Annotated in this window: 39 protein-coding genes (1 of these 39 only partly in view); 24 read left to right on the top strand and 15 right to left on the bottom strand. The window is 69.3% G+C overall.

Annotated elements, in window-relative coordinates:
- Positions 1-165: 165 nt before the first annotated feature.
- The 4 genes from CHB84_RS19390 to CHB84_RS19375 all read right to left on the bottom strand — a co-directional run bounded on the left by CHB84_RS19390 (position 166) and on the right by CHB84_RS19375 (position 4850).
- Positions 166-2061 carry a YhgE/Pip domain-containing protein gene (locus CHB84_RS19390; protein WP_089303091.1) on the bottom strand — a complete coding sequence of 632 codons (1896 nt, stop codon included), beginning with the start codon at positions 2059-2061 and terminating at the stop codon, positions 166-168.
- Positions 2062-2066: 5 nt separating this feature from the next.
- On the bottom strand, positions 2067-2849 hold the full coding sequence (locus CHB84_RS19385) for a P-loop NTPase family protein (protein ID WP_176440044.1): 783 nt from the start codon (positions 2847-2849) through the stop codon (positions 2067-2069).
- 109 nt (positions 2850-2958) lie between these two features.
- Positions 2959-3930: a GNAT family N-acetyltransferase gene (locus tag CHB84_RS19380; protein WP_089303084.1), complete on the bottom strand. Its 972-nt coding sequence runs from the start codon at positions 3928-3930 to the stop codon at positions 2959-2961.
- Between the two features lie 26 nt (positions 3931-3956).
- A complete protein-coding gene (locus tag CHB84_RS19375; protein WP_245818852.1) occupies positions 3957-4850 on the bottom strand; it encodes a class I SAM-dependent methyltransferase in 894 nt (297 codons plus the stop codon).
- A 281-nt stretch (positions 4851-5131) separates the two neighbouring features.
- Here CHB84_RS19375 and rpsA point away from each other — a divergent pair, with 281 nt between their 5' ends.
- The gene (gene rpsA / locus CHB84_RS19370) at positions 5132-6652 is read left to right on the top strand and encodes a 30S ribosomal protein S1 (RefSeq protein WP_089303082.1); all 1521 of its coding nucleotides are present in this window, start codon (positions 5132-5134) and stop codon (positions 6650-6652) included.
- A 225-nt stretch (positions 6653-6877) separates the two neighbouring features.
- Here rpsA and CHB84_RS19365 read toward each other — a convergent pair whose 3' ends face one another.
- Positions 6878-7087 (bottom strand): hypothetical protein, encoded by a 210-nt coding sequence (locus CHB84_RS19365; RefSeq protein WP_089303081.1) that lies wholly within the window; start codon positions 7085-7087, stop codon positions 6878-6880.
- A gap of 169 nt (positions 7088-7256) precedes the next feature.
- Between CHB84_RS19365 and coaE the strand changes: the two genes are divergently transcribed.
- Complete coding sequence (gene coaE / locus CHB84_RS19360; RefSeq protein WP_089303080.1) at positions 7257-8450, top strand: dephospho-CoA kinase; 1194 nt, start codon at positions 7257-7259, stop codon at positions 8448-8450.
- 58 nt (positions 8451-8508) lie between these two features.
- On the opposite strand, the gene CHB84_RS19355 is transcribed toward coaE, so the two are convergent.
- Positions 8509-9036 (bottom strand): ribonuclease FAU-1 family protein, encoded by a 528-nt coding sequence (locus tag CHB84_RS19355; RefSeq protein ID WP_245818851.1) that lies wholly within the window; start codon positions 9034-9036, stop codon positions 8509-8511.
- A 58-nt stretch (positions 9037-9094) separates the two neighbouring features.
- Between CHB84_RS19355 and uvrB the strand changes: the two genes are divergently transcribed.
- Positions 9095-11254, top strand: coding sequence for an excinuclease ABC subunit UvrB (gene uvrB, locus CHB84_RS19350; RefSeq protein WP_089303090.1), 2160 nt, complete (start codon positions 9095-9097; stop codon positions 11252-11254).
- 2 nt (positions 11255-11256) lie between these two features.
- On the opposite strand, the gene CHB84_RS19345 is transcribed toward uvrB, so the two are convergent.
- Positions 11257-12225 carry an ABC transporter permease gene (locus CHB84_RS19345; protein ID WP_089303078.1) on the bottom strand — a complete coding sequence of 323 codons (969 nt, stop codon included), beginning with the start codon at positions 12223-12225 and terminating at the stop codon, positions 11257-11259.
- On the bottom strand, positions 12222-15137 hold the full coding sequence (locus CHB84_RS19340) for an alpha/beta fold hydrolase (protein ID WP_245818850.1): 2916 nt from the start codon (positions 15135-15137) through the stop codon (positions 12222-12224). Before CHB84_RS19340 ends, CHB84_RS19345 begins: the two co-directional genes overlap by 4 nt.
- A 286-nt stretch (positions 15138-15423) precedes the next feature.
- On the opposite strand from CHB84_RS19340, the gene CHB84_RS19335 reads away from it, so the two are divergent.
- A complete protein-coding gene (locus tag CHB84_RS19335; RefSeq protein ID WP_089303076.1) occupies positions 15424-16398 on the top strand; it encodes a TerC family protein in 975 nt (324 codons plus the stop codon).
- 99 nt (positions 16399-16497) lie between these two features.
- On the opposite strand, the gene CHB84_RS19330 is transcribed toward CHB84_RS19335, so the two are convergent.
- The 5 genes from CHB84_RS19330 to CHB84_RS19310 all read right to left on the bottom strand — a co-directional run bounded on the left by CHB84_RS19330 (position 16498) and on the right by CHB84_RS19310 (position 21045).
- On the bottom strand, positions 16498-17154 hold the full coding sequence (locus CHB84_RS19330; protein ID WP_089303075.1) for an RES family NAD+ phosphorylase: 657 nt from the start codon (positions 17152-17154) through the stop codon (positions 16498-16500).
- Between the two features lie 15 nt (positions 17155-17169).
- Positions 17170-17751 (bottom strand): DNA-binding protein, encoded by a 582-nt coding sequence (locus tag CHB84_RS19325; protein ID WP_089303074.1) that lies wholly within the window; start codon positions 17749-17751, stop codon positions 17170-17172.
- Between the two features lie 133 nt (positions 17752-17884).
- Positions 17885-18748 carry an SCO6745 family protein gene (locus CHB84_RS19320; protein ID WP_089303073.1) on the bottom strand — a complete coding sequence of 288 codons (864 nt, stop codon included), beginning with the start codon at positions 18746-18748 and terminating at the stop codon, positions 17885-17887.
- Between the two features lie 118 nt (positions 18749-18866).
- Positions 18867-20162, bottom strand: coding sequence for a serpin family protein (locus tag CHB84_RS19315; protein ID WP_089303072.1), 1296 nt, complete (start codon positions 20160-20162; stop codon positions 18867-18869).
- A 205-nt stretch (positions 20163-20367) separates the two neighbouring features.
- Positions 20368-21045, bottom strand: a complete 678-nt coding sequence (locus CHB84_RS19310) for an MBL fold metallo-hydrolase (RefSeq protein ID WP_089303071.1) — start codon at positions 21043-21045, stop codon at positions 20368-20370.
- Positions 21046-21212: 167 nt separating this feature from the next.
- On the opposite strand from CHB84_RS19310, the gene uvrA reads away from it, so the two are divergent.
- Both uvrA and CHB84_RS19300 read left to right on the top strand, forming a co-directional pair.
- The gene (gene uvrA, locus CHB84_RS19305; RefSeq protein WP_089303070.1) at positions 21213-24068 is read left to right on the top strand and encodes an excinuclease ABC subunit UvrA; all 2856 of its coding nucleotides are present in this window, start codon (positions 21213-21215) and stop codon (positions 24066-24068) included.
- A gap of 62 nt (positions 24069-24130) precedes the next feature.
- A complete protein-coding gene (locus CHB84_RS19300) occupies positions 24131-24589 on the top strand; it encodes an SRPBCC family protein (RefSeq protein ID WP_089303089.1) in 459 nt (152 codons plus the stop codon).
- 12 nt (positions 24590-24601) lie between these two features.
- Here the strand turns inward: CHB84_RS19300 and CHB84_RS19295 are convergent, their stop codons facing one another.
- Positions 24602-25003: a DUF1844 domain-containing protein gene (locus CHB84_RS19295; RefSeq protein ID WP_089303069.1), complete on the bottom strand. Its 402-nt coding sequence runs from the start codon at positions 25001-25003 to the stop codon at positions 24602-24604.
- Positions 25004-25247: 244 nt separating this feature from the next.
- Here CHB84_RS19295 and infC point away from each other — a divergent pair, with 244 nt between their 5' ends.
- From infC to CHB84_RS19260, 7 genes are all read left to right on the top strand, one after another.
- Positions 25248-25847 (top strand): translation initiation factor IF-3, encoded by a 600-nt coding sequence (gene infC, locus CHB84_RS19290; protein ID WP_089303068.1) that lies wholly within the window; start codon positions 25248-25250, stop codon positions 25845-25847.
- A gap of 206 nt (positions 25848-26053) precedes the next feature.
- Positions 26054-26248, top strand: a complete 195-nt coding sequence (rpmI, locus tag CHB84_RS19285; protein WP_089303067.1) for a 50S ribosomal protein L35 — start codon at positions 26054-26056, stop codon at positions 26246-26248.
- Positions 26249-26324: 76 nt separating this feature from the next.
- Entirely contained in the window at positions 26325-26705 is a 381-nt protein-coding gene (rplT, locus tag CHB84_RS19280) for a 50S ribosomal protein L20 (RefSeq protein WP_089303066.1), read from the top strand.
- Between the two features lie 31 nt (positions 26706-26736).
- Positions 26737-27549, top strand: coding sequence for a TrmH family RNA methyltransferase (locus tag CHB84_RS19275; RefSeq protein WP_089303088.1), 813 nt, complete (start codon positions 26737-26739; stop codon positions 27547-27549).
- Positions 27550-27617: 68 nt separating this feature from the next.
- Positions 27618-28685: a phenylalanine--tRNA ligase subunit alpha gene (pheS, locus tag CHB84_RS19270; protein ID WP_089303065.1), complete on the top strand. Its 1068-nt coding sequence runs from the start codon at positions 27618-27620 to the stop codon at positions 28683-28685.
- On the top strand, positions 28686-31226 hold the full coding sequence (pheT, locus tag CHB84_RS19265; RefSeq protein WP_089303064.1) for a phenylalanine--tRNA ligase subunit beta: 2541 nt from the start codon (positions 28686-28688) through the stop codon (positions 31224-31226).
- Between the two features lie 164 nt (positions 31227-31390).
- Positions 31391-32344 (top strand): type IV toxin-antitoxin system AbiEi family antitoxin, encoded by a 954-nt coding sequence (locus CHB84_RS19260; RefSeq protein ID WP_245818849.1) that lies wholly within the window; start codon positions 31391-31393, stop codon positions 32342-32344.
- Between the two features lie 154 nt (positions 32345-32498).
- Here CHB84_RS19260 and CHB84_RS19255 read toward each other — a convergent pair whose 3' ends face one another.
- On the bottom strand, positions 32499-32993 hold the full coding sequence (locus CHB84_RS19255; RefSeq protein WP_089303063.1) for a GNAT family N-acetyltransferase: 495 nt from the start codon (positions 32991-32993) through the stop codon (positions 32499-32501).
- A gap of 178 nt (positions 32994-33171) precedes the next feature.
- Between CHB84_RS19255 and argC the strand changes: the two genes are divergently transcribed.
- The 11 genes from argC to CHB84_RS19200 all read left to right on the top strand — a co-directional run.
- Positions 33172-34215: an N-acetyl-gamma-glutamyl-phosphate reductase gene (gene argC / locus CHB84_RS19250; RefSeq protein ID WP_089303062.1), complete on the top strand. Its 1044-nt coding sequence runs from the start codon at positions 33172-33174 to the stop codon at positions 34213-34215.
- 17 nt (positions 34216-34232) lie between these two features.
- Positions 34233-35438, top strand: coding sequence for a bifunctional glutamate N-acetyltransferase/amino-acid acetyltransferase ArgJ (gene argJ, locus CHB84_RS19245; RefSeq protein WP_089303061.1), 1206 nt, complete (start codon positions 34233-34235; stop codon positions 35436-35438).
- Positions 35435-36361, top strand: a complete 927-nt coding sequence (argB, locus tag CHB84_RS19240) for an acetylglutamate kinase (RefSeq protein ID WP_089303060.1) — start codon at positions 35435-35437, stop codon at positions 36359-36361. The genes argJ and argB overlap by 4 nt, the downstream gene beginning before the upstream one ends.
- A complete protein-coding gene (locus CHB84_RS19235) occupies positions 36361-37548 on the top strand; it encodes an acetylornithine transaminase (protein WP_089303059.1) in 1188 nt (395 codons plus the stop codon). Before argB ends, CHB84_RS19235 begins: the two co-directional genes overlap by 1 nt.
- On the top strand, positions 37548-38471 hold the full coding sequence (argF, locus tag CHB84_RS19230) for an ornithine carbamoyltransferase (protein WP_089303058.1): 924 nt from the start codon (positions 37548-37550) through the stop codon (positions 38469-38471). The genes CHB84_RS19235 and argF overlap by 1 nt, the downstream gene beginning before the upstream one ends.
- A gap of 13 nt (positions 38472-38484) precedes the next feature.
- On the top strand, positions 38485-39081 hold the full coding sequence (locus CHB84_RS19225; protein WP_089303057.1) for an arginine repressor: 597 nt from the start codon (positions 38485-38487) through the stop codon (positions 39079-39081).
- 47 nt (positions 39082-39128) lie between these two features.
- Positions 39129-40325 carry an argininosuccinate synthase gene (locus CHB84_RS19220; RefSeq protein WP_089303056.1) on the top strand — a complete coding sequence of 399 codons (1197 nt, stop codon included), beginning with the start codon at positions 39129-39131 and terminating at the stop codon, positions 40323-40325.
- Positions 40326-40380: 55 nt separating this feature from the next.
- Complete coding sequence (gene argH / locus CHB84_RS19215; protein ID WP_089303086.1) at positions 40381-41826, top strand: argininosuccinate lyase; 1446 nt, start codon at positions 40381-40383, stop codon at positions 41824-41826.
- Complete coding sequence (locus CHB84_RS19210) at positions 41823-42500, top strand: DNA-3-methyladenine glycosylase (protein ID WP_089303055.1); 678 nt, start codon at positions 41823-41825, stop codon at positions 42498-42500. The genes argH and CHB84_RS19210 overlap by 4 nt, the downstream gene beginning before the upstream one ends.
- A gap of 5 nt (positions 42501-42505) precedes the next feature.
- Complete coding sequence (gene tyrS / locus CHB84_RS19205; protein ID WP_089303085.1) at positions 42506-43777, top strand: tyrosine--tRNA ligase; 1272 nt, start codon at positions 42506-42508, stop codon at positions 43775-43777.
- Between the two features lie 218 nt (positions 43778-43995).
- Positions 43996-45413 carry the 5' portion of an acyl-CoA dehydrogenase family protein gene (locus CHB84_RS19200; protein WP_089303054.1) on the top strand. 517 nt of this gene lie beyond the right edge of the window, so only the first 1418 of its 1935 coding nucleotides appear in the window; it begins with the start codon at positions 43996-43998; its stop codon lies off the right edge, out of view.

Genomic DNA, 45413 nt, shown 5'->3' with positions numbered 1-45413 from the left:
TACGGCCACCACAGCCCCACCGCCCTCATCGCCATGATCTACCTCTGCGCCGGAGGCATCACCATCACACTCCCCACACAAACCTGAGGAGTCCCCTGAATGACGCTTTCAGTCCAACACGTGGACTGAAAGCGTCATTCAGCGTCGGGGGGCTGCAGGGCGGGGCTACAGCGCCAGTTCCGGTTTGAGTGCCGGCGCTGTCCACACTCGCCGCTTGCGTGCGGCGAGTGTGGACAGCAGCAGCCCTCCGGCGGTGTAAGCCGCCAGCACGGCCACATCGGTGGCCACGCTCGCCGATGCTCCGGTGTAGAGCAGCTCCCGCAAGCCATCGACCACATAGGTCATCGGCAGGATGTGATGCAGTGGTTGCAGCACCTCGGGGATCGTCTGCCACGGGAACGTGCCACCCGCGGTGACCAGCTGGAGTACGAGTACCACCAGAGCCAGGAACTTCCCGACGGCGCCGAAGTAGGCGTTCAGCGCGTGAACCACGGCTGTGAAGGCGAGAGTCGTGACGATCAGGAAGCCCACGGCACCGACCGGATGCGCGACGTCGATACCGACCAGGAGGCTGACGGCGCCGAGCAGTACGATCATCTGCGCGATACCGAGCGCGGCTGCCGGTAACCAGCCACCGAGTGCGACCCGCAGCGACGAGGCCCCGGCGGCCAGCGCCCGCACCGACAGCGGGCGCAGCAGGAGGAACAGCACGAACGCACCCACCCACGCAGACAGGGCCATGAAGTACGGAGCGAGGCCGGCGCCGTAACTGCCTGCCGAGGCCAAGCTGTGCGAGTCGATCCCGACGGGGTTGGCGATGGTGCTGGCCGTGGCTGCGCGCTCGTCGTCGTCCGGGTCCGGAATGCGGCCGAGCCCCTCGTGCAGCCCGTCATCGAGGTCGTAGGCACCGTCGCGCAACGCGCTGACACCGTTGGTGGCCTCGGCCTGCCCCTTGGCGAGCTCGCCTGCGCCCTGCGCGACGTCCGCGGCGCCGCCTGCGGCTTCATCGACGCCGCCGACCAGCTCCGGAGCCGCCTCGGCCAGCTCCCCGGCCCCGTCGGCGACCGCTCGGGACCCGGTGGCCAGGGTGTCGAGCTTCTCGGACGCGTTCCGGACGTCCTGATCGGCCCTGTCGATCGGCCGGCGAAGCTCGGCAAGCACGGCAAGGATCCGGTCGATCTCCTGCTCGTCGAAGCCGTCGGCACGCAGCTGCCCGGACAGCTCCTCGCCGGCATCGTCGAGGGCGTCCTGCAGCGCCCCGGAACGGCTCGCGAGCTCGTTGCCGCGCTGGGCGAGCTGCTCGTTGCCCTCGGCCACCTCACTCGCGCCGTCGGCGAGCTCGCCTGCCTGCTCCGGCAGCGTCGCCGAGCGCGTGCGCAGGGTCTCCAGCCCGGCTGCCAGCTCGTCGCTGCCGCGCGCCAGCTCACGCGCACCCTGTTCGAGCTGCTGCTGCCCCTCGAGCAGCTCGTCGGTACCGGCTGCCAGCTCGTCGGCGCCGTCCGCGGCATCGGACACCGCCCCGTGGATGGTGGAGAAGCCGAGCAGGAAACGGTCCGCCGCCTCCTCGCCGACCCGTTCGGTGATCGCGGCACGCACCTGCTCGGCGACCCTGTTCGCGATGGTCCCTGCGATGTAGTTGTTGGCGTCGTCGGTGGTCAGCGTGATTGTCGCGCGCCGGGGGTCGAACTCGGCGGTGGCCAGCAGCGCCGCGGAGAAGTCCGGCGGAACGGTGATGGCGAAGGCGTAGGTGCCGTCGCGGACGCCGTCGTCGGCTTCCCGCCCGGAGACCTCGTGCCAGTCGAACGTGTCCGAGTCGGCGATCTCCTCGGCGACCTCGTCGCCGAGCACGCGGTGCGCGCCGTCGGGGTCGTCGGCTCCGGCGTCCTCACTGACAACTGCCGCGGGTAGCTCGCCGAGCCGGTTGTACGGGTCCTCGTTCGCGAACAGGTACAGCGAGGCGTAGAGCAGCGGAACGAGGATCAGCGCAAGGATGGCCAGTTTCGGTAGCGTCCCGCTGCTGATCCGGCGCAGCTCGCCCGCGGCGACCCGCACCGAGCTCATCGAGCTCATCGACGGTCTCCTTCCCCGGTGCCGCCGGTCGTGGTCGTCGCCGAGCCGGTGTGTGCGTCCGTGTCGTTGCCGTCGCACTCGCCGCTGTCGGCGGCGATGCCCTCGCGCAGGGTCAGCGGCGGAGGTTGGTCGTCCGTTCCGATACGGGCGGGCGGGACCGGCAACACGGACGGGTGGGTGGTGGCGACCAGCACGACGACGGCGAAGTCGCGCGCGGCGCAGCGGCGGGCGGTCTCCAACCACTGCGTGGTGTCCCAACCGTGCCTGTCCGGAGTGTCCAGCACCAGTAGCCGCACACCCGGCCGGGTAGCGGCGAGCGTGGTCAGGACGAACGTCCGTACGTCAGCGGGTACGTCCTCGAACCGGGTCCCGGTGTGGCGCGTGAGCTCCCGCGCGGACAACCATTCGGCGACATCGGCCCGGGACGCGGGCCTGCGTGCCAGCGCCAGCTCCTCACCGACCACGACACGCAAGGGCAGGGCACCGTCCGGTTCGGTCACGCCAGGTGCGTCGATCAGCGCGGCACGCTCGCGCAGTCGGTGCGCACCGCCACGGTCGGACCCGTCCGCGTCCGCTACACCGCCCGGCTGCTCGTACACGGCGACGGAGCCTGCCGTCACGCGCATCCTGCCCGCGAGGGCGAGGCCGAGCCCGGTGAGCCCTCGTCCGGGCGGGCCCTGGACAACGACCAGTTGTCCTGTCGCGACGTGCAGAGACGTCGCGGGCAGTAGCGTTGCGTGCGGCCCCTCGATGACCACCCGGTCCGCGGTTACGTGCATGAATGCTCCCTGGCGCGCCGAGTTCCCTCCTGCACGCTAGGGCGGTATCGGTCGACCGGCAACTTGCCGGGACGTGATGCCGGCCGCCCCGCGTGTGCCGGGTGCCACTTCACTCGGCAGTGGCGAACAAGATGTCCGGGGAGGTGGTCCATAATGTCCATAGCGGACGGTATCCTTGCTTAGGCCAGAACACTGAGGACAGTGGATTGGCCGTGTCGTAGTACAGGTAGCTGCCTCGCACTCCTGCGGTGACGAGCTCGGCGTGGGCCACCGACATGAGCCGCTGTCCCACCCCGCAGCCGCGTGCCTCCGGCGCGACGGACAGTGTGTCGACGCGCGCCCATGTCCCGGCCGGCAGCCGGTGCGCGATCGAGGTGTTCGTCTCGGGGGAGCTCCACCCGGCTCGCGTCATTCCCACGACCTGCCCGGCGTCCTCGGCGACGAAGACCGGCTCGCCGGCGTCGAGGGTGCCGCGCAGTGCCGCGCCGACGAGCTCCGCCGCCTCGGTGCGCATCTGCTGGCCGAGCACGGCCCGGGAGTAGCGCAGCTCGGTCAGCTCGAGAGCGATGAGCGCATCGATGTCGGTTACCGATGCGTGCCGCACGGTAACGAGCGGTGAGCCGGGTCCGGCGGGGGCGTCCGCTGCCGAGCCGGCGCGAACTTCGCCTGCGCCCTCGGCGTGCCGAACGGCGAGCACGGTGCCTGCGGTGAACCCGTGCCGCCGGAGTACGGCCGACGCGGCGACATCCCGACTTGGCCAGCCGAGAAGCACCGTGGTCTCGCCACGTGGTTGATCCTCGGGCATCGGCCCCAACCAGCGGGCGTACGCCGCGAGTACGGCGTGCATGCCTGCCGCGCCGGAGTCACCGATCAGCGGGCTGAGCTCCCATGTCACGCGGGTGTGCCACAGGCTCTCCATCGACAGGGGACCGTGTACGGCCCGGTAGGCGTTCCCCCGAACGTCGCCGCCGCCGGGTAGCCCGGCCGTGATGCACGTGCCTTCCGGGAGCGAGACCGTGCGTGGTAGCAGCGGGTCGGTTCGGGCGAAGTGTTCGGCTTGGGCGGCCTCGAGCTCCCGCACGGCGGCCTCCGGTGACGTCTGGTCGGTCAGGACGCGGCAGCGGGCCGAGAGGGCCCGACGTTCGGTGCGTCCGTCTTGTGGCAGCAGAAGATCGCGGTACCGGGGAAGAGCGAGCCGCGTAGCGGGCTCCACTGGCCCCAGGTGCGGGTCTGGTCGTCCGGCCACTCCGGCTCGACCAGGTCGTCGAGCCGGAACCCGGACTGCCGCGCCGCGCGCACGTAGTCGCCGAGGGTGCGGTGGTACTCGACGTACGTCGCGTTGTGCTGCGCGTCCACCTCGACATAGGGCTCGCGGTCGAAGTAGGAGTGGGTGGCAGTGAGTCCGAGAGGCCCCGGGTCGTCCGGGAACACCCAGCGCATGGGGTGCGTGACCGCGAACACCCAGCGGCCACCGGGCCGCAGCACCCGGTTGACCTCGGTGAACACGGTGGTCAGCGACGGCAGGAACGGCAGGGCGCCGAACGCCGAGAACGCGGTGTCGACGGTACCGTTGCGTAGCGGCAGCCGTTGTGCGTCGGCGCGTGCCAGGTCCACGCACAGGTCCGACCGCCGGTCGGCGGTGCGCGCGTGCCGTAGCATCTCCGCGGACAGGTCCACTCCGATCGCGTGGGCGCCTTGCCCGGTGAGCCAGCGCGCGCAGGCTGCCGTGCCACAGCCGACCTCGAGGACCCGCAGCCCCGTGACGGGGCCGAGGAGCTGGAGGTCGGACTCACGCCAGCCTTCCGGGCACCAGACGAAGTCCGCGTCCCCGAGGAAGTCTCCGTGCGTGGCGACGTACTCCTCGGCGTCGGCGTCCCACCAGGCGCTACTGGCGGCAACGGCCTCCTGGGCCGTCACGGTGCGGCGCGCCGGTCCGACGACACCGAGGGCCTGTTCGGCACGGGTGAATCGGGGCGTGTCGTCCGGGCCTGAGTCAGCCACGTGGCGGCTCCTTTCTCCGTGTGGTGCGCGCCACTCACGATAGGTGGCCCCGGTTTGTACCTCGGTACAGCTGCCGCGTAGGATGTTCCAGGCGCAGTGGGTTTGCGCTGCCTTTCTCTCGGCACGCGTTTGCCGGGACTCGGGCCGCGCACCGAGCGCGGTGATATCGGCGGTCAAATTACTCCCGGCCATCCGTCATCGACCGTGTGGTACCCACTGTCGCTGCACGACTGAAGAGAACGAATCAACGACCCCAGCCATAACCGGAGCACCCTACACTCATGTCCACCGATACCACCATCGCCCCGACAGTCCCCGAGCAGACCAAGCAGGTCGCCGTGAACGACGTCGGGTCGGAGGAAGACTTCCTCGCTGCCATCGACAAGACGATCAAGTACTTCAACGACGGCGATATCGTGGAGGGAACCATCGTCAAGGTCGATCGGGACGAGGTCCTGCTCGACATCGGTTACAAGACCGAAGGCGTCATCCCTTCGCGTGAGCTGTCCATCAAGCACGATGTCGACCCGGCAGAGGTTGTCGCTGTTGGTGACGAGGTCGAGGCGCTGGTCCTGCAGAAGGAGGACAAAGAGGGACGGCTGATCCTGTCCAAGAAGCGCGCGCAGTACGAGCGCGCCTGGGGGACCATCGAGCAGCTCAAGGAGACCGACTCGCCGGTCTCGGGCACGGTTATCGAGGTCGTCAAGGGCGGTCTCATCCTGGACATCGGTCTGCGCGGCTTCCTGCCCGCTTCGCTCGTCGAGATGCGCCGGGTTCGCGACCTGCAGCCGTATGTCGGTCGCGAGCTCGAAGCGAAGATCATCGAGCTGGACAAGAACCGCAACAACGTCGTGCTCTCCCGCCGGGCCTACCTCGAGCAGACCCAGTCCGAGGTGCGCAGCGAGTTCCTCAATGCCCTCGGCAAGGGTCAGGTTCGCAAGGGCGTCGTCTCGTCGATCGTCAACTTCGGTGCGTTCGTCGACCTCGGCGGGGTGGACGGCCTGGTGCACGTCTCCGAGCTGTCCTGGAAGCACATCGACCACCCCAGCGAGGTCGTCGAGGTGGGCCAGGAGGTCACCGTCGAGGTGCTCGACGTCGACATGGACCGCGAGCGGGTCTCGCTGTCGCTGAAGGCGACCCAGGAGGATCCGTGGCGCCACTTCGCCCGCACACATGCGATCGGCCAGATCGTGCCGGGACGGGTTACCAAGCTCGTCCCGTTCGGTGCCTTCGTCCGCGTGGAGGACGGCATCGAGGGGCTGGTGCACATCTCGGAGCTGGCGGAGCGGCACATCGAGCTGCCTGAGCAGGTCGTGGACGTCAACGGCGAGGTCATGGTCAAGGTCATCGACATCGACCTCGACCGCAGGCGAATCTCGCTGTCGCTGAAGCAGGCCAACGAGGGCTTCACGCCGGACGCGGAGTTCGACCCGACCCAGTACGGGATGATTGCCGAGTACGACGAGCAGGGCAACTACATCTACCCCGAAGGCTTCAACCCCGAGACCCAGGAATGGGAAGAGGGCTACGACAAGCAGCGTGAGGAGTGGGAGCGGCAGTACTCCGAGGCGCACGACCGCTACGAGAAGCACATGAAGCAGGTGGCGGAAGCGCGTGAGGCCGATGCCGCCGCCGCTGTGGCCGAGGCAGGCGCCGGTGAGCCCGAAGGTGAGGCGGACTCCGGTGAGCAGCAGAGCTACGGCGGGGCGAGCCAGTCGCAGGCTGCCGACCCCAACAGCGGCACGCTGGCCAGCGACGCGCAGCTGGCTGCGCTGCGGGAGAAGCTCTCCGGCGGGGAGTGAGAGCCCGCTTTCCGGCACGAACCTTCTCGGCCCCGCTCCACGGAGACTGGAGCGGGGCCGAGTTGCGTATGTATGGGGGTGAACCCGACACGCCGGTGTGGGTCGGTGGCGAGCGGGTACAGGCGGCACGCCGGCAGGGGAGGGGGTGTCCGGCGCGCGGCGCGGGCCCGTAGCGGCCACGGCCGGCGTCCACTGACCGGTGAATAACCCTCTGGCTGTCTCACACTATGTCGTCGCAGGCGCCAGCGCACGTTCGTACGCGGCCACGCGTGCCCGCCTGCGCAGGCCCGCGATGCTGTGCTTGGCCGGAACCAACATCGCGGTAAGCCAGTTGCGCCGGTGTTCGGCGAGCGCGTCGGACACTTGGCGATGCTCGACACAATGGACTAGCCCAGGCGTACCAAGCCGGTGCCTCCCGGTATGCCGCGTTCGCATCGGTCCTCCATGTGGGCGATAGTCCGAACGACAAGATACGCAATGATCAACGAGGTGGCCGGGAGGACGTACGGCGTGTCATGAACATCGTTGCCGGTGCGTGACGTCTCAGACCTGATCGTGAGCGGCCGGTGGCACGGCCCCGGCGCGGTACTGATTGAATGCCCCCATGCTCAGCGTAGGTCTCACCGGGGGGATCGGTTCGGGGAAGTCAACGGTGGCGAACCGCCTGGCCGAGCACGGTGCCGTACTCGTCGACGCCGACGCCATTTCCCGGCAGGTCGTGGAGCCGGGCGAACCCGCGCTCGACGAGATCGTGGCCGAGTTCGGCCCGGACGTGCTCGAGCCGGGTGGTGGGCTGGACAGGGCCGCACTGGCGCGGAAGGCGTTCGCCGACGAGCAGTCCAGGGCCCGGCTGAACGCCATCGTGCACCCCCGGGTGGGCGAGCGGACGGCGGAGCTGGTCAACGCCGCCGGCGCGGACGCGATCGTGGTGCACGACGTGCCGTTGCTTGTGGAGAACGGGCTCCAACCGCACTACCACCTGGTGATCGTGGTGGATGCTCCGGAAGACGTCCGGGTGCGTAGGTTGACCGAGGAACGCGGCATGGACCCGTCCGACGTCCGCGCCCGTATCACGGCGCAGGCCGACACGCTCACGCGGCGCGCGGCAGCCGACGTGTGGCTGGACAACAGCGCCACCCCGGATGTCCTGCTCTCGGCCGTGGACGAGCTGTGGGCCGACCGGCTACTCACGTTCGAGGCCAACCTGCGCCTGCGACGCACAAGACCGCCACGCTCACCGGAGATCGTCGACTATGACGACACGTGGCCGGAGCAGGCCGAGCGCGCGATCGCCCGGATCCGCCAGGCGGCCGGGCAGGCCGCGCTGCGGGTCGACCACGTCGGCTCGACCTCCGTGCCCGGGCTGCCGGCCAAGGACGTGCTGGATATCCAGCTGACAGTGGCCGACCTGGACGTCGCCGACTCGGTAGCCGAGTCGCTGGCCGCGGCAGGCTTCCCGCGAAGCGAGGGGGAGTGGGCGGACGCTCCGCTGGATCGGGGAGCCGAGCCGGTCGCGGGAGACAAGCGCCTGCATACCGGCGCCGATCCCGCCCGCCCGGTGAACCTGCACGTGCGGGCGCACGGGACGCGGCACTGGCGGGCCGCTCTGCTGTTCCCGGAATGGTTGCGCAGGAACCCCGACGAGCGCGACGCGTACGCGAAGGTGAAGCGTTCGCTTGCCCGTTCCCATCAGGCGGACGGCTCGGTCGACGGTTATGCCGAGGACAAGCAACCCTGGATCGCCGATGCGATGGAGCGCGCCGAACAATGGGCGCGCCACACCGGCTGGACCCCGTAACCCCCGCTGGGTGCGCTGAACGACGCTTACAGTCCGTCTCGTGGACTGAAAGCGTCGTTCAGCGTCCGCGCCAGGTGAGGGTGATGTCGAGGGAGGCCAGCCAGCGGTCGAGGTCGTAACCGTGCCTGGCGAGGGCGTCGACGGTGTGCAACGCCGTGTCCATGGCCGCCGTGGCATCGGTGAGCTCCACGAGCCCGGCGCGGTGAGCGGCCAGCAGCTCGTCGGTGTCCCGGACGGCAGCCCGCGTGCCGGTACGCAGGTCGATGTCCAGGTACAGGTCCCGCGCCACCCAGTACCGCTCACCCCGTTCGACGGTGACGACGTCCAGGTACAGGTCCCAGTCGCGCTCGTGGCCAGGGTTGTACCAGAAGACGCTGATACGCAGGCCCACCGCTGGTAGCAACCACGACTCGAGGTAGTGGAACTGCGCTCGGCCCGGTGTGGGCCGGGCCATGTACAGGCCGAACGGCCGGGACCGGTACTCCTCGACCGGGCGCACGAAGCCCTTCGGGTCGGTGTTGGTCATGCCGACGAGGTCGAAGGTCTCGGTCTTGGGCGGGTGGGGCTGGCCGAACATGACGTCCATCCTGCCGCACGGTGCGACCGGGCGGCGTTCTGTCGGGGTACGCCCCTACCCTGGTCGTGTGGCATTCGCATCAGAGCACCCCGTCCTGGCTCATTCCGAGTTCCGGCCGGTCTCGGACATCCCGCGGTCCGAGAACCGGTTCACGGTGGTCAGCGACTACTCGCCGTCCGGTGACCAGCCTGAGGCGATCGACGACCTGGAACGCAGGCTGGCCCGCGGTGAGCGCGATGTCGTGCTGCTCGGCGCGACGGGTACCGGTAAGTCCGCGACGACCGCGTGGCTGATCGAGCGGGTGCAACGTCCGACCCTGGTCATGGCGCACAACAAGACGTTGGCCGCCCAGCTGGCGAACGAGCTACGCGGCTTCTTCCCGCACAACGCGGTCGAGTACTTCGTCAGCTACTACGACTACTACCAGCCGGAGGCCTACGTACCGCAGACCGACACCTATATCGAGAAGGACTCCTCGGTCAACGACGACGTCGAGCGGCTGCGCCACTCGGCCACGATGAACCTGCTCTCCCGCAAGGACGTCATTGTGGTCTCCAGCGTGTCGTGTATCTACGGTCTCGGTACGCCGCAGTCGTACCTGGACCGGTCGTCGAAACTGACCGTCGGCGAGGAGCTCGACCGGGACGCGTTCCTGCGCGCGCTGGTCGACGTGCAGTACACGCGCAACGACGTGGCGTTCGCGCGGGGAACCTTCCGGGTGCGCGGGGACACCGTGGAGATCATCCCCGCCTACGAGGAACTGGCGGTCCGCGTCGAGTTCTTCGGCGACGAGATCGACCGGCTGTACTACCTGCACCCCCTCACCGGCGATGTCGTGCAGGAGCTCGACAGCGTCCGCATCTTCCCCGCGACCCACTATGTCGCGGGACCGGAGCGGATGGACAAGGCCATCCGCGCGATCGAAGGCGAGCTCGAGGAACGCCTCACGGAGCTGGAAGGCAAGAACAAGCTGCTCGAGGCGCAGCGCCTGCGCATGCGGACGCAGTACGACATCGAGATGATGCGCCAGGTCGGGTTCTGCTCGGGAATCGAGAACTACTCCCGCCACATCGACGACCGGCCCGCGGGTAGCGCACCTGCCACGCTGCTTGACTACTTCCCCGACGACTTCCTGGTCGTGATCGACGAGTCGCACGTCACGGTCCCGCAGGTCGGCGGGATGTACGAGGGAGACGCCTCGCGCAAGCGCACGCTGGTCGAGCACGGGTTCCGGCTACCGAGCGCGCTGGACAACCGTCCGTTGACCTGGGAGGAGTTCTCCGACCGGATCGGGCAGACCGTGTACCTTTCCGCCACCCCCGGCCCGTACGAGATGGGCCAGTCCGGCGGCGAGTTCGTCGAGCAAGTCATCCGGCCGACCGGCCTGGTCGACCCCGAGGTGGTCGTCAAGCCGACCGAGGGACAGATCGACGACCTCGTGCACGAGGTCCGGGAGCGTGCCGAGCGCGACGAGCGGGTGCTGGTCACGACGCTGACCAAGAAGATGGCCGAGGACCTCACCGACTACCTGCTCGAGCTCGGGATCCGGGTGCGCTACCTGCACTCCGAAGTGGACACGTTGCGGCGCGTGGAGCTGCTGCGGCAGCTGCGATCGGGGGACTACGACGTTCTGGTGGGGATCAACCTGCTCCGTGAGGGTCTCGACCTACCCGAGGTGTCCCTGGTGTCGATTCTCGACGCTGACAAGGAAGGGTTCCTGCGTAGCGGCACCAGCCTGATCCAGACGATCGGTCGGGCCGCCCGGAACGTTTCCGGCCAGGTGCACATGTACGCCGACACGATGACCGACTCGATGCAGTACGCGATCGACGAGACGAACCGCAGGCGCGCCAAGCAGATCGCCTACAACACCGAGCACGGCATCGACCCGCAGCCGCTACGCAAACAGATCGCCGACATTCTCGACCGTGTCTACACCGAGGCGGAGGACTCCGAGCAGGAGGTCGCTGTCGGCGGGTCGGGGCGCAACACCTCGCGCGGCAAGCAGCCGGAGCAGGGAGCGGGCACTGCCAGCTCCGGTCTGCTCACGGACAAGGACGTCTCGACGATGCCGCGCGCGGAGCTGGCCGATCTGATCAACCAGATGACCGAGCAGATGACCCAGGCCGCGCGCGACCTGCAGTTCGAGTTGGCAGCCCGGCTCCGTGACGAGATCGCGGAGCTGAAGAAGGAGCTCAGGGGTATGGACGAGGCCGGGGTGACGTAGCCTCAGCTGGTGATGTCCTTGGTGCTGAACACCCGAGCGGCGATGAGGCCGAGCACGGTGGCGTAGCACAGCGAGATGAGTGTCCCGCCGGCGACGTCGGTCCAGGCGATGTCCGTCGCGATCAGATCGAGCCACGCGGTGGCGTGGTGGGTGGGCAGGACCGCGCGCAGGTCACCCAGGGCGGTGATCTGGTCGAGAATCTGGGACAGGATCGCCGCGAGGACCGTCCCGCCTACCGCGCCGAGCGGCGCGTCGGTCAGCACGCTGAGCAGCAACGCGAGCCCGGCCACCCAGCTGAGCTGCACGATGATGTAGCAGGCCGCCAGCAGGAGCGACACCAGGCTGGTGTCGAACGCGATCGCGTCCCCGGTCGGCCGGACCGCCTGCCCCGCACCGTAGAAGGCCAGTCCCGCGCCGAGCGCGGTTGCGGGCAGCACCAGCAGCGTGAGCGCCGACAGCGCGGATGCCACCAGCGCCTTCTGCCGTACAAGGCGGTGCCGCGGGACGGGGATCGCCAGCAGGTACTTCAGGCTTGACCACGAGGCCTCGCTGGCGATGGTGTCGCCGAAGAACAGGGCCACGATCATCGGGAGCAGGAACGAGGTCGAGACGAACAGGGTGAATATCACGAAGTTCGGCGCGCTGGTCGTGGCCAGGTCGACGATCCCTCCGGAGGGGCCGTCGTCGCCGTCCTCGCCGAGCTCGAAAGCGCCGACGAGGACGAACGGAAGCAGGACCGCGAGCGCGACGATCCACCCGGTACGCCGCCTGCTCAGCTGCCTGCGCAGCTCGACCCGGAACCGGGCGGTACGGCCGGGCCGGTAGCCGCGTACCCCGCCGGACGGGGTGTGCTCGGGCTGTTCCCGCCGGGCCGCCTCGGTGAGCTCGATCAGCGCGGCAGGGTCGGTGTGCACGGTGTGGTCCGGCTCGTCCGGCCGGCCGGGATGATCGGGACACTGGTCGGAGCTCATCGGGTATCGCCCTCCTCACCGACGAGTTGCAGGAACGCGTCCTCGAGCCTGCGCCGCGGACCGGCCCGTTCCACGGACACTCCCGCGTGCACCAGCGCGGTGACCGCGACCGAGCGGGGGATGCCGTGCAGGTCGGCGTGCACGGTCTCGCCGTCGACCTCGATCCCGGTCAGGCCTTCCACCCGGCGCAGCGTCTCGGCGGCCGTGCCGGGGTCGTCGACGACGAAGGTGGCCTCGCCACCTGCGGCGACGATCTCACCGACGGCGCCGTCGGCAACCACCGTGCCGTGATGCATCACCACGACATGCGTGGAGGTTTGCTCGACCTCGGCGAGGAGGTGACTGGAGACCAGCACGGTGCGGCCGGTGTCCGCGTAACGCCGCAGCACCTCGCGCATCTGGTGGATCTGTGGCGGGTCGAGCCCGTTGGTGGGTTCGTCGAGCACCAGCACATCCGGAAGGCCGAGCATGGCTTGTGCGATCGCGAGCCGCTGGCGCATGCCTTGACTGTAGGTACGGACCTTGCGGTCGACGGCGTCACCGAGCCCCGCGATCTCCAGTGCCTCGGCGACATGGGCCTGGCCGCGGGGACGCCCGGTTGCTGCCCAGAACAGCTCGAGGTTCTTCCGGCCGGACAGGTGCGGCATGAACCCCGGCCCTTCCACGAAGGACCCGACGCGGGAGAGCACGGGCGCACCCGGATACACGCGGTGACCGAACACGCGTATCTCCCCGGAGGTCGGTGTGACCAGCCCCATCAGCATGCGCAAGGCCGTGGTCTTGCCCGCGCCGTTCGGACCGAGCAGGCCGAGTACCTGCCCCCGCTCGACCCGGAAGGACAGCTCGGAGACCGCGGTGAGCCCGCCGGGGTAGGTCTTGGTCAGACCGTCGATGGCCAGTGGGACCTCGGCGAGGTCTTCCGCCACGTCGTTGGTTCCCGCGCGACGTAGCGCGGCGAACGCCGCTACCAGGGCCGCCGCGAGCAGTAGCCCCGCGATGCCCCACAGCTGCGCGACCGGCAGCTCCGTTCCGGTCTCGGTGCCGGGGACCGAGGGCACGGACACCCCGCCGGCACCTGTCAACGACACGCGGTAGGCGGCGGGCTCGGTGGAGGGGGCGTAGGCCTGGTCCGTGGTGGCCACGACCAGCTGCAGCCGGTGGCCCGGCTCGACCGGGTGCACGATTCCCGGGAGGCTCACCGTGACCGTCACGGCGCTGCCGTCGGGGGGCAGGTCCGGTACGCGCACCGGCGCGACCGCGCCGCCGGGGAGCCTCCGCGTGCCGTCCGGGCCGACGTCGTAGAGCTTGGCGAACAGCACAGCGTCCTGGCCGGCCCGCGGGTCGGACCCGGGTTGTTCAGGCTGTTCGGCGTCGTCTATCCCCGGTTGGGTCGAGGGCAGCTCGGTGGCCTCGGTCGCCGCGGCGACCTCGAAGGTCACAGTGGACGATCCGGTGATCAGCAGCTGGTCATCCAGCGTGTGCGAGCTGAAGCGTGCGAACTGTCCGGGGAGGTCGGTGCCACCGAGCGCGGAGGCTACCGGGCCACTCAGTGCCGGCATGCTGCTGATCGCCGCCGGTACGCCGCCCGGCGGGTGGGTAACGGTCTGCTCCGGCCCGGTCAGCTCGATCTCCCTTCGGGGTGTGCTGTCGTCGCGCAGTCCCGGATACTCGTCGACCTCGACGGTGCGCACCGACGGGGCACGGGTGGCGTCGAAGTTGCCCCGCACGTCGTAGCTGAACGCCGGAAGTGGGTCGCCGTCGCCGGTCAGCTGGTAGGACAACCAGTCGGCGATCTTCTCGCGCAGCTGCGGCCCTGGCGCTCCGCCGTCGTGACCTCCCGCGTACCAGATGACCGACACGTCGCCACCTGCCTCGGTGATCCGGCGCGCGTTGGCCTCGGCCTGCCCGAGGCCGAACAACGTGTCCTGCGTGCCCTGGACCAGTAGCGTAGGGATCGTGATGTCATCGGCCACGGAGGCAGGGGAGGCCCTTTCCAGCAGTTCCCGCGCCTGGTCGTCGGCGGTTCCGGTGGTGGCGAGCCCGGTGTATGCGCGGCAGACGTCCGCCGCGAACCGCCCGCACGGTCCATCGAGCCCGGCGTTCTCGGGCAGTGTCGATGGTGGCTGCTCCCGGTCGCGGCCGGTCGGTGCACCGTTGCGGTCCGCATCGGAGTCCGGCCGGTCCCCCGGTTCCGGTGCCTCCCGACCGGGGGTGGAGATCCCGCCCCTCCCGCCGGTGAACAGGGCACCGGCCCATGCCTGTTTGAACACCCCGTCGCCGCGTTCCGCACCGTGTGCCGGCGTGTCGGTACCGTGTCGCCCGCGGGTCCGCGCGTTCGGCAGGAGCGCATGTTCGAGGTCGTGGTAGGTCATCACGGGGGCGATGGCGTCGACGCGGTCATCGGTGCCTGCGAGGAGCAAGGCGAGGGCTCCGCCGTAGGACGAGCCGGTCACCGCGAGCACAGGGTCGCCGTCGCTGTCCGTGATGACCGACGGCTGCCGCGCCGCGAAGTCGATCAGATGCGCGGCGTCGGCCACCTCGCGGTCCGGGTCGTTGAGCGAGATCGTTCCGCCGCTCTCCCCGAAACCGCGGGCGGAGTAGGCGAGGGCCACGAAGCCGTGCTCGGCGAGCTCGGTGGCTTCCCGCTGGACGTTGTCCTTACTTCCGCCGAACCCGTGCGGCACGAGTACCGCGGGCGCCGGTGTGGACCGCGGTTCGTACAGAGTGACGTCGAGCGCGATCTTCTCCACCGAATCGGGTGAACGCGGTACGTCGACGATCGCTTCCTGCGTGTGCACGGCGGGCTGCTCGTCGCCGCCGAGCAGGAGGAACGCCGATGCGGCGCCGAGGATGACCACGACCGCCGCGACGGCGCGCGGCACAGCCTTCCGGGACCGTGTGGATCGCAACACGAGGAGAACCGTATGTGACAGCCACGACGGGCGGCCACGCAACCGTGCCGGGCCTGCCGGTTTCTTGCGCGGATCGTGATACGCGATACGGCCGGTGGCGTCCCCGGCGACATCGTGTCAGGATGGATACGTTACGTGGAGGGGAGTATTCCTCCGCGATGATGCCGTCAATACGGTTACCCGGTCGGAACGGTCGTGGCAGACCCGGCATCATCGGCTTGCGGTGACGCGGGCGGAAGAGACCTCCGGTTGCGGTGGCAACTGCTGTACCGGAGGAGCTTCGTCGATGAATGTGCCGCTGTGGGGCTGGCTGGTGACCGTAGGGGTCATCAGCGCCGTGATTCTCGTGGACCTCGTGTTCAGCGTACGGCGCCCCCACACACCCAGCCTGCGCGAGGCGGCGTTGTGGTCGACGTTCTACGTGCTGCTCGCCTTCGCCTTCGGCGTCGGGGTGTGGTTCCTCGTCGACCCTGTCTACGGTGCCGAGTTCTTCGCCGGTTACGTCACCGAGAAATCGTTGAGCGTCGACAACCTGTTCGTCTTCATGCTCATCATGACGGCGTTCAAGGTCCCTGCCATACATCGTCACACGGTGCTGCTCGTCGGAGTCGCGCTCGCACTGCTCCTGCGCGGGATCTTCATCGCCATCGGCGCGGCACTGATCGCGCAGTTCTCCTGGATATTCTTCGTGTTCGGCGCGATTCTGGTGTGGACGGCCGTCAGCATGGTACGCGGCGACGGGCACGAGGAGTATCACGAGAACTGGGTGGTCCGGCACGCGCGCAAGATCTTCCCGGTCACCGAGGACTATGTCGGCAGCAAGGTGCTGGTCAAGCGCGCGGGCAAGCGGCTGATCACGCCGATGTTCATCGTCATCATCGCGGTCGGCACGGCTGACGTGCTGTTCGCAGTGGACTCCATACCGGCCATCTTCGGTATCACGCAGGAGGCGTTCCTGGTCTTCACGGCGAACGCCTTCGCCCTGATGGGGCTGCGCCAGCTCTACTTCCTCATCGGCGGGCTCGTGGAGCGGCTGACGTACCTGACCTACGGGCTCGCGATCATCCTGACCTTCATCGGCGGCAAGTTGTTCCTGCACGCGTTCCACGAGTACGAGATGGTCCCTGCGTGGATGGACATCAACACCTGGGTCTCGCTCGGCGTCATCGTGCTGATCCTCGTTGTCACCACAATGGCCAGTATCATCAAGACCAGACACGTCGACGGTCAGCGCGTCGAGTCCGGCTCACACGAGCAGTGAGCCCCGCCGCTGAGCGGCCGCCCTCGCCGGCTCAGCCGTACATGACTCGTCTTGCCCTCGCCGGCTCAGCCGTACATGACTGTGTTGGTTTGCGCCGGCTCAGCCGTACATGACGAAGTTGAGTTCGTTGCAGACGCGTGCCAGCGGCATGTCGAGGCCGGGATGGCTCAACGGCAGCAGGAGGTCGGGTGTGCCCGGTAGCGCCGAGTGCGCGGGAGGGTCCCACAGGCAGATCGCCGGGTTACCCGAGTCCATCGACGACGGGTACCAGAGCCCGTCCAGGTCAGGGTAGGCCTTCCGGATCGCCCGCGCCCACACCTGTGTCACCTTCTTGGGCCCGCTGGCGATCTCCTGGGAAGCGCCCATCCGGGTCGGCCACAGGCCGGTCAGGTCCAACAGCCGCAGTGTCCGGGTCGGGCGCATCACGACGACGTGCGGCTCCCTGGTGATCCTGTCGACCGTGGACGTCGACTGGTACACCTCGGCGATACCGGTACGCGCCGAGAGCGCGAAGTAGAGTACCCCGTTGTGCGGGTCGGACACCGGAGCCCCACCGTTGTCCGGCTCCTGCGGGTCGAAGCGACCGTGCGGGAGTGGGCCGGTGTACCGGAACGTGTCCCAGTTCTGTGGGTGCCTGCCAGCGGCGGTGAAGATCCGCACGACCCTGGTTGCCGGATGCACCGCGACAATATCCTCATCCAGCCGCAGCCCGGCAGCCAGCGCTGCGGCCGAAGGAGGCAGCGGGAGTCGTGACATGCAGTACCGGCGAGGCTATGCGGCCGTACCGAGTGAGGTCACCAAACGAGCGACGGACTGGGGGTCACCATGGGCGAGCAACCAGTCGCGTGGCGTGACTTGCTGCTCGTTGATCTCGAGGTCCGCTTGCGGGGTATTCATGAACGCGGCCACGACCATCGCTGGCTGATCCGCCGGGATCGCCTGCAGCACGGTCTCCAGGCCCGGAAGCGTGCCGGCTTCGGTGAACTGCCAGGCCGGTAGGTGCCACTCGCCGTCCTTCCAGCCGAACAGCCTCCCGTGTCGCAGGCGCTCGCGCACCTCACCGCTGGTGAGCTGGAGGAGCTGCGCGGCCTGGCCAACCGAGTAAGAGGACTTGCTGAACACGGCGTGCGCCACCACGGACTTCGCCCGTGGGCACGGCTCGTCCTCGGCGTAGGGCGCCAGATCGAAGCCGACATCGGTCAACGCGGCCTGCTGCTCCGTGGAGAACAGCTCCGCGGGTTCGGGGTGCGGCACCGACACGATCCGCGCGGTGTCCTCGACGAGCCGGAGGAACTCGTCGGCATCGACCCTGAGCCCGGCCTTTGCCAGAACAGCCTCGAGTGCCATAGTCACACATCCAAAGTAGCACGTGCCAGCGCATCGTAGGTGCTGGTGAGACAGGGTTTGCAGGATGTGATTCGTCACCACCGTCTGCGCCGCACCCGCTACCCGGCGTGTCGGCCGACCCGGCGCGTTCCCGCGCCGCTCAGTTTCCCCCGAAGAGCTCGGCGGGGAACGCTCCCGCCGCCGTGATTCGCTTGCTCAAGTCACGGCAGATCTCCCGGAGCCGATGCGCCCGGTCGGCACCGAGATGGATCCACGGTGCCGAAGCGGCGTTGTTGGTGGCGATCTCGATACGATCGCGCTGCGCCGCGCCCTGCTCGGTCAGCGCTCGGTCGGTGTCGAGGACACCCTCGGCCTGCAGGGCCCGCACCGTCGTTTCCCACTCGTCGGTCGACCATCCTCGGGTGGCCTGCGCGCCGGACTCGGTGAATCCCCTGCCGGTCGCGGTATGCGTGATCAGCGCGGACAGCCCGTCGAGCCCGGAGTCGACCAGCGCCGCGACGTGCCCGTCGCCGCGGAACTCCCGCAGCAGCGTGATGGCATGCCACAGCACGAGGACGGGATCGGTCGGCCAGTCCACGTCGGCGTGGGCGGCGTACAGCGGGCGCCCTTCCGGGGTGCAGCCACGGGTGGCCTCGCGGGCGATCTCGGCTGCTTCGGCGACCTCGGGGTCGGTAGCGGACTCGCCGAGCAGGCGCCGCAGCGCGGCGCCTGCTGCGCGATACCGCGCCTCGATGACCTGTTCCGGAGCGGCGAGCGTCCATGCGTGCGGGATGTGTCTGGCGACCAACTGGGGGTTGAAGTTGTAGAAGGTCGCTGTCACGGTCCCCGCACCGACCGGGCCCATCGCGGCCGCACGGCTGGCGAAGTAGCTCATCCGCCCGCGGCGGAGGCCGATGCCGGTGAGCTCCTCCTCGGTCTCGGGCGCGAAGTACACCATCGCGTGCAGCGGGTCGGTGGCTCGATGGCATGCGGCGGCGAGATCGGCGAACTGACCATGATCCATAGTGGGATCCTGCGTGATAGTCGGCATTCGGGCAACCCGCACTCCGCGGGCTCGTCGGCCCGCGCGAGCGAAGGCGCCGGGTTGTGCCGCGCCGGAGGAACGTGCCCGGCCGCGGCACTCAGCCGGGGTCGGCCACCGAGCCGACGAACAGCGGTGCACCGGTCGGCTCATGGGTGATTGCGTAGGAGAACGGCTGGTCGGCCCGGATCGTCTTGTCCGCGGGTGCGGGAGCGGAGACGATGCCGGCGATACCGGTCACGGCAGCCGCCTCGGTGCCCGACTCGTCCACGGTGATGTTCGCCCGATGCACGGCGTCGTCCACCACGACGTTCTCGGCGATGCCGCCGAGGTCGTCGAGGTCGCTCAGACCGAGCTCGGCGAGCAGGGGTAGCAGCTCGGCATCCGCCCCGTAGTCCCAGCGTGGCAACGCGAGATCGAGCTCGGCCGGTTCGCCGTGCTCGAACTCCTCGAGCATCCCGGCGGTGACCGGCGGTGCCTGACCCGGCTCCCCGGTGGGCACCACGACCCACATCGCCAGCTCGCCTCCCACGTACGGCAGCTGCACGGCCTCCCAGGACTCCCCGTCGACGTAGTTCAGCTCGGCGGCTTCCTTGTTCATCATCGGCACCTGGGTGGTGGTGCCGTCCGCCAGGTGGAACGGCTCGTCGGTGGTGCGGGACTCGTCGAACGGCGACTCCCAGCCCGCCTTGAGGTACACGGCGTTGGCCAGCACGGTGACGGTCTGCGGGTCGAGCTCGTCGAACAGGGTGTCGATGCGTTCGTCCGTCCGGTCCGACACCCAGTCGTTGATCTTTTCGGCTGCCGACCCCGTGCTGAAGTCGACGTACTCGGCGCCGGCACCGTACTGCCGGGCCAGGGTGCGGAGGAAGTCCTCACCCGGCTCGATGCCGTCTTGCACGAACAGGCCGTTGGCGATGCTCACGACCGGGTCCGGGGGTTGCTCGTCCGGCTCGCGGGTGGCGTCGGGGCCGGTCTGATCCTCGGCATCGCCCGTGTTGACCACGCCGGTACTGAGCGCGTTGTACGCCGCGTGCACGCCCTCCGGGAAGCCGAAGACGTCGTCGAGCTGGTCGGCCGTGTCCCCGTTCGCCCCGGCGCGCAGCATGGCGAAGGCATAGCCGAGACTCAACGGCGAGAACACGGTGTTCTCGGTCTCGCCGGCACCCCTCTCGGCGAGGAGCTCGCCGAACGCCCCGGTGAACGACCGGATGCCGGCGACGGTCTCGTCCACGGGGGCGTCCCCGGCGGGTTCCACCCTGTCGGTATCGGCGGACGTGTTGGCGACGCCCTCGCGGTCGTCCCCGCGGCTGTCCGGGGAGTCCGTGCCGCATCCGGTCACCGCCAGGACCAGCGCGGCGGAAACCAGGCAGCTCACGGTTCGTGCGGGCCTCATGCCACCTCCCGGCTTGTCGACGTACTGTGCTCACGCACGTTCCGGGCCAGGGGTTGCCTCGGTAGGACAGCTGACGCGGCCAGCTATCCGGTGCCAGCGACCTGCCGGCTACCCGGTGCCGTCGAACGGCGACAGGACAGGACTGTACTCAGGCACGATGCGTCGAGAAAGCCCGGTTCACTCGTTCGCGGGGCGCTGTGCGGTGCTACCAGCCGCGCTCGCGCCACTCGCCGAGCTTGGGGCGCTCGGCGCCGAGCGTGGAGTCGTCCCCGTGGCCGGGGTAGAACCACGTGTCGTCGGGAAGCTCGGCGAAGACGCGCTGCTCGACATCATCGATGAGCGAGGCGAAGTCCTCGGCTGAGGTGGTCTTACCGACCCCGCCCGGGAACAGCGAGTCTCCGGTGAACAGGTGCGGGTGTCCTGCCGGGTCCCGGTACAGCAGGGCGATCGAGCCCGGTGTGTGCCCGCGGAGGTGGATCACCTCGAGCCGGCAGCTGCCGACCGGGATCGTGTCGCCGTGCTCGAGGAGCACGTCCGGTGTCACCGGCAGCTCGGGCGCGTCCACGGGGTGGGCCGCTGTGGAACAGCCGTGCGCGCCGGCGATCGCGCCGAGGGCCTGCCAGTGGTCGCCGTGCCGGTGCGTCGTGACGATCGTGCGCAGGTTCGCACGGTCGTCGTCGTAGCCGAGGAGATCGGTGAGGCGTTCCACGTCGTTCGCCGCGTCGATCAACATGGCCTCACCGGTCTCGCGGCAGGTCAGCAGGTACGCGTTGTTGTCCATCGGACCGACGGACAGCTTGGTGATGGTCAGTGCGTCCAGGACGCGTCGCGTGGCGTCGCCGCCGGGCGCGACGTGTCCGGTGTACTCGTCAACGATCTTCACACCCCCATCGTAATGCGTGGGATGCAGTATGCAGAAGGTGCTCGACAGTGCGGATCGGAACGTGGGCATGAGGCCCGCAACTCTGTCGGGGCAGGGGCCTAGCATGGTAGGCGGCCGCTTCATCGATGCGATCCGGCAGCCGAAATCCGCTAGCGAAAGGACCTGGTGTGTCCGATCATCTTGTGGTTCGTGGTGCGCGCGAGCACAACCTCGACAGCGTCGACGTCGACCTCCCACGGGACAGCCTGATCGTATTCACCGGGCTGTCCGGCTCGGGCAAGTCGAGCCTCGCATTCGACACCATCTTCGCCGAAGGGCAGCGCAGGTACGTGGAGTCGCTGTCGGCCTACGCGCGCCAGTTCCTCGGGCAGATGGACAAGCCGGACGTCGACTTCATCGAGGGCCTGTCCCCGGCGGTGTCGATCGACCAGAAGTCCACTTCGCGCAACCCGCGCTCGACGGTGGGCACCATCACCGAGGTCTACGACTACCTCCGGCTGCTCTACGCAAGGGCCGGCTCGCCGCACTGCCCCCGCTGCGGTGAGCGCATCAGCAGGCAGACCCCGCAACAGATCGTCGACCAGGTGCTCGACATGGAGCAGGGGACTCGCTTCCAGGTGCTCGCCCCCGTGGTGCGCGGCCGCAAGGGCGAGTACGTCGACCTGTTCTCCAACCTGCAACAACAGGGCTTCTCCCGGGTACACGTGGACGGTGCCGTGCACCCCCTCACCGACCCGCCGAAGCTGAAAAAGCAGGAGAAGCACGACATCGGTGTGGTCGTCGACAGGTTGGCGGTCAAGGCGGGCGCGAAGCAGCGACTCACCGACTCGGTCGAGACCGCGCTGCAGCTGGCCAACGGCCTCGTCGAGCTGGAGTTCGTCGACCTTCCGGAGAACGACCCGCACCGGGTCAGGGGCTTTTCGGAGCATCTGGCGTGCCCGAACGGCCACCCGCTCGCGGTCGAGGACCTCGAGCCGCGTTCGTTCTCGTTCAACTCCCCGTACGGGGCGTGCCCCGAGTGCACCGGTATCGGCGTCCGCAAGGAGGTCGACCCCGAGTTGGTGGTGCCGGACGACGAGCTCTCGCTTGCGGAGGGGGCGGTGGCGCCGTGGGCGTCCGGGCACAACGCCGAGTACTTCCAGCGGCTGCTGACCTCGCTGTCGGAGGCCATGGGCTTCCGGATGGACACCCGGTGGCGTTCGTTGCCCGGCAAGGTGCAGAAGGCCGTGCTGCACGGCGTCGATGAGCAGGTACACGTCAGCTACCGCAACCGTTACGGGCGGAGGCGTTCGTACTACGCGACCTTCGAGGGGGTCATCCCGTTCCTCGAACGGCGACGGGAGCAGACCGAGTCGGACTACATGCGGGAGCGCTACGAGGGCTACATGCGGGAGGTGCCATGCCCTGCCTGCCAGGGTGCGCGCCTGAAGCCGGAGATCCTCGCCGTCACACTCAGCCACGCCAGCTGGGGCGCGCTGTCGATCGCGGAGCTGTGTGCGCTGTCGGTGGCCGACGCGGAGGAGTTCCTGAACGATCTCGTGCTCGGTGAGCGAGAGGCCATGATCGCCGCCGCGGTGCTCAAGGAGATCCGGGCACGTTTGCGGTTCCTGCTGGACGTCGGGTTGCACTACCTCTCGCTCGACCGGGGTGCCGGCACGTTGTCCGGTGGCGAGGCGCAGCGTATCCGGCTGGCCACGCAGATCGGCTCGGGCCTCGTGGGTGTGCTGTACGTGCTGGACGAGCCGTCGATCGGGCTGCACCAGCGTGACAACCACCGGCTCATCGATACGCTGAGCAGGTTGCGCAGCCTCGGTAACACGCTGATCGTCGTCGAGCACGACGAGGACACGATCCGCTCGAGCGACTGGGTGGTCGACTTCGGCCCTGGCGCGGGCGAGCACGGCGGCAAGATCGTGCACAGCGGGCCCGTCGCCGATCTGCTGTCCAACCAGGACTCCGTAACCGGCGACTACCTCGCCGACCGCAAGGAGATCCCGGTTCCGGCCTCGCGCAGGAAACGCGACAGCAAGCGGCAGGTGACCGTCGTCGGCGCGCGCGAGCACAACCTCCGCGGTATCGACGTGTCGTTCCCGCTGGGGTGCCTGATCACGGTCGCCGGGGTCTCCGGATCGGGCAAGTCCACACTGGTCAACGAGATCCTGGCGCGGGTGCTGCAGAACAAGCTCAACGGAGCCCGCCAGGTGCCCGGCAGGCATACCAGGGTGCGCGGGCTCGATCACGTGGACAAGTTGGTGCAGGTGGACCAGTCGCCCATCGGGCGAACACCGCGGTCGAACCCGGCCACTTACACGGGGGTGTGGGACCACATCCGGAAGCTGTTCGCGGCGACCACGGAAGCGAAGGTGCGCGGCTACCAGCCGGGCCGGTTCTCGTTCAACGTCAAGGGCGGCCGCTGTGAGGCGTGTGCGGGCGACGGCACGATCAAGATCGAGATGAACTTCCTGCCGGACGTGTACGTACCGTGCGAGGTGTGCAAGGGCGCCCGGTACAACCGGGAGACTCTCGAGGTGCACTACAAGGGCAAGACGGTCGCCGAGGTTCTCGATATGCCCATCGAGGAGGCCGCGGAGTTCTTCGAGCCGATCAAGGCGGTGCACCGGCACTTGAAGACCCTGGTCGACGTCGGTCTCGGCTACGTGCGGCTCGGCCAACCGGCGCCGACGCTGTCCGGCGGTGAGGCTCAGCGAGTGAAGCTCGCCGCGGAGCTGCAGAAGCGATCCACCGGCAAGACCATGTACGTCCTCGACGAGCCGACGACCGGGCTGCACTTCGAGGACATCCGCAAGCTCCTCGGGGTGATCAACGGGTTGGTGGACAAGGGCAACACGGTGATCGTGATCGAGCACAACCTGGATGTGATCAAGACCGCGGACTGGATCATCGACATGGGGCCCGAGGGCGGCGCTGGGGGAGGCGCGGTCGTTGCAGAGGGGTCGCCGGAAGACGTCGCGGCCACCGACGCGAGCTATACCGGGCAGTTCCTCGAGCCGATTCTCGGGTGATGTCCCGCGCGGGCCACGGGCGGCGAGGCCGAGCCGCCGCGCCGCACCCGGTACGCTGGCAGGTGTCTTCCCCCACGTACCGGTTCCGCAACATCTGGAGGCTCGACGCGCCGGCCGGCGAGGTGTTCACCGCGCTCGCCGATCTCGCGTCCTACCCGCGGTGGTGGCGGGACGTGCGCTCCGTCGTGCGGCTCGACGACGACACCGCGCGGGTGATGTGCCGGGCACTCCTGCCGTACTCGCTGGACCTGCGGTTGCATCGTGCCGACGAGGACCGGCGCTCCGGCCACCTGCGAGTCGACCTCACCGGGGACCTGGAGGGTTTCTGTCGTTGCCGCGTGGCACCCGACGGGCACGGCGCCCGGGTCGAGGTGTACCAGGCTGTCGAGATCCGCAGGTCGCTGCTGCGGCGTGCGGAGCGCGCTCTCGGCCCGCTGTACCGCGCGAACCACACCGCCATGATGTTGCGTGGCAGGCGCGGCTTGCGCGCCTATCTCGCCGACGGTCACACCGGGTCGTAGTGCAGCGCCGTGTCAGGCACCGCTGTCGTTGGCGGGGCGTGCCGGCACGCGGCCGGTGTACTTCTCACCAGGACCCTGACCCGGCTCGTCCGGCACGACGGAGGCTTCCCGGAAGGCGCGCTGCAGCGACTGCAAACCCTCCCGCAGCGGGCCGGCGTGCGCACCGAGATACTCGGCGGAAGCCGTGACCAGCCCGGCCAGTGCCGTGATCAAACGCCGTGCCTCGTCGAGGTCGCGGTACGGGCTGTTCTCCGGGTCCTCGTCGGCGAGACCGAGGCGTTCTGCCGAGGCGGACAGCAGCATGACGGCGGCGCGACTGATCACCTCGACGCTGGGAATGTCAGCCAGGTCACGTTCGCCCGGGTTCTGCCATTCGGAGGAAAACCGGGGCTGTTCGGTGTTGCTGTCAACCACGTCTGATACCCTTCCATGCGCGACCAGCTCCCGAGTAATCGGGGGTGAGCAAGTGGAGCCCCGCTCCCACCCGCGTCGCCGTCCCAGGCGTCCGGGTCCGGTCACGTGAGTTCCCGAGGGAACTCACGGAGGCATTCGTGCGTTGTCACGGATGTCGATCGGATGAGGGCCCCACATGCCGCTGGACGGTAGTGGGGCCTGAAGTATTTGGGGCCCGGGAGACAACGACAACCAAGACACATCCGTGTCTGTACAGCGCAGGCAATGCTCGGACCAAGGAGGCCTCATCAGCTCTGACGCGCGCATCAATGAGCGCATTCGCGTTCCTGAAGTCCGCCTCGTCGGACCCAACGGCGAGCAGGTCGGTATCGTCCGTATCGAAGATGCGTTACGGCTCGCCGATGAAGCGGACCTCGACCTCGTAGAGGTCGCCCCCCAGGCGCGGCCGCCGGTCGCGAAACTCATGGACTACGGCAAGTACAAGTACGAGAGTGCGCAGAAGGCCCGTGAGTCGCGCCGTAACCAGCAGGCGACCGTGATCAAGGAGCAGAAGCTCCGGCCGAAGATCGACCCGCACGACTACGAGACGAAGAAGGGCCATGTGTCCCGCTTCCTCGGTCAGGGACACAAGGTCAAGGTCACGATCATGTTCCGGGGCAGGGAGCAATCGCGACCGGAGCTCGGTTTCCGCTTGCTCGAGCGCCTGGCCGAGGATGTGTCCGACATCGCGTTCGTGGAGTCGTCCCCGAAACAGGACGGCCGCAACATGATCATGGTGTTGGCTCCGCACAAGAACGCCAAGGCGAAGAGTAAGTCGAACAAGAACAGCACAGCCACGCCGTAGGGGAGAGGACGGTCGCGGGAACGTCGCGGTGACGCGGGGCTCCTCGCGCGGCCGGGAATCGACCTGACCGGGAGGCTGACAGTCTCCCCACGGCCCCGCCGAATGTGGGCCGGAGTGGCCGGAACGGCCACGTGCCGGCGCGGGGCAGCTCCTACACGAGTGCAACACACGTATGCGTTCGTGTGTTGGACAGGAAAGAGGAACGGATGCCGAAGCAGAAGACCCACAGTGGCACGAAGAAGCGGATCAAGGTCACCGGCAGTGGCAAGCTCCGCCGCCAGAAGGCCGGCCGCAGGCACCTCATGGAGAAGAAGTCGAACCGCGTCTCGCGGCGTCTCGAGGGGACGGCCGAAGTAGCCCCGAGCGACACCCGGATGGTCCGGCGACTGCTTCGCCGCTGAGGGCCTCGCCGAACATCACAGACCGGAACGAAACCGCCGGGGCGGGAGACCGTCCCCCGATCGACAGGATGGATTCGTGGCACGCGTCAAGCGGGCAGTGAACGCCCAGAAGAAGCGTCGCGCAACTCTCGAACGGGCCAAGGGGTACCGGGGACAGCGTTCGCGGCTGTATCGCAGGGCAAAGGAGCAGACGCTCCACTCATTCAACTACGCCTACCGGGACCGCAAGGCCCGTAAGGGCGACTTCCGGCAGATCTGGATCACGCGTATCAACGCGGCAGCCAGGCAGAACGGGATCACGTACAACAGGCTCATCCAGGGGCTCAAGTCCGCGGGTGTCGAGGTCGACCGGAAGAACCTCGCCGAGCTCGCGGTGCACGACGAGGCCGCGTTCGCCGCGCTCGTCGACGTCGCCAAGAAGCAGGCGGACCCGCAGGAAGCCAAGAAGCCCGCGTGAGCGTCCGGTGCCGGCCGATCAGCAACCTGAGGTGTTCACGCACAAGACGCCTCGGGTTGCTGCTGCCCGGCGCCTGACCACGCGGTCCGGCCGGAGCAAAGCCGGCCGCTTTCTGGCAGAGGGCGCCCAGGCTGTGGGCGAGGCACTGGCCTCGGCGCACCGGGTTCACGAGCTCTTCGTCGCCCCGGCAGCCGCACAGCGGAACGGCACACTGCTCCGGCGCGCCCGCGACGGTGGCGTCACGGTGTCGATGGTCACCGAACGGGCAGGCGAGCTGCTGTCCGAGACAGTCACCCCGCAGGGGCTCGTGGCCGTGTGCGACTCGGTGGACGTGCCGTTGCCTGCCGCGCTGGCCGGGCAGGCGCACCTCGTCGCCGTCCTGGTCGGGGTGACCGACCCCGGCAACGCCGGCACCGTCGTCCGCACCGCTGACGCGGCGGGAGCCGACGCGGTGGTCTTCCTCGGTGACTCCGTCGATGTGCACAACGGCAAGAGCGTGCGGGCCTCGGCGGGTAGCGTGTTCCACGTGCCGATCGCCCGGGCCGAGCGACTCGAGGACGTGCTGGCTGCATGCCGGACGGCAGGCCTGACGACGGTGGCTGCGGATGGCAAGGCGCAGCAGGACCTGGTCGGCTACCAGCGGAGCGCCCGGCTGGGGCGCCCGACGGCGTGGCTGTTCGGCAGCGAGGCGCACGGCCTCGACGGGCACACCGTGGCGGCTGCGGACGAGGCGGTGCGTGTGCCGATCTACGGCGGGGCGGAGAGCCTGAACCTGGCGAGCGCGGCGACCGTTTGCCTGTACTCCAGTGCGATGGCGCGCCGACAGGAGGGCCGGTCCGACTAGCGGGCGTGCCGTACGGCACGATCTGGGGTAGTTGCGCGGCAGTATCGAGGAGTTGTGAGTCGAGGGCTATGCCAGGAGCAGACGAGACGCAGGGCAGCGAGCCGGATTCGGTGCTTGCCGAGGAGAGCCTCAACGCTGCGGTGGCCGAGGCCGAGGCAGCGTTCACGGGGGCTTCGGATCTGGATGAGCTGGCGTCGGTCAAACCGGCTCATCTCGGCGAGCAGGCGCCCGTGCTGCGCGCCCGCCGCATGATCGGGTCACTGCCCTCCGAGCAGAAGGCCGAGGCCGGCAAGCGGGTCAACGCCGCGCGAGCCGCCATACAGAGCGCCTACGACGAGCGCCACGCGGTGCTTGCGGAGGAGCGCGACCGTCGCGTGCTGCGTGAGGAGGCCGTGGACGTCACGTTGCCGTGGGACCGGGTGCCGCGCGGCGCGCGCCACCCGATGACGACCCTGGCCGAGCGCATCGGTGACGTGTTCGTCGGGATGGGGTACGAGGTCGCCGAGGGCCCGGAGCTGGAAGCCGAGTGGTTCAACTTCGATGCGTTGAACTTCGGCAAGGACCACCCGGCCCGCCTGATGCAGGACACCTTCTACATCGCCCCGGAGGACTCCGGGCTGGTGTTGCGAACCCATACCTCGCCGGTGCAGGCGCGCACACTGCTGCATACCGCGCCGCCGGTGTATGTGGTCTGTCCAGGTCGGACCTACCGGACCGACGAGCTCGACGCCACCCACACGCCCGTGTTCCACCAGGTCGAAGGGCTGGCGGTGGACAAGGGCATCACGATGGCCCACCTGAAGGGGACGCTGGACGCGTTCGCGCGCGCGATGTTCGGGGAGAGCGCGGTGACCAGGCTGCGGCCGCACTTCTTCCCGTTCACCGAGCCGTCCGCGGAGGTCGACGTCTGGTTCGAGGAACGCAAGGGCGGCCCTGGCTGGGTCGAGTGGGGTGGTTGCGGCATGGTCAATCCCCACGTGCTCCGCGCGTGCGGGGTCGACACCGGCGTGTACTCCGGGTTCGCGTTCGGTATGGGGTTGGAGCGCACCCTGCAGTTCCGCAACGGCATCCCGGATATGCGCGACATGGTCGAAGGTGACATCAGGTTCACCCTGCCTTTCGGAACGGAGGCGTGAGTGCGAGTTCCCGTCAGCTGGCTGACCGAGCATCTCGAGCTGAGTGAGGGCATCGGTGCGCAGGAACTGACCGATGCCTTGCTGGGGGTCGGAATCGAGGTCGAGGACGTGCACTCGCTCGATGCCGTGCGTGGCGAGTTGGTGGTCGGCAGGGTCACCGAGATCACCGAGCTGACCGAGTTCGCCAAGCCGATCCGGTACTGCAAGGTCGATACCGGTGGGTCCGAGCCCGAGACCAACACGAGTCTCGGTTTCGCCGTCACCGAACGCAGCTACGACGAGGAGCAGCGAACGCGGGGGATCGTGGCCGGCGCTACCAACTTCGCCGAGGGCGCCCTCGTCGCCGTCGCGCTGCCCGGCACGGTGCTGCCGGGCGAGTTCACGATCAGCGAGCGCAAGACGTACGGTCACGTCAGTGAAGGCATGATGTGCTCGGCCCGCGAGCTCGGCCTCGGTGACGACCACTCCGGCATCCTGGTTCTCGACCCGGGCAGTGCCCTGCCGGGCGACGACGCGCGGACGACCCTCGGGTTGGACGACGCGGTACTGGACGTGGAGCCGACGCCCGACATGGGGCATGCGATGTCGATCCGCGGGCTGGCGCGCGAGCTCGCCTGCGCCTACGGGGCTCCCTTCGGCGACCCGGGTGTGCGCGAGCTGGAACAGGTCAGCGAGGACGCCTGGCCGGTGCGCATCGAGGATCGCGACGGTTGTAGCCGCTTCGTGCTCCGGCGACTGAGCGGTGTGGACACCCGTGCGGTGTCGCCGTGGTGGCTGCGGCGCAGGTTGATGCTGGCAGGCATGCGGCCGATCTCGCTGGCGGTCGACGTCACCAACTACGTGATGCTCGAGCTCGGCCAGCCGCTGCACGCCTTCGACACGGCCAGCGTCAGCGGCGGTCTGGTCGTGCGCCGTGCCAAGCACGGCGAGACCCTCACCACGCTGGACGAGGTGGAGCGCGAGCTCGACCCGGACGACATGGTCATCGCCGACGACACGGGTGTGGTGTCCCTTGCGGGCACCATGGGCGGAGCCAGCACCGAGATCAGTGACAGCAGCACCGACGTGCTGCTCGAAGGCGCGCACTGGGACCCGGCGTCGATCAGCAGGACAGCGCGGCGGCACCGGCTGTTCTCCGAGGCGGCGAAACGGTTCGAGCGTTTCACCGACCCGGCCCTTCCTCCCGTGGCCGTCGAGCTGGCCGCTACGTTGCTGCAGCAGTACGGTGGCGGCACGATCGAGCGAGGGCGTACCGACGAGGGTGAGGCCATCCCCGGCCAAGCGGTCACCATGCCGATCGATCTGCCCGATCGCACGGCCGGTGTGCGCTACGCGCGGGGTGTGACCGCCCGGCGCCTGACCCAGATCGGATGCAAGGTCAGCATCGGTACCGGCGACGATGGGACCGCCGAGGTCACCGCGGAGCCGCCCAGCTGGCGTGCGGATCTGAACCAGCCTGCCGACCTGGTCGAGGAAGTCCTCCGGCTGGAAGGCTACGACAGCATCCCGTCCGAGTTGCCCGCGGCGTCGGCGGGTACCGGTCTGACCGAGGTTCAGCGCAGGCGTAGGGCCGTATCGCGGGCACTGGCCGAGTCCGGCTACGTCGAGGTGTTGCCGTTCCCGTTCACGGCGGCCTCGGTGTGGGACGACTTCGGCCTGGCAGCCGACGATCCGCGGCGAGACGCGGTGCGGGTACTCAACCCTCTGGAGGCGGAGAAGGACCAGCTCGCGACGACGTTGCTGCCGGGACTGCTGGAGACCGTGCACCGCAACATCTCGCGGGGTTTCCGGGACCTCTCGCTGTTCCACATCGGTCAGATCGTCGCGCCGACACCCGGGGAGCCGTCCGCGCCGGATCCCGGTGTGCGCCAGCGCCCCAGCGATGCCGAGGTCGATGCCCTGGAACAGGCCGTCCCGGATCAGCCACTGCACGTGGCCGTGGTACTCACCGGTCAGCGCATGCGTACCGGATGGTGGGGACGCGGCGAGCCCGCGACCTGGAGCGACGCCGTCGAGGCGGCGCGTACCGTAGCGGCGGCCGCCGGGGCCGAGCTGGATGTGCGTTCGGCCGAGATGATGCCGTGGCATCCGGGTCGCTGTGCCGAGCTGCGTGTCGAGGGCACCTGCGTGGGGCATGCTGGTGAGTTGCACCCGAAGGTTCTCGAGGCCATGGGCTTGCCCAGGCGCACGGTAGCCATGGAGCTGGACCTCGATGCGGTGCCGATGCGGCGCAGGCGGCCCGCGCCGGAGCTCTCGCCGTACCCGCCGGTGCTGATGGACGTGGCACTGGTGGTCGACGCGGAGGTCCCGTCCGCGGACGTGGCTGCTGCGCTGCGCAGCGGGGGCGGTGAGCTGCTCGAGGACGTGGCACTGTTCGATGTCTACACCGGCGAGCAGGTGGGTGCGGGTAACCGGTCGCTGGCCTACAGCCTGCGGTTCCGCGCACCGGACCGCACACTGACGGCAGAGGAGGCCACCGAGGCCCGCGATGCCGCCATCGCCGCGACGGCCGAACAGTGCGGCGCCACCCTGCGCCAGTAACCCCCGCACCCCCGTGGGGTGAGAGCCGAATGTCACGTTTGGCTCCCTAGAAGGAACCAAGGTCACCTTCGGCTCCCATCCGGGTTGTCCACATCGTGCCGGTGCTCCACAGGAGACACAGGATGTGCTGGTGCGGCCTGGCACAGCGTCGGCATCGTGCAGGCATGCCTCGCCGATCAGCTGTCGACTGGGACGCCGTAGCCTCAGCCGCGGAGCACGACATTCTCACGCGGCACGAGCTGCATACGCTCGGCGTCACGCAAAAGATGATCTGGGCGCGCACGCGAGCCGGCGGTCCGTGGAGCCGGGTGCTGCCCGGGGTCATCATGCTCCGTAACGGAGCCCCGACCCGGCGGCAGCGCCTGTGCGCGGCACTGCGCTACGGGGGAGCGGAGGCCATCGTCAGCGGCGCGAGCGCATCCCGGTTGCACGGTCTCCGGCATGCTCCGGAGACCGACCAGGTGCACTTGCTCGTCCCGCACGGTGCCCAACCCAACTCCTGCGGGTATGTCCTCGTCGAGCGAACGACGCGGATGCCCCGCGTCGTATACCGGGACGGTGTCCCTACAGCCGAGGTGACTCGGGCGGTTCTCGATGCGGCACGCCGCATGTCGGGCAAGGATGCCGTCGAGGCCGTGCTCGCCGAGTCGGTACAGCGTGGACTGACCACGCCCCGGCGACTGTCCACCGAGCTCGAAGCGGGATCCGACCGGGGGTCGGCGCTGCCGCGTGCCGTCCTGCGAGCCATCACACGCGGTGCGCGTTCCGTTCCCGAGGCGGATGCCGTTCGGCTGGTCGCGAGGGCCCACCTGCCGCAGCCGGAGTGGAACGTGCGCGTGCGGCTGCCCGGCCGTGGCACGCCGCTCGTGCCCGACGCGTGGTTCGGCGACGTCGGCCTGGCGTGGGAGATCGACTCGTACCAGTGGCACCTCAGCCCGGCGGACTACGCGCGAACGCTGGAACGCCATGCCGCCATGACCGGCGCCGGGATCGTCGTACTGCACACCCTTCCAGCGCGGTTGCGCAGCGAACCAGGTGCGGTGATCGCGGAGCTGCGGGCAGCCTACGAGCACGCCGCGCGATGCCCCGCGCCGGACGTGTACGTCGACCGGCGGTGAGCGGTTCCGGTGCGGGGAGGGAGCCCAAGGTGACATTGGGTTCTTCTATGGAGCCGAACGTGACATCGGGCTCCCCACTCCGGCGACGGCGCGGCCCGGGCGCGGGCTCGTGCGGCGTGCCGGCCCGGGGAGTTGATCCCGGTGGTGGGTGACGTCAGGTGAGGAGTTTGGCGAACCAGTGGTCGGCGTAGACAGAGCCGTTGTAGTCGCTGACCTCGACGTAGCCGTGCGCGGCGTACAGCGTGCGAGCCTCGATCAGGTCGCTGCGCGTATCCAGAACCATGGTCTCGGCGCCGGACTCACGGGCGTGCTCCTCGGCGACCTCGAGCAGGCGGCGGCCGACACCGAGCCCGCGGCTCGACGGGCGGACGAACATGCGCTTGAGCTCCCACGTGTGCGTGTCCAGGCGACGGACGCCGGCGCAGCCCGCTGCCCGTCCGGCGGTGTACGCCAGCAGGAACGCGCCGTCGGGCGGGGTGAGGTCGTCGTTCGGCTGTTCCGCCTGTGCCGCGTCGACCTCCGCGCTGCTGGGCTCGCTGCCCTGGAGTCGCCGCACCAGCTCGGTGACGTACTCGCGCAACAGCTCGGCGGCCTCGGGGCTGTCGGCAGCGGTGTGCCGCACATCTATCTCGGCAAGGCTGGTACCCATGGCATCAGCATGGCACGCTCGTCCAGGAAATTTTCCGCGACTCCCCGGTCGTGCGGGTGCGGATCCCCGGAACGAGGGGAGCCCAAGGTGACCTTGGTTCCTTCTAAGGAGCCGAACGTGACATTCGGCCCCCACCCCCAAGTTGAGTGATGTTGCAGGGTGATGCATAATCATTCGCATGGCGATCGATGTGGCTGTGGCCGGGGCCAGTGGGTACGCGGGAGGTGAGCTCCTGCGCCTGCTGCTGACTCATCCGGACGTGCGGATCGGTGCGCTCACGGCAGGCGGGAACGCAGGGTCCCTTCTCGGTGAGCACCATCCGCATCTGGTTCCGCTCGCCGACCGGAGCCTCGGGGAGACGCGCGCCGACGTGCTGGCCGGCCACGACGTGGTCTTCCTTGCACTGCCGCACGGGCACTCCGCCGAGCTGGCAGGCAGTCTCGGCGAGGGCACCGTGGTGATCGACATGGGGGCCGATCACCGGCTGACCGACCCGGCCGCGTGGCAGCGGTGGTACGGCGGGACCCACCCGGGCGCGTGGCCCTACGGCCTGCCCGAGCTCCCGCTCGCCGGGGACATCAGGCAGCGAGACCGGCTCCGCGGCGCCGGTCGGGTGGCGGTGCCCGGCTGCTACCCCACAGGGGGCTCGCTGGCGCTGGCCCCCGCGCTGCGCGCCGGTCTCGTCGAGCGCCACGTCACGGTCACCTCGATCACCGGGACGTCAGGGGCCGGTAAGAGCCTGAAGCCACACCTGCTCGGCTCCGAGGTGATGGGTTCGACGAGCGCGTACGGCGTGGGAGGTGCGCACAGGCACACACCCGAGTTCGTGCAGAACCTCGGCGCGGCGGCCGGAGATGCCGTCGGCGTCTCGTTCACCCCGGTACTGGCGCCGATGCCGCGCGGCATCCTGACCACAGCGACAGCCCCCCTCCGGGGTGAGGTGGACGCGGCGACGGCGCGGTCGGTGTACGAGGATGCGTACAAGGACGAGCCGTTCGTGCGGGTGCTTCCGGAGGGATCCTGGCCCGCCACGGCGGCCACGCTCGGCTCCAACCATGTCCAGTTGCAGGTCACAGTGGACCCCGATGCGCGGGCGCTCGTGGTGATCGGCGCGATCGACAACCTCACGAAGGGCACGGCAGGCGGGGCGGTGCAGTGCATGAACCTCGCACTCGGCCTGGAGGAGACGGTCGGCCTGCCTGTCGCGGGGGTCGCGCCGTGAACGCGGGAGGAGGAACGATGGGCGGCCTCACGCCGGTGAGCGTGGACGGAGTCGATGATTCCGGAGGCGTGACCGTCGCGCGTGGGTTCCGCGCAGCCGGGGTTCCCGCCGGGATCAAGGGTGGCGGCAAACCGGACCTGGCGCTGGTCGTCAACGACGGCCCCAACGCCGACGCGGCCGGTGTGTTCACCCGCAACGTGCTCAAGGCCGCCCCCGTGCTGTGGTCGAGGCAGGTGCTTACCGAGCGCAGGCTGCGCGCGGTGGTACTCAACTCCGGGAGCGCGAACGCCGCCACGGGTCCACCCGGCTTCCAGGACACGCACGCCACGGCCGAGAAGGTCGCCGAGGTGCTCGGGACCGGAGCGATCGATGTCGCGGTGTGTTCCACGGGGCTGATCGGCGAGCGCCTACCGATGCAGGCTGTGCTGCCGGGAATCGATGCGTGCGCCGCGTCGCTGTCGGCGAGCTCCTCCGCGGCGATCGACGCGGCCACCGCCGTGCTGACCACCGACAGCAGGCCCAAGCAGGCGGCCGTGACGCACGCCGACGGGTGGTCCATCGGTGGATTCGCCAAGGGTGCCGGCATGCTCGCGCCCGACATGGCGACCATGCTTTCGGTGATCACGACCGACGCCGTCCTCGGCGGAGAGGCCCTCGACACCGTGCTGCGTGCGGCGTGTCGCGTCACGTTCGACCGCCTGGACGTCGACGGGGGCACGTCCACCAACGACACGGTGCTCCTGCTGTCCTCCGGAGCGAGCGGGATCGTGCCGTCCGTCGAGGAATTCACCAACCTGCTCTCGGACGTATCGCTGAGCCTCGTACGGCAGCTGCAGGCCGACTCGGAGGGTGCGACGAAGCTGGTCGACATTACCGTTCGGGGAGCGCCGAGCGAGACGGACGCGATCCAGGTCGGCCGGACGGTGGCCGAGGACAACCTGGTCAAGACGGCCCTGTTCGGCTCGGACCCCAACTGGGGCCGTATCGCGATGGCGGTAGGCCGCAGCCAGTTCGCCGCCGACCCGGACCGGCTCGGCATCACCGTGAACGGCGTCGAGTTGATGCGGGACGGGCTCGCGAGCCGGGACCGCTCGGAGGCCGACCTGTCCGGAGCGCGGATCGAGATCACGATCGATCTCGGTGCCGGTACCGACCAGGCGACCATCTACAGCACCGACCTGTCCCACGGCTACGTCGAAGAGAACAGCGCGTACTCCTCATGAGTTCTACCGAGCGGAAGATCTCCGCGGACGAGCGTCTGGCCACCGCGGCGGAGAAGGCGGGCGTGCTGATCGAGGCACTGCCGTGGCTGCAGCGGTTCCACGGCGCCTGCGTGGTGTTGAAGTACGGCGGCAACGCCATGGTCGACGACACCCTCAAAGAGGCGTTCGCGCAGGACATGGTCTTCCTGCGGCTCGCGGGGCTCAAACCGGTCGTCGTGCACGGCGGTGGTCCGCAGATCACCTCGATGCTGACCAGGCTCGGCATGGAGGGGGAGTTCCGCGGCGGGCTGCGTGTGACCACGCCGGAGACGATGGACGTCGTCCGTATGGTGCTGACCGGGCAGGTCAGCCGGGAGCTCGTCGGCCTGATCAACGCCTACGGTCCCTATGCCGTCGGTATCTCCGGCGAGGACGCGAGGCTGTTCACCGCCTCCCGCAAGCACGCCACCGTGGATGGTGAGTCCGTCGACATCGGACTGGTCGGCGAGGTCTCGGACGTCGACCCGGACGCGGTGCTGGACATCATGAACGCCGGCCGGATACCCGTTGTCTCGACGGTCGCCCCCGACGCGGACGGCGTCGTGCACAACGTCAACGCCGACACAGCCGCGGGGGCACTCGCCGCCGCGTTGCAGGCGGAGAAGCTGGTTGTCCTGACCGATGTGGAGGGTCTGTACGCCGACTGGCCGGACCGCGCCTCACTCGTCGACCAGGTGGGCGTGGACCGGCTCGAGGACATGCTCCCTGGCCTGGACAGCGGCATGATCCCGAAGATGGAGGCCTGCGTCCGCGCCGTCCGGGGTGGGGTGCCGCGAGCGCACGTGATCGACGGCAGGTTGGCGCACTCGGTGTTGCTGGAGGTGTTCACCTCGAGCGGGATCGGGACGATGGTGCTGGCCGAGGAGCCCGGGGAGGGTGCGTGATGACCAACGAGCAGGCCCGGCTCCGGTGGGAGTCGGCGTTGGTGAACAACTACGGCACCCCACCGATCGAGGTGGTGCGCGGGGAGGGCACCCGGGTGTGGGACGCCGATGGCAACGCCTACCTCGACCTGCTGGCCGGTATCGCGGTGAACGCCCTCGGGCACGCGCACCCCGCGGTCGTCGACGCGGTGAGCCGCCAGATCGCCACGCTCGGGCACACCTCGAACCTGGTCGCCAACCCGGTGGCGCTTGAGCTGTCCGAGACGTTGCTCGAGGTGGCGGGCTTGGCGGGCGACGGCAAGGTGCTCCTCGTCAACTCCGGCTCCGAAGCCAACGAGGTCGCGTTGAAGATCAGCAGGCTGACCGGGCGCGGCTCCGTCGTCGCCTGCGAGTCCGGGTTCCACGGCCGCACCATGGGCGCCCTGACCCTGACCGGGCAGCCCGCCAAGCAGGAACCCTTCGCACCGCTCGTTCCCGGCATCGGCCACGTGCCGTTCGGCGATATCGACGCGCTGCGCGCGGCCGTCGACAGTGACACCGCCGCGGTCTTCGTCGAGCCCATCCAGGGCGAGGCCGGCGTGATCCCTGCCCCCGACGGGTACCTGCGGGCCGCGCGGGAGATTACCGAACAGCACGGTGCGCTGCTGGTGCTCGACGAGGTCCAGACCGGCATCGGCCGGACAGGGAGCTGGTTCGCGTTCCAGCAGGCGGGGATCGTGCCCGACGTAGTCACCCTCGCCAAGGGCCTTGGCGGGGGGCTTCCGCTGGGTGCGGTGATCGGCGTCGGCGGTGCGGCCGACCTGCTGCAGCCGGGCCAGCACGGCGTGACGTTCGGCGGGAACCCGGTGTGCTGTGCCGCGGGCCTTGCCGTGCTGCGCACCATCGAGTCCGAGTCGCTCGCCGAGCACGCCCGCACCGTGGGCAAGGACATCGCCGCGAGCGTCGAGGCGTTGCGGCACCCGTCGATCGCAGGGGTGCGCGGTGCGGGGCTGCTGCTCGGCGTCGCGCTGCGCGAGCAGCCCTCCGCCGCGGTCGCCGGTGCGGCGCGGCGGGCAGGCTACCTGGTCAACCCGGTCACACCGGACACGCTGCGGCTGGCGCCGCCGCTGGTGCTGGCCGCCGAGGACGCGCACCGGTTCGTGTCCGACCTGCCGCAGATTCTCGACGACGCTTCGAAGGACGTGTGATGCCACGACACTTTCTCCGGGATGACGACCTGGATCCCGCCGAGCAGAACGCCGTTCTCGACCTGGCCGACCAGTTGAAGGCCGACCCGCTCGGCAGCGACGCGCTCTCCGGGCCCCGCCTGGTAGCGGTGATCTTCGAGAAGAACTCCACGCGCACCCGATTCTCGTTCGAGGCAGGCGTCGCCCAGCTGGGCGGTCATGCCATGGTGGTGGACGGGCGCGCGATGCAGCTCGGTCGCGAAGAGACGCTCGAGGACACCGCGCGCGTGCTGTCCGGCTACGCCGACGCCGTGGTGTGGCGGACGTTCGCGCAGGCGCGCATGGACTCCTTCGCAGGCGTCTCGCGGGTGCCCGTGATCAACGCGCTCACCGACGAGTTCCACCCCTGCCAGGTGCTCGCCGACCTGCAGACGATCCGGCAACGCAAGGGCACCCTGGCCGGGCTGACACTGACCTACCTCGGCGACGGTGCGAACAACATGGCCCACTCGCTGTTGCTCGGCGGGGTGACCGCGGGCCTGCACGTGCGGATCGCCGCGCCGGAGGGGTTCCATCCGATGCCGTGGGTGCTCGACCTGGTACGGCGGCGCGCCGCGGAGACCGGCGGCTCGGTCGGTGTGTTCAGCGACCCGGTCGAGGCGGTGGACGGCGCCGATGTACTCGCCACCGACTCGTGGACGTCCATGGGACAGGAGACCGACGGCAAGGACAGGGTGGGACCGTTCCGGCCCTTCCAGGTGAGTACGCAGCTGCTGGGCAGGACCGGCAAGGACGACACGATCGTGCTGCACGACCTGCCTGCCCATCGCGGGTGGGAGATCACCGACGAGGTCATCGACGGGCCGGCCAGCGCCGTGTGGGACGAGGCGGAGAACCGTCTCCACGCGCAGAAGGCGCTGCTCGTGTGGTTGCTCGGAAGGTAGGAGGCTGCATGGGATGAGTGAGGCCGATCACCGGGCGGGCCCGGCCACCGGGCATGCGATCACCCGTGCCGCGCGCCAGGCGCGCATCGCCGAGCTCGTGTCCAGCATGGGAATCCGCAGCCAGTCCGAGCTCGCTCGGATGCTCGTCGCGGAGGGCATCGAGGTCACGCAGGCTACGCTGTCCAGGGACCTGGACGAGCTCGGGGCCGTGAAGCTACGCGGCGCCGACGGTGGCGCCCCGGTCTACGTCATTCCCGAGGACGGGAGCCCGGTCAAGGGCGTGCAAGGCGGGACGACCCGGCTGTCCCGGCTGCTCAGCGAGCTGCTCGTCTCGGCGGAGGGGTCCGCGAACCTCGTGGTGCTGCGTACGCCGCCGGGGGCGGCCCAGTTCCTGGCCAGCGCGATCGATAGGGCAGCGTTGTACGAGGTCGTCGGGACGATCGCCGGGGACGACACGGTCATGGTGATCGCGCGGGAGCCGCTACGGGGAGCTGACCTGGCCGAACGCTTCAGGGCGCTCGCGAGGACCGCGACAGGCTCGGACGACGCCGATGCGGGCTCCGGGCAGGACACGAACGACGCTGATGCGGAATCAGCGAAGCGCGCGTGAGACAACCACGACACGCGCAGCGCAACGAGACGCGAGGAGGACAGTCGATGACGAAGCGTGTGGTGCTCGCCTACTCGGGTGGGCTCGACACCTCGGTCGCGATCGGATGGATCGCCGAGGAGACCGGTGCCGAGGTAATAGCGGTGGCCGCGGACGTCGGCCAGGGCGGCGAGGACCTGGAGACGATCCGCAAGCGCGCGCTGGACTGCGGGGCGGCCGAGGCGGTCGTCGCCGATGTGCGCCAGGAGTTCACCGAGCAGTACTGCCTGCCCGCCGTGCAGGCCAATGCGCTCTACATGGATCGCTACCCCCTGGTGTCCGCGCTGTCGCGGCCGCTGATCGTCAAACACCTTGTGGACGCCGCCAAGCAGCACGGGGCGAGCACCGTGGCGCACGGCTGCACCGGCAAGGGCAACGACCAGGTCCGGTTCGAGGTCGGTATCGGCGCGCTCGCGCCGGACCTGGAGGTCATCGCTCCGGTGCGGGACTTCGCCTGGACGCGGGAGAAGGCGATCGCCTACGCCGAGCAGCGGGACCTGCCGATCGACGTCACCAAGTCCTCGCCGTTCTCGGTCGACCAGAACGTGTTCGGTCGCGCCGTGGAGACCGGCTTCCTCGAGGACCTCTGGAACGCGCCGACCAAGGACGTCTACTCCTACACCTCGGATCCCTCGCTGAACGCCGGCAAGCCGGACGAGGTGGTCATCAGCTTCGAGCGGGGCGTTCCGGTGGCGATCGACGGCACGCCGGTGACGGTGCTCGAGGCGATCGAGCAGCTCAACAAGCGTGCCGGGGAGCACGGTGTCGGCAGGCTCGACATGGTCGAGGACCGGCTGGTCGGGATCAAGAGCCGGGAGGTCTACGAGGCCCCTGGTGCGATCGCGCTGATCACCGCACACCAGGAGCTGGAGGCGGTCACGGTGGAGCGCGACCTCGCGCGCTTCAAGCGCCAGGTCGAGCAGCGCTGGGGTGAGCTCGTCTACGACGGCCTGTGGTTCTCCCCGTTGAAGTACGCGCTGGACGACTTCATCGCGAGCACCCAGCAGCACGTGACCGGCGACATCCGCATGGTGCTGCACGGCGGCTCGGCCACGGTGAACGGGCGTCGCAGCGCGCAGTCGCTGTACGACTTCAACCTGGCTACCTACGACGAGGGCGACTCGTTCGACCAGTCGCAGGCCAAGGGCTTCGTGCACCTGTGGGGTCTGCCCAGCAAGATCGCGGCGCGGCGGGACCAGGCGTGATGCCAGGTCACACGCTGTGGCCGCAGGTATCGACCGCGAGAACGGGAGTGAGCAGGTGACAGGGTCCGGTTCGACGGAGTCGGGCGAGGTGGGTCCGGTCCAGCTGTGGGGCGGCCGGTTCGCGAGCGGCCCGGCTGAGGCGATGGCGGCGCTGAGCGCGTCAACGCATTTCGACTGGCGGCTCGCCAGGCACGACATCGCGGGCTCGCGCGCGCACGCGCGGGTGCTGCGCTCGGCGGGGCTGCTGACCGAGGGGGAGCTGACGGGGTTGCTCGCAGCGCTGGACCAGCTCGAGTCCGATGTGGTCAGCGGGACGTTCACCCCGACGGTCGCCGACGAGGACGTGCACACCGCGCTGGAACGTGGCCTGCTGGAGCGTGCGGGCTCCGACCTCGGCGGCAAGCTGCGCGCGGGCCGGTCACGCAACGACCAGGTGGCCACGCAGATGCGCATGTGGCTGCGCGACGCCGCACGCGGCGTCGCGCAGGGCACCCTCGCTGTCGTCGACGCCCTGACCGCCCAGGCGGAACGGCACCCGGACGCGGTACTGCCCGGCCGTACCCATCTCCAGCACGCGCAGCCGGTGCTGCTGGCACATCACCTTCTCGCACACGCGCAGGCACTGTTGCGTGACGTGGACCGGCTACGCGACTGGGACCGCAGGACGGACGAGTCCCCGTACGGTTCCGGGGCGCTCGCAGGCTCCTCGCTCGACCTCGACCCGGACGCCGTGGCCACCGAGCTCGGGTTCGCGCGCGCCGTCGACAACTCCATCGACGGTGTCGCAAGCAGGGACTTCGCCGCCGAGTTCGCCTTCGCGGTGGCGATGCTGGGGGTGAACCTGTCGCGTATCGCCGAGGAAGTGATCATCTGGAACACGGCCGAGTTCGGGTACGTCACGCTGGACGACGCGTGGGCGACCGGCAGCTCCATCATGCCGCAGAAGAAGAACCCCGACGTCGCCGAGCTCACCAGGGGCAAGGCCGGCAGGCTCATCGGCAACCTCAGCGGCCTGCTCGCCACGCTGAAGGCGCAGACGCTGGCCTACAACCGGGACCTGCAGGAGGACAAGGAACCGCTGTTCGACTCGGTCGAGCAGCTGGAGCTGCTGCTGCCCGCGATCGCAGGCATGATCGACACGATGGCCTTCCACACCGAGCGGATGGCCGAGCTGGCACCCGCCGGGTTCACCCTGGCGACCGACATCGCCGAGTGGCTCGTGCGCAAGGGTGTCGCGTTCCGCAGGGCACACGAGATCTCCGGGGAATGCGTGCGGGTCGCGGAGCGCAACGGGGCGGGGCTGGACGAGCTCACCGATGAGGAGCTCGGCGCGATCGATCCCCAGCTGACGCCCGAGGTCCGCGAGGTGCTGACGGTGGCGGGGTCGATCGCCTCCCGCGACGCGCGTGGCGGCACCGCCCCGCCGCGTGTCGCCGAGCAGCTGGACGGGGTACGCAGGCGGTCGGCCGGGGCGCGCGCGTGGGCGGTCGGTGACTCGTGAGCCGGGGCGGGCAGGCGGCCGGTGGGCGCCGGTTCGGGCGCGCCGATCTGGGCATCGACCCCGTAGCGGCGTGCCCCGTGCTGCTGGGTAGCGTGCTCGAGGCCACGAGCGCGGACGGGACCGTGGCGGCCCGCGTCGTCGAGGTCGAGGCCTACTGCGGTACGGACGACCCCGCCTCGCACGCGTACCGGGGCAGGACCGCGCGCAACGCGGTCATGTGGGGACCGGCCGGGCACCTGTACGTCTACTTCGTCTACGGTCTGCACTTCTGCGCGAACGTGGTCTGCGCCGGCGACGGGCAGGCGGGGGCCGTGTTGCTGCGCGCGGCGGAGATCACCGATGGGCAGGACCTGGCCACGGCACGTCGACCGGCCGCGCGTTCGGCACGCGACCTCGCGCGTGGCCCGGCACGCCTGACCGCGGCGCTGGGGCTGACCAGGGAACACAACGGTGTCGATCTCACTGCCGCGGACTCGCCGGTGCGGTTGCGTGCAGGCGAGCGGCCCGAGCCCGGTGAGGTCGAACACGGCCCCCGGGTGGGAGTCGCGGCAGCCGGGGACGTGCCGTGGCGGTCCTGGCTGTCGAGCTCGCGGGCGGTCTCGCGTTACCGCCCCGGCGGGCGTCGCGGCGCGAACGGCCCGGATTCGGTGACGACGAGCAGGCTGGAAGGATGAGTGTCGTGAGCGAGCACATTCTTGACGAGCTGTCCTGGCGTGGTCTGATCACGCAGTCGACCGATCGGCAGGCCCTGCACGCCGACCTCGCGAGCGGACCCGTCACGCTGTACGCCGGTTTCGACCCGACCGCCGAGAGTCTGCACGCGGGGCACCTGGTGCAGCTGCTCACGCTCACTCGCTTCCAACGCGCCGGGCACCGGCCCGTGCTGCTCGCTGGCGGGGCGACCGGCCAGATCGGTGATCCGCGCGAGGTAGGGGAGCGCAGCCTCGTCAGCGCCGACGTCGTGGCCGAGCGGCTGGCGTCGATCGGTGTCCAGCTGGAGAAGCTCGTGACCTTCGACGACTCGCCGACCGGCGCGGTGCTGGAGAACAACCTCAACTGGTTCCGCGACCTGGGCTCGCTGGACTTCCTCCGCGACGTCGGCAAGCACTTCTCGATGAACGTGCTGCTCGCGCGGGATACCGTGCGCAGGAGGCTGGCCTCGGACGGGATGTCCTACACGGAGTTCAGCTACCTGCTGCTGCAGTCCTACGACTACCTGCAGCTGTACCGGCGGTACGGCACGAAGCTGCAGGTCGGCGGCTCGGACCAGTGGGGAAACATCGTCGGTGGTGTCGAGTACGTCCGCAAGGTCGACGGCGCGGCCGTGCACGGGCTGACGACTCCGCTGGTCACCGATGCCGAGGGGCAGAAGCTCGGCAAGTCCACCGGCGGTGGCAACGTCTGGCTCGACCCGGAGCTGACGTCGCCGTACGCGTGGTACCAGTACTTCGTCAACACGCCCGACTCGCACGTCATCGACTACCTCAAGATGCTCACGTTCCTCTCCCGCGAGGAAATCTCCGAGTACGAGCAGCTCACGGCGGACAAACCGCAGCTACGGGCCGCCCAGCGCAGGCTCGCCGAGGAGCTCACGACGCTCGTGCACGGGGCGGAACAGACCCGTAAGGTCACCGCGGCCAGCAACGCGCTGTTCGGCAAGGGCGACTTCGCCGAACTCGACGCGCGGACGCTCGACGCGGTGATGGCCGAGGTGCCGACGGGGGAGGTCCGGCTGGCCGAGGAGCCGTCGATCGTGGAACTGCTCCTGGCGGCGGGCCTCGTGCAGAGCAAGGGCGCCGCGCGCCGCACCGTCGCCGACGGAGGGGCGTATGTGAACAACGTCAAGGTCACCGACGATACGTGGCAGCCGGGCTCCACCGACGCGCTGCACGGCCGGTGGCTGGTGGTACGCAAGGGCAAGCGCAACCTCGCGGGTGTCCAGGTGCGCTAGCCGCCGGTCCGGGGCGAGCCGAAGGACTCCTCGGGTACCAGATATGTACCGGAGGGGTCCCCCGGCTCGCCCTCGCTCGTCGACCCACGGCCGAGCGTCGAGGAATCGTCGGTGCCGGGGGGCTTTGCAGTAACCTTACTGATGGGTAACGTACGTCACAGTACTGCGGCACGCGCACGTACCCAGTACTATTGCCAGCCGTCGACGAGGAGGTACCCGTGGTCCAGCAGGCGAACGTCACCGAACAGGAAGCACGCGAGGTCGCCGAGGAGGCGCGCGAGAGCGGCTGGACGAAGCCGTCGTTCGCCAAGGAGCTGTTTCTCGGGAAGTTCCGTACCGACCTGATTCACCCGTACCCGCAGCCGACCGCGGACGCCACCGCGAAGTCCGAGCGGTTCCTCCAGCAGCTACGCGACTACTGCCGGACGCTGGACGGCGGGCTCATCGAGCGCGAGTCCCGGATCCCGGACGAGTACGTCAAGGGGCTGGCCGAGCTCGGGTGTTTCGGTATCAAGATCCCGGAATCCTACGGGGGGCTCGGGCTGTCCCAGGTCGCCTACAACAAGGCGCTGATGCTGGTGGGCTCGGTGCACTCGACGCTTGGCGTGCTGCTGTCGGCGCACCAGTCGATCGGGGTGCCCGAGCCCCTGAAGCTCGCAGGCAGCGAGGAGCAGAAGCAGCGTTTCCTGCCCCGCTGCGCCAAGGGTGCCGTCTCGGCGTTCCTGCTCACCGAACCGGATGTGGGATCCGACCCTGCTCGCCTCGCCGCGTCTGCCGTGCCGACCGAGGACGGCGAGGCCTACGAGCTCGACGGCGTCAAGCTCTGGACCACGAACGGTGTCGTGGCCGAGCTGCTCGTGGTGATGGCACGGGTACCCAAGAGCGAAGGGCGCCGAGGCGGGGTGACGGCGTTCGTCGTGGAGGCCGATTCGCCGGGGATCACCGTCGAGCGCAGGAACGCCTTCATGGGACTGCGGGGGATCGAGAACGGTGTGACGCGCTTCAACAAGGTGCGGGTACCGAAGGAGAACGTGGTCGGTAAGGAGGGGGACGGTCTCAAGATCGCGCTGGGTACGTTGAACGCCGGCAGGCTGTCCGTACCCGCGATGTGCGCCGGTGCCGGCAAGTGGGCGCTCAAGATCGCGCGGGAGTGGTCGGCCGAGCGGGTGCAGTGGGGCAAGCCTGTCGGTGAGCACTCCGCGGTCGGCAGCAAGATCTCGTTCATCGCCTCTACCACCTACGCGCTGGAGAGCGTGCTCGACCTCTCCGCGCAGATGAGTGACGAGAACCGCAACGACATCCGTATCGAGGCGGCACTCGCGAAGCTGTGGGCCAGCGAGATGGCGTGCCAGATCGCCGACGAGCTGGTACAGATCCGCGGCGGCAGGGGATACGAGACCGCTGACTCGCTCGCCGCACGCGGCGAGCGGGCCGCACCGGTCGAGCAGCTGTTCCGTGATCTTCGTATCAACCGCATCTTCGAGGGGTCGACGGAGATCATGCACCTGCTGGTGGCGAGGGAGGCCGTGGACGCGCATCTCAGCGCGGCAGGCGAGCTCGCGGACCCGGAGTCGGACCTGCAGAGCAAGGCCAAGGCCGCGGCCAGGGCGAGCGGCTTCTATGCCAAGTGGCTGCC

Origin of the sequence: Haloechinothrix alba, assembly GCF_900188115.1 — a bacterium.
In the GTDB taxonomy this organism is placed as follows: domain Bacteria; phylum Actinomycetota; class Actinomycetes; order Mycobacteriales; family Pseudonocardiaceae; genus Haloechinothrix; species Haloechinothrix alba.
Note: the sequence above shows the minus strand (reverse complement) of the source record. Positions and strands in the feature narration are given on the sequence as shown.

Bases quoted from the DNA above. Each gene is read 5' to 3' on its own strand.
- CHB84_RS19235 (WP_089303059.1), top strand. From the start codon at position 36,361: ATGACCAACGAGCAGGCCCGGCTCCGGTGGGAGTCGGCGTTGGTGAAC.
- CHB84_RS19260 (WP_245818849.1), top strand. From the start codon at position 31,391: ATGCCTCGCCGATCAGCTGTCGACTGGGACGCCGTAGCCTCAGCCGCG.
- CHB84_RS19330 (WP_089303075.1), bottom strand. From the start codon at position 17,154: ATGTCACGACTCCCGCTGCCTCCTTCGGCCGCAGCGCTGGCTGCCGGG.
- CHB84_RS19355 (WP_245818851.1), bottom strand. From the start codon at position 9,036: ATGGACGTCATGTTCGGCCAGCCCCACCCGCCCAAGACCGAGACCTTC.
- CHB84_RS19320 (WP_089303073.1), bottom strand. From the start codon at position 18,748: ATGGATCATGGTCAGTTCGCCGATCTCGCCGCCGCATGCCATCGAGCC.
- pheS (WP_089303065.1), top strand. From the start codon at position 27,618: ATGCCAGGAGCAGACGAGACGCAGGGCAGCGAGCCGGATTCGGTGCTT.
- rpsA (WP_089303082.1), top strand. From the start codon at position 5,132: ATGTCCACCGATACCACCATCGCCCCGACAGTCCCCGAGCAGACCAAG.
- argJ (WP_089303061.1), top strand. From the start codon at position 34,233: ATGGGCGGCCTCACGCCGGTGAGCGTGGACGGAGTCGATGATTCCGGA.
- CHB84_RS19255 (WP_089303063.1), bottom strand. From the start codon at position 32,993: ATGGGTACCAGCCTTGCCGAGATAGATGTGCGGCACACCGCTGCCGAC.
- CHB84_RS19315 (WP_089303072.1), bottom strand. From the start codon at position 20,162: ATGAGGCCCGCACGAACCGTGAGCTGCCTGGTTTCCGCCGCGCTGGTC.
- coaE (WP_089303080.1), top strand. From the start codon at position 7,257: ATGCTCAGCGTAGGTCTCACCGGGGGGATCGGTTCGGGGAAGTCAACG.
- CHB84_RS19385 (WP_176440044.1), bottom strand. From the start codon at position 2,849: ATGCACGTAACCGCGGACCGGGTGGTCATCGAGGGGCCGCACGCAACG.
- CHB84_RS19345 (WP_089303078.1), bottom strand. From the start codon at position 12,225: ATGAGCTCCGACCAGTGTCCCGATCATCCCGGCCGGCCGGACGAGCCG.
- CHB84_RS19225 (WP_089303057.1), top strand. From the start codon at position 38,485: ATGAGTGAGGCCGATCACCGGGCGGGCCCGGCCACCGGGCATGCGATC.
- argF (WP_089303058.1), top strand. From the start codon at position 37,548: ATGCCACGACACTTTCTCCGGGATGACGACCTGGATCCCGCCGAGCAG.
- CHB84_RS19335 (WP_089303076.1), top strand. From the start codon at position 15,424: ATGAATGTGCCGCTGTGGGGCTGGCTGGTGACCGTAGGGGTCATCAGC.
- CHB84_RS19390 (WP_089303091.1), bottom strand. From the start codon at position 2,061: ATGAGCTCGGTGCGGGTCGCCGCGGGCGAGCTGCGCCGGATCAGCAGC.
- rpmI (WP_089303067.1), top strand. From the start codon at position 26,054: ATGCCGAAGCAGAAGACCCACAGTGGCACGAAGAAGCGGATCAAGGTC.
- argB (WP_089303060.1), top strand. From the start codon at position 35,435: ATGAGTTCTACCGAGCGGAAGATCTCCGCGGACGAGCGTCTGGCCACC.
- CHB84_RS19220 (WP_089303056.1), top strand. From the start codon at position 39,129: ATGACGAAGCGTGTGGTGCTCGCCTACTCGGGTGGGCTCGACACCTCG.
- CHB84_RS19365 (WP_089303081.1), bottom strand. From the start codon at position 7,087: ATGCGAACGCGGCATACCGGGAGGCACCGGCTTGGTACGCCTGGGCTA.
- argC (WP_089303062.1), top strand. From the start codon at position 33,172: ATGGCGATCGATGTGGCTGTGGCCGGGGCCAGTGGGTACGCGGGAGGT.